The following is a 54232-nucleotide window of genomic DNA, read 5'->3' as shown; positions in this document are numbered from 1 at the left end:
ATTGATTGGCGGATCGTCTGTCGGTCTCCGCTTCTATGGGACTTGAGTTAAGCGTAGGGCGGAACCGGCACCCCGGGCTCCGCCGGAACGGACTCTATATTTTGAGGTTGACCGCGGGCAGCCATCAGGATCCCGCCGGTTTCGGCGGGAACCCTTGGAACAGTTTGTCCATGGCCTCCTGCATCAGCGCGGTGTTCTTCTGCGGATCGTCGGAGATGGTGTCCGTCGCGGTGCCGCGCCAGATCGGCTGTTTGGTCCGGCTATCGAACATGTCCACGATGATCGTGCCGACGGTGTATTTGATCACTTCCGACTGCGCCATACCCATGTGGCCGTAGCCTCCCCAACCGCTGTAGAACGTATCCACCCGTTCCTGTTCCTGGGACGTCACCTGGACCCCCAGCGCCACATCGCTGGGCCCCGCCGCCACCTTGCGCCAGCCTTTGGCCGAGAGCTGGGCATCCACCGCCTGGACTATTCTTTCTTCTATCAGGGGGTTGCCGGTCCGCGGCGTCTTGATCCAGGAATAGGTATGGTATTTCGAAAAATCCGCGGCCGGGTCGTAGTCGGTATGGACCTTGATGTCCAGGTCGGCGCAGGCGGCGGTCGTCGCCAGGATGGCGCCGAGCAGTGTTCCTCGAATGTTCATGTTTTCTCCTGAAGGCGTGGAATCCCGACAGTCCGGGGATAAACTGAGGTTATCATATCGTTTTGACCGACATGGAGGGATTGGACTTCCGTGGCGAAGCTTTTTTCTGCGGCGGTAGCGGCTAGAATGTCACCGGAAAATGCGCTTTCCGGAAGCTCCGGGGCGGGTTGCATCCTTACGGTTCGAAGGGGCGGAACAACATGAACATCAAGGCGATTGCGGCAGGGGCCATAGTGGCGGCGAATATTTGCGGAACTCCGGCTGGGGCGGTGACGGTGGACGATTTCGTCATCCGCGGCGCAAAGGACCTGGCGGATCTGTGCGCGACGCAGCCCGCCGATCCGGCCTACGTCGCCGCTCTCCAGTTCTGCTACGGCTACCTGCAGGGTGCCTACGACTATTACCTGGCCGAACGCCAAGGGCCCGATGCCGAACACTTCGTCTGTCTGCCCAAGCCGGAGCCGTCCCGCGAAGCAGTCGTTGGCCTGTTCCTCGCCTGGCTCAAGTCGCATCCGGGGCACGACAGGGAACCGGCCATCGAAGTGCTGTTCCGGTTCGGCACGGACCAATGGCCTTGCCCGGCGAAGCATGATGCCGCGAGCTCCGGGCCCAAATCCTGAAGGACTTTCCTCCGTTGTCGCCGGAGTGTGTCCTCAGTGCTCCGATGTCCCGGCCGGTTCGTCTTCCAGGACTGATCCGGCGGGCCCCTCCGTTTTCCATCCGCGATAGAGCAAGCATTCCAACGTATGTCCATCCCTGTCACGACCGCCGGCGCCCCGGCGTATAGCCTGGAGCGCTGGCTGCCGGCGTTCGCCTTTCTTTTCGCCGCATTCCTGTTGTTCGTGCATTTGGGCGATGCGCCACTGCTGAGCCCGGACGAAGGGCGCAATGCCGAGGTCGCCCGGGAGATGCGCGAGAGCGGCGCCTGGCTGGTGCCGACCTATGATGGCCTGACCTACCTGGACAAGCCGGCCTTCTATTTCAAGACGGTGGCCCTGTCGTTCGCGCTGTTCGGAGAATCCGAGGCGGTGGCACGCCTGTCTTCGGCGCTGTTCGCGCTGTCGCTGCTGACGGTGCTGTTCCTGTTCTGCCGCCGGGTCTACGATACGCGCACGGCCAGCCTGGCGGTCCTGGTGGTGGCGGCGACGCCCTTGTACTGGGCCTTCGCCCGCATCGTCATCTTCGACATGACGCTGGCATTCTTCGTGTGCTCCGCCATCATCGCCTGCTATCTGGCGGAAGAATACGAGGGCAGGCAGCGGGAACGCTGGTATCGGGTCGGCGCCCTGGCGGCGGGATTCGCGACCTTGGTGAAGGGGCCGGTCGGTTTCATCGTGCCCAGCCTCGTCGTCGCGGCATTCAACAAGCTCGAGGGGCGCGAAGGGGCTTTGCGGCGCTGCTTCGCCGGGCCGAACTGGCTGATCTTCCTGGCGGTGGTGCTGCCCTGGTTCGTCGGGGTGTCGCTGCAATGCCCGGATTTCCCTTATTACGGCATCATGAAGGAGTCGGTGTCGCGATTCACCACCACCGAATTCCGCCGCACCCAGCCGTTCTATTTCTACGCCGTCATCATCGCGAGCTGCTTCTTCGCTTGGAGCCTCTTGCTGCCGGAGTCGATCGTGGCGGCCTGGCGGGCCCGGCGGCGCTGGTCTCCACCGGACCGGCTGTTCATCGTTTGGGCCATCGTGGTGGTCGCATTCTTCTCCGTATCGCAATCCAAGCTGCCGGGTTACATCCTGACCGCCATCGTCGCGCTCGGCGTGCTCGCCGCCCGTGTTTTCGCCCTCGCCTGGGCCAACGGGGCGGGGCGGGCCGCCGCCATCGTGCAGCGCGGCACCGTCGCCCTGTTCGCTCTCGCCGCGCCGGCAGCCGTCGTCCTCGCCACCGCCGCATCCGATGCCCTGTGGCTGGAGCGGGTGCTGGGGCTCGGGCGTAAGACGGCGGAGTTTCTCCAGCCGGGTTTGCTGGCGATGGTCGTCTCGCTGGGCGTGGTGACCGCGCTGGCCGCGTTCGCCTGGCGGCGGCGCAATTTCAAAGTGGCATTCGCCGCCTTTTTCAGCTTTCCGGCGCTACTGATCACACTGAATTTCGATCTGCTCGCGGACTATGCCGACCGCCGCTCGGGCCGTAGGCTGGCGGCGCACATGCCACAGCTTCCCGCCGAGGTGGAAATCGCCTGCCTGGACTGCCTGCCCAACGGCCTGCCGTTCTACCTCAAACGGCTGATCACCGTCATCAGCGACGACGGGCGGGAGTTCACCAGCAACTACGTGCTGTTCAGCCTCCATCGCGGTGAGCCATGGCCGGAGCAGGTGGTGCCGCTGGCGCAGCGGGACGCCTGGCTGGCCGGCCGCGACCATCCGGTATTCGTGATGGCCCGGGGTGACGACGTGGAACAGCTCGATACCATCGCGGAAAAGTACGGCGCCAGCCAGATCGAGCTGGGGTTCGGCTATTGGGGGGCACTGCTGGCGCCTTCCCGGAAGGAAGGGCTTTGACATGTGCGGGATCAGCGGAGTGGTGCAACTGGAAGGCGCGGCCGACACGAGCGCGCTGCGGCGCAGCGTGGAAGCCATGGTCAAGGCGCTGGCTCATCGCGGTCCCGACGACTCCGGCGTGGCTGGCGATGGTTCGGCGGTGTTCGGTATGGCCCGCCTGGCGATCCGCGGCTGTCACGACGGCAAACAGCCGATGGTCGATGCCGAGACCGGCGTGATGATGGTCTGCAACGGCGAGATCGACAACCACGCCGAACTGCGGACTTGGCTGGCGCAGCGCGGCAGGCCCGTCGAACATGCCACTGACGTCGCGGTGATCCCTGGACTGTACCTGGAACTGGGCGACGGCTTCGTCGAGCGGCTGGTCGGCGCCTTTGCCCTCGCTGTCTGGGACCCCCGCAGCGGCCGGCTGCTGCTGGCCCGTGACCGGGTCGGCGAGCGCCCGCTGTTCTATGTTTGCCGCGATGGCCGAATCAGCTTCGCCTCCCAGGCGGCCGCGCTGGTGGCTGGGAGCGCCGAGCCGTACCGGGCCGACAAAGCCGCCGTGCAGGCCTTCCTCAAGGCGGGCTATTTCGAGGCCCCGGCCAGCCCCTTCGAAGGTGTGCGGAAAGTGCTGCCGGGCGAGCGGATCGCCATCGACACCCAGGGTGTCGAGCGCACCCGCTACTGGCGCCTGGATTTCACCCGTGGACCAGCGCGCAAGAATCCGCTGGACGAATTCGATGCCGTGTTCCGCGAGGCGGTGCGCCGCCAAAGCGAGGTCGAGGTCGATTTCGGCGCGTTCTTGAGCGGCGGGGTCGATTCCTCCCTGGTCACGGCGGTGATGCGCAGCGTCCATCCGGACCGCAAACTCAAGGCCTTTGGCCTGCGCTTCAGCGAAATCTCCTACGACGAAGGCGTTTTTGCCGAGCGCGTGGCGCAATCCCTCGGGGTCGACTACACGCCGATCTGGGTACGGCCCGAAGATTTTCCCGAGACCCTCGCCGATCTGGTCCGTCAGTCCGGTGAGCCGCTAGCCGATCCGGCCTGGGTACCCACCGCCCTGCTGGCCCGGCGCGCCTCCGACGAGGTGCGGGTGGCGTTGGTGGGGGAGGGAGCCGATGAGCTGTTCGGCGGCTATCCCACCTATTTCGGTGCCCGCCTCGCCGAGCGCTACAGCCGCCTGCCGAGAGGACTGCGGGCGTTGATCCGCAAGGCGGTGGAAGCCTGGCCGGTGAGCGACAAGAAGGTGACCGTATCGTTCCTGCTCAAGCGCTTCGTCCAGGGCGACGAACTGGATTTCCTGGCTCGCCACGTCCTGTGGACGTCCAGCATTCCGCCCGCATTGCTGCGGAGGTTGGGCGTGACGCTGCCCGAGATACCGCGCGTCGCCGGCCCCCGCGAAACCATGCTCGACCGGCTGCAGCAGCACGACCTGGAGACCTCGCTGGCCGAGGGGCTGCTGACCAAGGCCGACCGCGCCAGCATGCGCTCCGCGCTGGAGCTGCGGGCGCCGTTCCTGGACAAGGACGTGATCGAATTCGCCGCCACCCTGCCCGAGCGCGAACGGGTGCAAGGACTGGAAACCAAGGTGTTCCTCAAGCGCCTGGCCCTGCGCTATCTGCCCAAAGACATCGTCTACCGCAAGAAGCGCGGCCTGTCCGTCCCCCTGGCCGCCTGGCTGCGCGGCCCCTTGCACGACTGGGCCGAAGCCCGGATTTCCAGTCCGCGTCTGGACGAAATCGGCATCAACCGCACCGCGGCCCTGGAGCTGCTGCGCGAGCACGACCGCCGCAGTGCCGACCATGCCCGCGCGCTCTGGACCTTGATCGCCGTGAGTGAATGGCTGGAGTGGAAGGCCGGGGTGGAAGCGCACCCGGCTGTATTCACCGCTTGACCGCGGTCAGCGCGACGGCGTTGCGCTCGCCTTTGCCCACGGCCACGAACAGTACGGGCAGTTCGGAATCCCGAACTTCGTACACCAGGCGGTAGCCCGCCGATCGCAGCGTGAGCTTGTAGCGGTCGTTCCGTCCGGACATCGGCGACTGCGTTCCGCTCAAAGTCGTCTGGCTTGCTCATCTCATGAGTGCTCCCTCCTGCCGGCTCGATACGAGTCGGTTCACAGTTGTCCGTGATCGTGTCGTCGCCACGGAAGCGCTGGGGGGCTTTACACCGGCTGCCGGGCGGCTGCGTCGGGGAGCCATCCGTCCAACGCCGCCACGCCGATGCCCCGTGTCGCCAGTTCCATGCGCAGGCGTCGGGCGAAGCCCGCGGCGTCCGGACTGTCCCCGTGCAGGCAGAGGGTGTCCACGGGCATCGGAATGACCGTCCCGTCGCGGGCGGTCACTTCGCTGCGCTCCACCATGCTCAGGACTTGGGCGACGGCTTCGGCCGGTTCCTCAATCAACGCGTCCGGGCGGCTGCGCGGCGTCAGTGTGCCATCCGGTTCGTAGCGGCGGTCGGCGAAGCCTTCACGCGCGACCGCCAAGCCCACTGCTTCTCCGGCCCGGACGAGATGCGACCCGGCGGGTCCCACCAGGATGAGGTTCGCGTCGAAGGCTCGGACCGCGGCGGCAACCGCTTCGGCCATGGCCGGATCGGACGCAGCCTGGCTGTACAGTGCGCCGTGCGGTTTGACGTGGACCAGCCGCGCGCCGGCAGCCCTGGCGAAAGCGGCCAGCGCGCCGATCTGGTAGAGCACCAGATTACGGATCTCGTCCGGATGCAATGCCATGGGGCGGCGCCCGAAGCCCTGGCGGTCCGGCAGCGACGGGTGGGCGCCGAGGGCGACGCCGCGGCTCACGGCCAGACGTACCGTGTCCGCCATGACGTCCGGATCGCCGGCATGGAAGCCGCAGGCGATGTTGGCCGAGGTGACCAGTTCCAGCAGGATTTCGTCCTGGCCCATGCGCCAGGAGCCGAAGCTTTCGCCGAGGTCGGCGTTGAGGTCGATGGTTCGTGCCATGCGAGTTCTCATGAGGATGGGCTGTTCAATGGCCAGCGCAGGCCCAGGCTGGTACGCAGCCGGCGGAGCTGCAGGGCGCGGATGCGGTACAGCGTCTGCGCTCGTTCCACCGGGATGGGTTCGAAGCGGACCGTCTCTCCCGGCCTCAGCTGCGCGAGCCGCGGATGGTCGACGCTCGCCACTGTGCCCAGCACTGGATAACCGCCGGTGGTCTGGCGGTCCACGCCCAGCAGGATGGGCTGGCCGCCTGGCGGCAGCTGCAGCGTGCCGAAGGTGACGCCGGTGGAGAGCCGTTCGGCGGCGGCCGGGTGCAACAGCGGTCCTTCCAGGCGCAGGCCCATCCGGTCGGAGGACTGTCCGACCCGGAAGACGTCCGCCTCGAGGGTGCGCCGGTCTACATCAGGCAGCGCTTGCCAGTCCGGACCCGGAATCAGGCGCAGCCGCGCCGGACATTCCAGCGGCAGCGCCTTGTGCCATGCCGCACACCAGGCCGGTACGTAAGGGCGGGACGGCTCATCCGGCAGGGCTAGCCTGCTTTCTCCCGTCTCGATCACATCGCCCTTGCCCAGCGGCCGTCCCTTGAGTCCGCCGAAGCCCGCCCGAAGGTCGGTGCCGCGGCTGCCCAGCACGATCTCCGCTTCGAAACCGCCGGCGACCGCCAGATAGGCGCGGCAGCCCAGGCGCGGCCGGCCGAAGCCGAGCCGCGAGCCGGCGGGCAGCCACACCGGCCGCCAGCCGGGGAGCGGCCTGCCATCCACTTCCGCAGAGAGATCGGCGCCGGTGAGGGCTACCCATGCGCCGCGTTCGAAGTGCAGCCTGGGGCCCTGGAGCGTCATTTCCAACACCGCGGCAGTCGCCGGATTACCCACCAGCGCATTGGCGATGGCGGCGGAGTGGCGGTCCATGGCGCCGCCCGGTGTCACGCCCAGATGCTGGCAGCCAGGGCGGCCCAGGTCCTGCAGTGTGCTCAGGAGGCCGGGATATTCCACCCGGATCACCGGACTTCCCCCTTCAGGTGCGACTCGTATTCGTCCGGACCGATCGGCACGAAGCGCAGCCGATCGCCCGGTGCCAAAAGGCAAGGCGGCTCGCGCAGCGGATCGAACAGGCGCAGGGGAGTGCGGCCGATGAGCCGCCAGCCGCCGGGACTGGCCTGCGGATAGATACCGGTCTGTTCGCCTGCGATCCCGACCGATCCTGCTGGTACGCTGGCACGTGGCGTACCATGGCGCGGCATCGCCAAGGCAGGATGAAGGCCGCCCAGATAGGCGAATCCGGGCGTGAAGCCGAGAAAATACACGAGGTATTCACCGCCGCTGTGACGGGCGATCACCTCCTCCGGGGTGAGTCCGCAATGGCGGGCCAGTTCGTCCAGATCCGGCCCGTGCTCACCGCCGTAACAGACCGGGAGCAGGATATGCCGGTCCTCGAGGACGGCGCCGCCTTCGTCCGCGAGGTACGGCGTCACGGCTTCGACCAGTCCGTCATGGCTCCAGACGCCGGGATCGTAATGCAAGGTCAGGCTGGCATAAGCCGGGACCCGGTCAGTGATGCCGGGCAGGCCGGCCAGCGCCTTCGACAGGGCGACGGCGCGCCGGTTCAGCGCCGGATCGATCCGGTCGCCGAAAACGATCAGCAGGGCGCTGTCGCCCAGCGGCACGATGCGGCGCTGGCTGACGCTCATGGGCTCACGTCCGGCGCTCGGCTTTCAGTTCCGAGTCGTCGCCCAGATGTATGAAGATGCGTCCCTCGGCCTGCTCGCCGCTGGCACGAAGCCATCCGCGTCCGCTCACTGGATCGTTCTCGTCGAAACCCGACCAGGAAAAATCGAAGCGAGGTCTGCCATCGATCGTTTCGATCCGTCCGTCGAGATCGCCCTGGTGTTCGGGCGTCAGCGGCCGGTCGACAGCTGCGAATTCGTAGTATCGGTATTCGCTCATGGCGATTTTGGTCAGGGTGACGGAGGGAAAGACCGGTCTGAAAGTCTACTTTGATTGTCAGGCAGAGGCACATGCATGGTGTGGACTATTTCACGCTACGGCGAAGGGCACGCGGTGTGCTCGCGTTTCCGGCTGTTGCTATGCCGGAGGTCATTCAGGGGAGGGTATCCGGTTCCCCCCCCCATTTCGACGGCTGGTGTTTATCGCTGCCCGAACAACCTGACCGACCACGCTGCCAAGCAATTTACACTACATTGAGGGACTCAACCCGTGGCGTACCGCATAATCCCGCCGTGAAGCCTCCCCCTGATCCTCAGCTGTCGAGACCCGTGGTCCGGAAGTTCGCCGAGTGCCAACCTATATTTCTTCCCTTGCTTTATTTCGTAACCGGGCCTAACGTTCTGAATGTGGCGTCGAAGGTAAGCTCAAACTGCTTGAGGTCGATTGCATCGCATTCATGGGACGCCGCTTGCATTGCGACCACAATTAAGGGCCAATGCGTCGGAGCGTCAGTCAAGGTTATTTCATAACGATTTCCAGCCCCCCCGCTTTTTAATAATGCTGGCCAAAATAGAAAACGACCATTAGGAGAGCGAAATGAAACTTACAAGGCCCCTTCTTGAATTGCTCGCAGCAATGGCATTGTTCCTTTCGTTTGTATCTGCGGCCAATGCCGATGTTGCCGCTGACTATCTGCTCGATCGTCCTGCATTCAAAGCCACCACGAAATCGACCGATAGCCTGACATTTAACCTATATGATGACCAGGCGTGCACCCATCAGGTATTTACTCACAGCCTGTTGGCGGGAGATTCCTCTATTTCTTATGAAAAGCCGACCACCCAAAAGGTGAAAGGAGGGACAGCACCAGCGAAGACGATTCTCCTGCATACCACCCTTCCGTTCACGACGCCTCCAGGACCTCTCTTTCTCGTAGTCACTGGCCCCGGCATAGTTCCCGTGGGTGGGGCATGCCAGGTTCAGATCGGAACCGGGCCATACCGTTCTCGATATTTTACTTCCGGCGCGCTCAATACCCGCTCCCTCGATGCGACATCTACGTTCCAGAAGATCGACGACTTTTTGACATTCAACAAAGCGGACGTGGGCAGCCGTATCGAAGTCACTCTGAATGCGCTCGTTTTTGGGGGTAACTTTAGCGGTACCAATGGGGTCCAATTTCAGGTGAGAATAGACGACAACCCGCCAACACAAGGAAACCTGGGTGCCATCACGACCACAAACACGAGAGAGTTTCTTTCTATTTTTGCGGTCTTCGAAGGGCTTCCCGCGGGAAGTCATACCGTCAGCGTATGGGCGAGGAGCGCCCCGGCCGGTATGTCAAATGGCGTAACGCTGGATGCCGGCGGCTGGGGCGGTCGCATCATAGTGAAGGAAACTTATTGATTCTGTCGATGTATCTGGCCGGCCGATGGCGTATGGAAGCGCCATCCACCGGTTATCTGATCACTGCCACGTTGGCGTGGTGCCCTGTCTCAAATCCGGAGTTAGCCGATCCGGGCCCCAGGCGGGATATTCCGGATATCCCGCCTGGGGGTTGCCGTCACACGGTCAGCCAGCGCCTGGGGCCGGGAATATGCGGGTCTTCGACGGCACAGGAATCTCACTTTCGGCTGAGCCCGTTGGAATGACCGCCGCATTTCATCGACAGTGTGGGAGACGGCTCATGAACAGTCCGTTGCCGTCGATCTTGCTCTGTCTGATCACGGCCCTGTTCGGGTGCGCTTTTGGGCCGCCCCCGACCGTGACCGAGGCGGAGCTTGATGCGTCCCATCTCCTCATCCGGAATGCTTCCCTCCTGATCACCGTGGATCCGGCCCTGGGCGAGGGGCCTCTCGGGATCGTCGAGGGCGGGGACGTGCTGCTGGAAGGTGGCAGGATCGCCGCGGTGGGGCGTGGGCTGGAAGGCGGGGGGCTGGCCACGCTGGAGGCGGCCGGTAAGATCGTCATGCCGGGTTTCGTCGATACCCACGATCACCTCTGGCAGTCCCTCATCCGCGGCTGTGCCAGCGATCGCGATCTCTATGGCTGGCTGGAGACTTGCGTGTATCCCATGGGCCGGATACGGCTTTCGGAAGCGGACGCCTACGCGGCGGTACGGCTCGCCACCCTGGGGCTCATCGGCACGGGGGTCACGACGGTTCTGGACTGGTCCCATGCCTTTAATCCGGATTTCGTCAAGGGCAACCTTGGCGCGTTGCGCGATTCCGGTCTGCGGTTCGTCTTCGCTTACTGGCTCGCCCCTCCATGGGGCGAGGGGTGCGGCGAGGCGGAGCGCATCCGGAAGGGCCTGCTCGGCCACCGGCCGGCGGCAGGTTTTCAGGTCGCAACGCATCCTACCCTGGCGAATCTGGGTCAATTGAAGGAGGCGGTGCGTTGTGCGGAGGAGCTCCATGTGCCGCTCAACGTGCATCTCGGCGAAAGCCCGAAGGACCCGCAGCAGAGGCAGATTCAGGCGCTGGAGCTGTCCGGCGCCCTGGACGGGCAGATGCTGGCCGACCACGCGATTCACCTGACGGATCGGGAGGTGGAACTGCTGGCGCGGCACCGGGTCGCGGTCGCGCACAATCCTCTGAGTAACATGCGGCTCGCCTCCGGCATCATGCGCCTGCCCGAAATGCATGGGGTGGGGCTCAGGATCGGCCTGGGCCTGGACGGCGGAACCGGGGATGGTCCGGACATGTTCGCCGTCATGAAGGCCGCCGTCGGGCTGCAGCGCGCCCGCCTCCAGAGCGCCTCGGGCTATCCAGGCATTGCGGACGTCTTGCGCATGGCGACGCTGGGAGGCGCGGAAGCGCTTGGGCTCGACAAGATTACCGGCTCGCTGACGCCGGGCAAGCGGGCGGACCTCATCATCCTCGACCCGGGAGGCGCAAATTTCGCCCCGCGCTGGGATTGGCCCAGCCAGATCGTCCTCAACGGGCAGCCGGCGAACGTGGAGTACGTCTTCGTTGACGGGCGTGCCCTGAAATCGGAAGGTAAGCTCGTCGAGGGTCAGGAAAAGAACGCCGTGCAGGCCGCGGAGGCGGCGGCACGCAGAGTCCGGGCCGCCTTGGGCGACAGAGGCGTTCGGCCGCTGGCCGGGGGCGAATGAGCCGTGCCGGGATTTCCGGGCGGATTTCCTCGGCCATCCGCCGGTGATCTTCATCGAGTGCCTGAAATAGCTGCCCCTGGGGACATCAGGTCTTCAGCAGGCTGGAGACCGCGGCGCACTGATCCTGCGTCAGCTTGAAATCGAAGATCGCCAGGTCTTCCCGCATGTGTGTTTCCGATGTCGTTCCGGTCAAAGGGACGACACCGATCTGGGTGAGATAGCGGAATAAGATCTGCGCGGGTGTGCGGCCGTGAGTCGACGCCAGAGCCCGCAGCGTGGGATGGGCCAGGATCGACGGATTGGCGGTCAGGGTCCAGAAGCTCTGATAGACGATCCGGTTGTGCCGGCAGAGTTCCCGGACCTCGCGGTCGTACCGGGTCTCCGCATAGAAGCGGTTCTGCACCACGGCCGGTTTGACCCGGCTCAGGCGGTACAGGCGTTCCAGCAGTTCGGGCCGGTAGCAGTTGCTGATCCCCAGCTGCCTGGCGCCCCCGCCGTCGAAGACCGTCTCCATCGCCCGCCATGCTTCCAGCGTGTCCCGCTCACCCGACAACGGCGAATGCAGGATCAGGCAGTCCAGATAAGGTGTGCGGAGATTCTTCAGCGAGGTTTCGAAGGACCGGGCGACTTGCTCGGCCAGGGTCGCCTTCGGGTCATAAGGCATCCGCTCCGGGTCCTGGCCGTCGACGGGGGTGAACTTGCTCTGGAGGTAGAGGTCGGCCCGTTCCAGCCCGGCATTCATGCACGCCGCGAGGCCGGTGCCGACACCCGGCTCGTCGTAGTGCTTGGGTTGGCAGGCGGTGTCGATGCCGCGGAATCCGAGCGAGACGGCCTGTTCCACCAGGGCAGCGGTGCGGTCCTTTTTCCAGGCCGTGCCGTAGATGATGCCGGGTATCCGGACGCCGTAGGCGGAAACCAGGAAACCTTCTTCTTTCATGGGATCAACCTCAGCTGCGGCGCCACACGCTGGCCAGCCAGGGCTGCTGGTCGCGCGGCAGGCCGGCGGGGCGGTAATAGTGTTCCAGCTCCAGGAAACCGGCCGAGGTGAGGAAGCCGCGCCAGGTCTCGAGATCGTAATAAACGCCATAACGTCCGCGGTTCCAGCCTTCCTCATTCCGGCCCCTGGGGTTCGAGGCGAACAGCACGCCCTCGGGTTTGAGCGCGGAGTGCAGCTCGCGGAGAACTCTCGGCAGCTCGCGGCTCGGCACGTGGAACAGGGACGCGTTGGCGAAAATGCCGTCGAAATGCCCGTCCGGCAGGTCGAGTTTGAGGAAATCCTGGTGCCAGACTTCACAGCCGCTGTAATCCCTCGCCATCTCGACGAAACGGAAGGCGCCGTCCAGGCCGATGGCCCGATATCCCAGTTCGGCAAAGGTCTTCAGGTCGCGCCCCGGTCCGCAGCCGAAATCCAGTAAGGTGAATGGCGGTTCGGTCCGGATATGGGAGAGCAGGGCGGCGATATTCTGGCTGACGTCGTGATCGCGCGTGCCTTCGAAAAACGCCTCGGCGTTGCGTTCGTAATCTCTTAGGGTTTCGGCGGCAATCCGGTCCGGCGTTTCCATGATTTCTTTCACCGTTGTGTCGACCCTGGTGGGAAGTGGAATTACTAAGCGTAAAAAAAAGAATGTCAGATCGTCATGCCGGATGGGACCGCGGCATCCACTACTCGCAGGGACTGACCGCCTCGTCATCATCCGGATCGAGTCCGGGGCCGGCTCTGGACGCTGAAGTCCGGGGTCCCGTCCGCAAATGACGGAAAGGTAGTGGCATCACCTTGTTTACGCTTGGTTACCATACTATGGCGCTGGGCAATACGAGGCAATTGCTTTTACGGCCGCAACGGCCGGTTGCGATGAGCTATCCCGGAAACAGTGAGCTGACCGGCAGCAGGGTAATATCGATGCCGGCGGACCTCCTCAGAGGGAGAGGACGGGAGATAATCGGCGGTTTCGGGTACTAAGGACGAAATTCAGGGCATGAACCATATAGACACGTTGATCCGGCTGATCCACCAAGGGCTTTCGACCCAAGTGATGCTGAAGGACGGCAGCATGGTCCGGGGATTCCGCCCGCATGACATCATCGCCAGGGGCGGTGCAGCAGCGGCGGTCGTGGTGGTGCGCGGACGGGTGGGCGAAGAGGACCGGGTCATTCCTTTGTGCGATGTCGTTGGCATATTCAGTGAAGCGCCACGCCGTGTTTTACCGGCGGACGCCGGATTCTTCCAACGCAACCCCGTGCCGCGGGGTTGGACCCGGCTACATCCTGCAGCCGCCTCGGGCGCTAGCTGAGCGGCTCCGCTGTACCGGGCTCAGCGCGGAGCGCAGAGCTGCCGGGCGGCGTCGGAGACCGGCTCGATTTTCCCCGCCGCGTCGATCCGCCACCGGTAACGGGCCTCCATCGCCTTGGAGATCCGCAGGCTGCGCTCCAGGTCACGATGGTCGTCCTCGACGAACACTCGCCAGCCCAGGTCGCGCCGGCTGTGGCTCTGGATTTCCTCCTGGAGGCGCTGGCCGACGGTGGTGCCGGCGCAGGCAGAAGCTTCGACCTTGGCAATGTCCGCGGCCTCGTCCGCGATGGCGGCAGGGGCGGCTGTCAGCGCCAGCCCGCAGAGGGCGATCAGAAACCTGCTCATAGGCGTTCCGGTCGGGCCGTCAGAAGTGATATGCCTTGCTATTGTGCAGGGCGACGTCCAGTCCTTCGGTTTCCTGGTCGGGGGTCACCCGGAGGCCGATGGTGCGGTCCAGAATCTTCAGCAACAGCCAGCTGATCAGGCCGCTCCAGGCGGCGACCGAGCCTACTGCAAGGATTTGGATGAGGGTCTGTTGGCCGATCGTCAGACCCGTGGTGATGCCGGCGCCGCCCAGCGCCTCGGCGGCGAAGGGCGCGGTCAGCACGGTGCCGATCATGCCGCCGACGCCATGCACCGGAAAGACGTCCAGGGTGTCGTCGATTTGCAGCGAGCGCTTGATCCAGTGAATGGCGCCGAAGCAGATCACGCCGGCCGCCGTGCCCATGGCGATAGCGCCCAGCGGTCCGACGAATCCGGCGGCCGGCGAGATCACACCCAGGCCGGCGATCATGCCGGTCAGGGCGCCGAGCAGGGTCGGTTTGCCGAAACTCCGCCATTCCGCCGCCATCCACACCAGCGCGCCAACCGAGGCGCCGATGTGGGTGGTCAGCATGGCCATGCCTGCGGCGCCGGTCGCCATCAGAGCGCTGCCGGCGCTGAAACCATGCCAGCCGACGGCCAGGATTCCGGCGCCGATCGCGGTCAGGGTGAGGTTGTGGGGCGGCAGGAGAGTGCGCGGATAGCCCCGGCGCGGCCCCAGCATCCAGGCGCTGACCAGGGCGGACACGCCGGCGGTGGTATGCACGACCACGCCGCCTGCGAAATCGATGGCCCCGATCCGCGCCAGCCAACCCTCGCCCCACACCCAATGGCAAACCGGCACATAAACCAGCAGAGTCCATATCCCGGTGAACCAGAGCGTGACCGAGAACTTCATGCGTTCCACGATGGCGCCGATCATCAGGGCAGGGGCAAAGATCGCAAAGGTCAGGTGGTACATGCAGTACACCACCTCCGGCAGGTTGCCGTTCAGTGAATCGGCTTTCAGTCCCAGAAGGAACAGGCGTTTGCCGCCGCCGATCCAGGATTGCAGCTCGCCGCCGTCGGTCAGTGCCAGGGTGTAGCCCGCGATCACCCAGAGCACAGAGACCAGCGAAGTCGCGGTGAAAATCTGCACCATGACGGACAACACGTTCTTGGTCCGCACCAGGCCGGCATAGAGCAGGGCGAGACCCGGCATCGTCATGAACAGCACCAGGCCCGTCGAAGTGAGTATCCAGGCGGTGTCCGCCGCGTTCGGCCCTTCGGGCTCGGCCAGCACGGGCCAAGTCAGGCTCAACAGGGCCAATGCCCTCATCATGGCGACTAGAAACTTCATCTTCTCCCCCTGGCCGGCCCTGCTGTCCGGCTTTTGATCACGTTATTGAGGCACCAGCGCCGCCACGGTGCAACGCTAGGCACCATAAGCGTGCGTTCGTGCAGCAACTATGCACCATAACGGCGCGATCCGCATCATCGGTACGCCGAAATTCATCGCAATGGCGATATTTCAATGCCTTGAATCATGGTACGCGTCATGCTTAGCCGTTTCGGCTTGTTGAACTGTGAAGCGACCGGACGATCTTTGAGCTCGATGCACCATGGTGAATCTTTTTTCCTTACCGATACGAGGACCGATCCTCGCCGGGGCTGCCCTGTTATGGGTCGGCAGCGGCATGGCCCCCGTGTCCGGAGCTGGCCTGGAGCAAGCGCGCGGCGTGTTTGAAATGCTGCCGGACGGTACGAATCCGAACGACGCCGGTTGGATGCAACGCCTGCGGCTCACCTTGGGGGGATGGATTGACGCCGGCCTCACCCACAATTTCGATGAACCCGGCTCCGGTTACAACGGTCCCGTGACCTTCTCCGACCGGTCGGACGAGTTTCAGCCAAACCAGGTTTACCTTTACCTCGAACGTGCGGTCGACCGCCAGAGAGAAAGCTTCGACCTGGGTGGAAGGCTGGACCTGATGTACGGCACCGATGCCTGGTTCAGCCAGGCCTTCGGCGATCCCCAGGGAAGCTGGGACCGGCAGATCAGTGACAACAACCGCTACAACCTGGCAGTGCCCCAGGCCTATCTGGAGGCGCTGGTACCGGTGGGGCGCGGCCTCGCAGTCAAGCTGGGTCATTTCTACACCGTGGTCGGCGTGGAATCCGTCATGGCGCCGGAAAACTTCTTCTATTCGCATTCCTACACCATGCAATACGGGGAGCCCTTCACCCACACCGGCATCCGTTTCAGCTACCAGCCCACCGATAACCTGCTGCTGGATGCGGCCGCGGTGACCGGCAGCCAGTTCGCGGGCTGGGACGGCGTATTCGACCACAGCCTCGAGAACTGGGCCTTTGTCGGCGGCGGTACCTGGACCAGCGATTCCGGCGAGACCTCGCTGTCGCTCAACGGCTCGAACGGCACCGTGACCACGGTACCCCGCGGTGAGCTGAGCTTCTATAGCCTGGTCGCGCAGCACGATCTCACACCGCAGCTGCATGCCATCCTCCAGCACGATCACGGCTGGATCGAGGGGGATGGGCAAACCGCGAGCTGGTATGGTCTGGTCCAGTACCTTTCCTACGATCTGGTGGAGGATCTGTCGTTCGGCCTGCGCGGCGAGTGGTTCCGAGACGATGACGGCACCCGTGTGCTTTCGCCGGCTCGGGCGCCGACGATGGGACTGGTCCCCGGCAGCTACTACGCCGTGACCGCCGGGGTGAAATGGTCGCCGCTCCCCTGGCTGACCGCGCGGCCCAATTTGCGTTACGACTGGTCCGACGGCACCCGCCCCTTCGACGATGGCAACGCGACTTCCCAGATCCTGCTGTCGGCCGATGTCATCGTATCGTTTTGACGGCGGCGGTCTCTCCCGGAAAGAGCGCGGGAGAGCAACTGTGTTGGAGGTCAAGCGATTTGTGGGCATGACCAAGGTTTATTTTGTTTCAGCATGGCATTCAGGCTGGTGAGGAGCTTACGCATGGCCGCCGTTAAAGCGACCTTGGCCGGTTTGCCTTTTTCGACCAATCGACGATGGAAGGTGGCGATGGGATTATCGCCTCGGGTAGCGGCCAAGGTCGCCATGTACAGCACCGAGCGCACTTCCGCTCGTCCGCCCCAAATCCTCCGCCGTCCTCGCTGGAAGCCACTGTCCCGATTAAACGGCGCCAATCCCACCAGGGCAGCGATCTCGCGCCGGTTGAGTTTGCCGAGTTCTGGCAGATACGACAGCAACGTGAGCATCGTCACGGGGCCTACGCCCGGTGCACTTTGGAGCAGGTCGACTCGGGTTTTCCAAATGTCCGATTCGCGCAGCCGGTTTTTCAAATCCCCGTCGAGTCGAGCGATATGCTCGTCCAGCCAGGCAATGTGCTCCTTTAAGCCCTGTTTTTGCCGTGAGCCGGCCATCGCCAAGCGGGTTCTCTCTTGGGCGCGCATCTCCACTAATTGCCGTCGCCGGGCGACCAGTTCCACCAAGGCTTGCTCTGCCTCGGTCCGGCCGGCGCGAACTTCGGGGCGCACGGCCTTGGCGAAATGGGCCAATACCAGGGCATCCAGCTTATCGGTTTTCGCGAGCCGGCCGGTGGCCTTGGCGAAGTCACGCACTTGGCGAGCATTGACGACGGCCAACGGCAGTCCGGCCACTCGACCGGAAGCCGCGAGCAAGGTTTCGAGTCCCCCGGTCGCCTCCAAGACGACTAACGCCGGTTGGAGCGTGAGGAGTCGCTGGATCAGTGCCGTGACCCCTGCCTCATCATTGCTAAAACGCTCGACCCCGCCCTCGGGACTGACTCCCAAATCCAAATACGCCTTCGATACATCCACCCCGGCAAATCGCTCTTCGTTATTCATGTCGTACACACCCCACCTTGTAAAAATTCGGACTTCCGTCCCAGCAACTGTTCGGGCTCTGCCAACAAAAGAAGAAAGACGATCCACGCTCTCCCACAAGCTCAATTTCTCGGCTTCGAGGGTCAACGATCTATCTTCCTCCGAACCTCTTATTCATACCTCCGTGGCTCAGGGAAGAACATACAAGGGTCCTGGTCGAGCTGCGCCGAAAGCAGATAACAGAGGCCGGCGATGTGCTTGCAGGGATTCTGGTAATCCGGGCAGGAGCAGCGGGTCTTGAAGTCCTTCGCGCCATGGGGCAGCAGGTGCAGGTCGAGCAGTTCGAACGGTTTCTCGATGTTTTCCGGCATCTCGTTCAACAGCAATCGCGAGACGAACGCGGCGCGGGAGCCCAGGTGGCGGACCAGCAGCGCCCAGTCGCTGTCGCGGATGGGGCTGAGCGAAATCGCCGTGTCGTAAGTGGGTTCCTGGTAGATGCCGTAATAGGGGTTGGCATTGCCGCGAATCTTGGCCGAAACCTCACCCTTCCTCCATACCTTTCTCGAAGCGCCGCTCGATGTGGACGAGATGAAAAGGTACTGCGCGGAGGTGGAGGGTCCGAAAATGGCCAACATGATCGAGGCGGGCAAGACGCCGGTGCTGCCGCCGGCGGAACTCGAGGCGATCGGCTACAAGATCGCGGTATATCCGCTGACGCTCCTGAACGTCTCCATCCGCGCCATGCGCGAGGCGCTCGAATGCATCCGCCGCGGCGAGCCCGCCAACGTGCTGGGCTTTGAAGACCTCAAGGCGGCGGTCGGCTTTCCTGAATACTACGCCGAGGAGGCGCGCTACAAGCTTCCCCAGTGACGGCGCGGTTTCGTCTGGGATGGCAGGCGACAGGGGAGGAAGCCGAGGTTGGTTCTCGCGCGCATGCGTCTGCGTCGAAACGCTACCTGTGCCGTCCCAAAGACGACGTTCGGGCGGGCAAGCGCGGGCCTGGCTGAATCAGGAAAGCTCAAGGCAGCGGTTCGCGCCGTCACGGGCGAGCCGTTCGGCCAGGCTCGTTTCGCCCTGCCGCATCACCATCCGGTGATTCCAGAGAAAAACGGGGCGGGCGAGGGGGGCTAGCCGTTTCATCCAGGATCGGCAGAGCCTCACATTCCATTCATACTGGACGACGGTGCGATGCTCCTGCCGGTAAATCCGGCAAAGTCCACGTCCGGCAACATCTCCCCTCACATCCGCTTCCAGCAGTACAGGCGCCGCGATACGGGTCATGCGGAATTCCAGCCGGAGCCTGTAAGGCAGCATCGTTTTCCAGGTATAGGCCCAGAGCGAGTTTTCTCCGTTCGTTCCGCCAGGATCGATCTTTTCGACCGCTTCCACGCAGGGCCACCACTGGGGCCATCGCTCTGCATCCGACAGGACCTGCCAGACTTCTTCCGCCGGCGCATCCAGGCGCCACCGAGTCACCAGGTCGAAGTGGTCTGCCGGCATGGGGGCCTAACGCCCGAGGGCGTCGCGCAGCGCATCTTCGAGGTGCTCGTAGCGGAAGCGGAACGGCTCCTGCTGCAGGCGCTTCGGAATCACCCGCTGGCCGCCGAGCAGCAGCTCCGCCATTTCGCCCAAGGCCAGCCGCAGCGGGAACGCCGGCACCGGCAACGGCGCCGGCCGGTTGAGGAGGCGCGCCAGACATTCGGTGAACTCGCGATTGGTGACCGGATTGGGTGCGGTCGCATTGAACGCACCCTCCAGGTGTGCATTTCCGATCAGGTATTCGGTGACGGCGACGTGATCGTCGATGTGGATCCAGCTCATCCACTGGCGGCCGTCTCCGATGCGGCCGCCGAGCCCCCGCCTGAACAAGGGCAGCATCCGCTGGAGAAAGCCGCCATTCCGGCCGACGACCAGCCCGGTCCGCAGTACGCAAACCCGCACACCATGTCCGGCCGCCTGGGATGCCGCCTCCTCCCAGGCCGCACACAGGCGGTGGCTGAAGTCGTCACCGCCTGCGGATTCCTCATCGAGCAGGGTATCGCCCCGGTTGCCGTAATAACCGACCGCCGAACCGCTGACCAGGACCTGGGGCTTGGTCTCGGCCCGCGCGATGTAATCGACCAGTTTCGAGGTCAGCCCGATCCGGCTTTCCCACAACAGGCGTTTGCGCGCTTCGGTCCAGCGCCTGTCGGCGATGGGTTCGCCGGCCAGGTTGACTATGGCGTCGAAGCCGGCCCGCGGGGAAAGCGAGTCGATGCTAGCGACCGGCGTCACCGCCTCGCCGCACAAGCGCCGCACCGTGTCGGGCGCCTGCCGGCTGAGAACGGCCAATCGGTGGCCGCGTTCCAACAGATGACGGCACAAGCTTTTGCCGATGAAGCCCGTTCCTCCGGTGATGAGGATATGCATGGCGGACCTCCCATGATTTCGGGTGAATCGGGGCCGGCTGCGGAGCAGGACCCTCTAGGTTTCTGCCGCCAGCTCGTCGACCTTGGCGGCCATGATGAAGTCGTTCTCGTGGAGCCCGTTGATCTTGTGGGTCTGGAACTCCACCCTGCAGTAGCCCCACCCGATCCCGATGTCCGGGTGATGGCCCTCCGCCTCGCATAATTCGCCGACCTTCCGGGCGAAGTCCAGCGCTTCCATGAAGTTCTTGAACCGGAACGTCCTTTTCAGCTTGGTCGCGGCGTCCTTGAGCTCCCACTGGGGGACATGGACGAGGAGTTTTTCGGCTTCCTCCGCGGTCAAGGGGGGAATGCCGCCCTGGCAGGGGGTGCATTGTTTCGCTGTAAGAGAGCAGGTATCCATGATGACACCTCGTGCTGTGATATGGGTTAGAGCGGACCGGCGGGTACCCCGGCTTGGCAAGATTACGTGGCTCTTCCCCCACCGGCAAGGGCCGGGCCGGCTCAGAACAGGGGCGAGACGCCGAAAATCTTCGCGTGGAAGTGGAGCATGGCGAGATACAAGGCTACCGCGATGCCCAGCCGCTGCCACCCGATCTCGCCGAGCTCGAGCCGATTGCGGCCTTCCTTGATGGCCATGAAAGGGATGTTGGACGTAGCGGCGGCAAAGCGTTCCCAGCGGTCGCCGTAAGCCCGCCGGCGTTTGGTATCGATCGATCGCGTGCCGAACAGGCACAGCACCAGCAGCGAACCAAACAGCAACAGGGCGGCCACGTCGCCATTGGCGATCACATGGACCAGCGCCCAGAGGGAGAGTCCCCACAGGAACGGGTGCCGGGTGATCCGGAGAATGCCCTTGGCGGCATCGGCATCGTTCAGTGCGTTTTCGCCGGACACCGCCGTGGGATTGGCGGTTGTGAGCCCGGCGACCACGAAGATGAAGGACACCAGCATCAGGATCGCGGCGATCGGCTTGAATCCGGCAAGCTGGCCCCAGGTTTCGACATAGGGTGCCTGACGGTACGCGAACACGACCCACGTGAGCGCAAGCAACGACAGCGTCGAAAATGCAACGCGGAAGGCTTTTTCCCCCCGGTAGGCGACGAGCCGGTCGCGCAGGCCGGTGCCGGAAATGACGAAGTGGATGCCGACGAAGAACAGCATGGCCAGGGCAAGGTTCAACATGGGATTCTCCTGGAAAGGGGTTCAGTTCCAGCGTTCAAACACGCAAGCGGATACCCGGGCAAGTTTAGTCCTTCACAGTGTCCGGTTCCCGCGCTTGTCTCGTCGCACCCCGGACCCTCTATTGTTGGAATGGCGGTTCGTCGACCCAATTCAAGGCCCTCTGTACCGCCTTCTTCCACCCCTTGTAAAGTGCTTGGCGTCCGACAAGATCCATCTGGGGCCGAAAAATGGTTTCATCCTGGCGCAGCGATCGCAGATCGTCGCAGTCTTTCCAGAACCCCACGGTCAGCCCTGCCGCGAAGGCTATGCCGAGGGCGGTGACCTCCTGATGGCCCTGCCGCGGCCGCAGGACGGGAATGCCGAGGATGTCGGCCTGGAACTGCATCAGGGTTTCATTAACGGCCATGCCGCCGTCGACCTTGAGGCCCGCGAACCTGATGCCCGCATCGGCAGCCATGGCTTCCAGCACGTCGCGGGTCTGATAGGCCGTCGCCTCCAGGGCCGCTCGCGCGAAATGGGCCTTCCCCGTGTAGGCGGTCAAACCGACGATGGCGCCGCGGGCGTCGGCCCGCCAGTACGGCGCAAACAGCCCCGAGAAGGCCGGCACGATGTAAATGCCGCCGTGGTCCTCCACTTGGCGGGCGAGGGTTTCGACCTCTTCGGCTCGACCGATCAGGCCAAGCTTGTCGCGCAGCTACTGGACGAGCGCTCCGGCGACCGCTACGGATCCGTCCAGCGCATACACCGGTGCCGCTTCCCCGAGCCGCCAGGCGACCGTGGTGAGCAGCCCATGCTGCGACGGCATGTGCTTTGGGCCGGTGTTCAGTAGCAGGAAGCACCCGTTCCGTAGGTATTCTTCGCTTCTCCCGGTTCGAAACAAGCATGACCGAACAATGCCGCCTGCTGATCTCCGAGGTCCCCCGCCACCGGCAGGCCGGTACGGCCGCGGAATCGATCGATCCCGCCGTCCCGCGCCAACTCGCGGCAGATGCCATCGGTGCGGGTATCCTGCCAAACGATCGCCGGGGCGATCGGGCGGCCTGTATTGCGGTCCCATAGCACGACCGTTTCGCGCTGATTGGCGATCCCGAACGCCGCGACCTCGTCGACCGTTGCGCCCGCATCGGCGAGCGCCCCGGCCAGGACCGCCTGCGCGTTGCGCCAGATTTCCGCGGCATCGTGCTCGACCCAGCCAGGTTGCGGATAGAACTGTCGGTGCTCCATCTCGGCCCGGCCGCAGATGCGTGCCCAACGGTCGAAGAGGATGCAACGTGTGCTGGTCGTGCCTTGATCCAGCGCGGCGACGAAGCGAGTCATGAGGTGTGCGTGCTGCGATTGACGGACCGCCGACATCAATAGCCCGGAAACGCCGGGAAGCTCGCCTTCCCGCATCCGCGGAGGAATCGCTGACTCCAGGACGTTTAGGTCGCCCCCTTTTTTCCGCTGAACGTTCGCTCCTCGGGCACTGGGGGGTTAATGATCGGATTCAGATGCCGCGGAGACGCGCAGCGCGCTGGTCCCCAGGCATGCCGGCGGGGGGGCCCAGTCTATCGGGTTCCGCGATCCCCGGAGATCACCGTAAAAATTCCGAGGCTGACGAACAGGCCGCCACCGATACGTAGGCCCGCGCGACGAGCAGTGTTGCCGCGTAGTGCAGGCGCGGCCATCCCCGCGGCCAACGCATAGGCGCTGTCCGTAACCGCGGCCATTGCGACGAAGAGGGCACCCAGCACCATACTCTGAAGCATGGCCGGCGCACTTGGGTCCAGAAACTGTGGCAGAAAGGCCGCGAAGAATACCGTGGTCTTGGGATTGAGCAGCGCAACGACGAAACCTTCCCGGAAGACGCAACCCAGCGGCGCAACTTCAGGCTTCGAAGCGGGGCTTTCTACCGAAGAGGAACGGAACATCCGGATGCCGAGGTAGATGAGGTAGATCGCGCCCGCCGACTTGACCACCGAGAAGGCGAAGGAAGACACCGCGAACAGGGCGGCAAGGCCGATGGAAGCGGCGAGTGCATTGCCGAGGTTCCCGAACGCGACGCTGGCAACCGAAACCAGCCCACAGCCGCGCCCTTGGACCAGGCTGCGAGTCACGACGTAGAGCACTCCGGGTCCGGGAGTCACCGCGAGCGCCAGGCTTGCCAACAGGAAAGCGGAAAACAGAGGCCAGGGCGGAAGCAGGTCAGTCATCACAGCAACCTCAGGTTACGCCTAATTATCGAAGTCATCGGCCGGCGCGGACTTTCCGTCCAGACCCGTTGGAGTGTCGGTCTGTGTTGCAGCTCACAGGGTCACCTTAAGCTTGCGGCCGCCGGTGACGGTAAAACCTTCACGCTCATAAAACGCCAAGGTTCTGTCGAACTGCGGGAGCGGCGGAGTCGTAACCTCCAATCGCGTCCAGCCCCGTGACATGCCGAACGACTTCGCTTCGGAAACGAGACGACGCCCCAACCCGCTGGCGCGATACGCCGGGCGAACATAGAGTTCGGGAAGCGAACCAAAGGCGCCTTCGGCATAAAGGGCATAGCTTTCATAAAGCGCGACAAACCCCGCCGGTTTCCCCTCGCTGCGGGCGACGAAGACGAAATATTTCTCTCGGCCGAGGAGGTCATCGAGTCTGGTTTTTGTTTGATCCAGGTCGAAATTAAACACCTGCACGCCGATGGCATCCATGATTTCCTCCAGCAATTCGCCCACCATGACGGCGATTTCTTGCGTATCTTCGGCCGTCGCTCTGTGAATTGAGATATCTGTGTTCATGATTTGCGACTTGGGCGTTCGAGGTGGCTGATCTCATGTATCCTCATGTGCGCACGTGCAGTTGGGTGGTGGCTGCACGTGGTCTGCTGACATCGCTGGGCTGGTCATCGGCGAAGAAACTTGTCCAACGTGTCGATGAAAAAGTCCGTATTTTCCTCCGGCACGAAATGCCCGCTTTGTTCGGCGATCATACCGGTAATGTCATTGGCTTGCGGACGCAAAGCCTGAAAGAGTTTGTCGGACACGCCATAACGACCGCCAATCGTCAGTACCGGCATCGACAATTTTCTATCAGCCAGGGAGGCTGCGAATTTGGCATCCTCACGCAATGCCCGGTAATAATTGAAGCCCGCCGTCATACCGCCGGGCGCAGCATAATGGCTGGCGTATTCGTCGATTGTCTCCTCAGGGATCGCATCTTTGCGATGCAGCCATTGACTCATTTGGGCGGCGATGTATTCGCGCTCCCTTCCCTGAGTCAGAAACTCAGGAAAATTCGGTGCCATATGAAAGCCATAGTGCCACATGCCGCCTTTGGAAGGGTCCATATTTTCCGTTCCGGGCAGCATGCAATCGACGAGTACCAGCTTCGACACGGATTTCGGGTGCAATAACCCTAAAATGTAGGCGACCTTGCCTCCCATATCGTGCCCCACGACAACGGCGGATTTCGCTCCTATCTGCTTGATCAGGGCGTCGATATCCTCAGCAACAGTACGCTTGTCGTAGCCGTCCTGCGTTTTTTCTGAAAGCCCCAGCCCTCGTAAGTCTGGCGCCACAACAGTATGGGTTTGCGCCAGCCTGGGCATGACACCTGCCCACTCATACCAGGTTTCAGGCCAGCCGTGGAGTAAAACGACAAGAGGCCCTGATCCCATTGTTACGTAATGCATTCGAATGCCGTTCACCTGGGCAAATCGGCTTTCCGCGCCTTCGGGTATATCTGCGGCGTGAATCGAGAGAGGAAGGCATGATAGAACCAATGAAATTGATAATATTAGTTGTTTCATCTGAGATGCCTGGATCATGCGGATTTTTCTGACAGTGTGTCACCTCTTGTCGCTGAAGTGTCCATTGCGACTCGTCGCACCAATACCCCGAAAATTCAATTAGTCCGGATATTCAGCATAACGCGGTAACGTATCCCCGTCGCAAGACCATTCGGCTCGTGAGTCCCAGAAAATCCGCGCCTGCGGTTTGATCGGGATTTCGTCGTCCAGTGAGCCGGCTGGGATTACAACGCCATCAATTTCCGGAACGAATCGGGCGACCTGACTTCCGCAGTGACTACAAAACTGCCGGGTGAACCGCTTGGCTTCGGGAACTTTAAATTGCTTCAGCAAGGATTTGCCGTCCGTAAACACCAAATCCGCATTCGCTACGAATAGATTGGTCGCATGCCCGGTTCCTGAAGACTTTCGGCATCGGGAACAATGGCAATGATAGAAGCGTTGAGGATCACCGCTGACTTCATATTTCACCGCGCCGCAAAGGCAGCTACCTTTAAGTATGACCGACATACAACCTCCTGTAACGATAAGAATTGGGACCGCTGAAGTGACGAAAGGGTGTGCTGAGCAAAAGGAAATCATTCGAGGCCGACATATGGTCGCGGCCAATCGATCCTTGGAGCCTCCTGGTTCGATCCGTCTGGCAGTATGCCAACGTCTGCGTTAACTCCGTCACCGGCTCTTGTTGCCAGCGACCGGATACGTCACACCTGCCAGCGCCGCAGAACGATGCTGGCGTTCACGCCGCCGAAACCGAAGCCGTTGGACATCGCATGGTCGAGGGCCATGGGCCTGGCCGCACCGCTCACGATGTCCACGCCTTCGCCGGCAGGGTCGGGATGTTCCAGGTTGAGCGTCGCCGGCACGATTTGGTCGCGCAGCGCCAGGACGGTGAAGATGGCCTCGACGCCCCCCGCGGCTCCCAGTAGATGGCCGGTCGCCGATTTGGTCGAACTGACCGCGACACTTGGGTTCCGGCCGAACAGCGATTTGATGGCTTCCAGCTCGCAGCGGTCCCCCACGGGGGTGGAGGTGGCATGGGCGTTCAGGTGCTGAATGTCTGCCGGTGTGAGGCCGCCCTGCCGCAAGGCGGCCTGCATGGCCCGTCGGGCGCCGGTGCCATCCTCCGGGCCGGAGGTGAGGTGATAGGCGTCCGCGCTGGTGCCGTATCCGACCAATTCGGCGAGGGGTTGGGCACCCCGTGCCTGAGCGTGCTCCAGCGTTTCGATGACCAGCAACCCCGCGCCCTCTCCCATCACGAAGCCGTCGCGTGCTCTATCGAAAGGACGGGAGGCGCGTTCCGGTTCGTCATTGAAGCGCGACGACAAGGCCCGCGCGGCGGCAAACCCGCCCAGGCTCACCCGGTCGATGCAGGCCTCCGTACCGCCGCAGACGGCCACATCGGCTTCGCCTTCGCGGATCAGCCGGGCGGCGTCGCCGATGGCCTGGACACCCGCCGCGCAGGCCGTCACCGGAGCGCCGATGGGGCCTTGATAGCCGTAGCGGATGGAAACATGCCCGGCCGCCATGTTGACGAGAAAGGATGGGATGGTGAATGGGGACAGGCGCTGCGCGCCGCGGCGGTCCGTGGTGCGTGCGGCCTGCGTGATCGCCGGAAAGCCGCCGATACCGGAGGCGATGACCGTGGCGGTGCGTTCGTGCGATCTCGCATCCGTCGGCGTCCAGCCCGACTGGGCAATCGCTTCCTCGGCTGCGGCCAGCGCGAACAGGATGAACCGGTCCATCTTGCGCTGGTCCTTGGGAGAGGCCACCTGGTCGGCATCGAAGCCGGCTGCCGGGTGTTCCACCCGGGTAGGTACGAGCCCGCCCACCTTTGCCGGAATATCGGCCACCAGGTCTTCGGGCAGCGCGCGTAGTCCGGAATGGCCGGCAATCAGGCGTGACCACACCTGGTCGACGCCACAGCCCAAGGGGGAGACGATCCCCATGCCCGTGACGACGATGCGGCGCATGCTCATGCCGGTTTTTCCGTGTTCTGGTCCGGCGGAGCGGTGTTTGCCGACCGGGCCCGCGACAAGCGGGCGCGCAGGCGGACCTGTGGACTCGCCGCGGGTCCTGGCTGCAGCATCACATTCTCCGGGGTGATCGGCGCCAGGGTGTGGCCATCCACCAAAACCGGTTCGACGCGTTCGCCGGAACGGCGGTCCGCCAGTTGGACCGATATCCCTTCGGGTGTCAGGTGCTTATTGCCCCAGGCCAACATCGCCGCCAGTACCGGGAAGAAATCACGGCCTTTGGCCGTCAGAAGGTATTCGTATCGGGGTGGACGTGGGTTGTACATGCGGCGCTCCAATAAACCATTCATGGTCAGATGTTTCAGCCGTCGGGTCAGGATATTGGGCGCGATCCCGAGGCTGGCCTGGAATTCGTCGAATCGGGTAAGCCCCTGGAACGCATCGCGCAGGATCAGCATGCTCCACCATTCGCCGACACATTCCAGGGCGCGGGCCGCCGGGCATTCCATGTTCTTGAAACTTGTTCGTTGCATGATGAAAGCGACTATAGTCATGCAGCTAGCAACATGCAAGTGACTTGGCGCGCAAAGTTGGCGGTGAAGGTGAAGACTGTCACCGAGCATGAAGTCCAGCCGGATCGGCGGGGAGAACGCTTGACCGAATCCGGCCTCACGGTCGGCCGGTCGGCTCTCACGATCCGATCGCGAGCAGGAACAATACGATCACCGCCACTGCGATGGCGATGGGCAGCGGGTTGTTCAGGAGAGCGATGAGGTCCTTGCGGTAGATGTCGACCGTTTCTTTGAAAACCTTCTTCGTGTGCTCCTGCAGGTTCGGTTCGTTCGGCATGGAAACCTCCTCAAAGTCCGCCCCTCACTCCGGCTCATCGAGAGCCCATCGTTGCAGTTTATGATCGACGAAGACCAGTTCGTAAGCCTTGGTGTCCGGTACGAGCCACCAGGTGACGGTGAAGGTCGGAAGACCGAGCAGCAGGTTCCAGACGGCCGTGTTTCTGCCGTACAGATCATATAACCGGACCACGGTGTTCCTGCCTTCCGCTGTTTCTCCTTCATGCAGCGTGACGTAATGGGAATCGAGCACCTGGTCGACCTGTTGTTCCGTCATGCCGGTTTGGAGCTTATCGAGATCGCTGGAATTGTGCTTGGCCGGTAGCACGACCCCGCAGCCGGAAAGCATCAAAGCTGTGTAAACCGCGATCAGGGCTTTCATGAGCTCTCCATGGGCCGTAGATGAGGACATGCCGAAACCGGGCTCAAGGACCGGCCGGGAACGTGGTCCATCCTACACCGAATACTCCTCAGGGGCGCGGCATGATCGCCCGGCAGCTTCGAACCGGCTACACTTAGGTCGATGCGTCGGCTGTCTCCCGGCGCCGAAAACGGTGTTGCTTCGCCGTGTGTCATCGAGCCTTCCGGCAACAACCTTTCCGCCAATGCTCTCTATCTTGCCCATCGTGTCGGCACCTGCTTCAAACTTCGGAAATCCGAACAGGCCCTCTGTGAGGCGGCCTTTTTCGGCCGGCAAGGCTTCCAGGAAAGCGGTGAGCCGGTTTCCGCGCATTTCGCCGCGGTCGAATTTGTGGCCTGCCGGAGGCGCGAGGCTGACGGGGCGTTTCCTCTGCAAGCGCTCCTTATCCGGGCTGATATGGATCCCTACACCCTCTACACCCTTCTGACGCTGGCGTCGGTAGGCAAGGCCGGCGTGATTCTGCTGGTCGCTCCGCAATATCCCGCCCGGATCACCCGAGCCATGCATTCGTGGGCGCTGGGCGGGTTGATGACGGGGATGAATTTCGCACTTTTCATCCTGGCCGGGCGAGCGCTGGTACCGGAGCCGGTCGCGTTGGGTGGGGCGGTCACGCTAGCGATCGGCGGAACTCTCCTGGTTTTCGTCGCGGTGCAAGAACTCCGGGAGCGTGCCTACAGCAAGTTCGCACTGCTTGGCGTTTTCGTCTTGACCGCAGTCAGTAACGTCTACACCCTCTACGCAGGTTACGACAAACTCCGCATCAGCACCAACAGCGCATGGGCCGCTGCAGTGTTCTTCATGATCGCATCCGCTCTGCTCCGTCCGGCTCCCCCTTCTGGCCGGTCGATCTACCGGGTCACCGGTGTCCTGGCGCTCGCAATCAGCGTGGTTTTGGCGATACGTGCGGTAAATCCTCTCATCCTGGGCGCACCGATAGTCCATCCCATGGACGAAAACTGGGTGCAGCAATTGACGTATTCCGCCATGCTGGTCGGGAACGTCTTGGGTTCTCTCTGTTTCGGACTGATCGTCGCCGAGGAGCTCAACGCCGAACTGCATCAATTGGCCTCGTTCGATTCGCTCACGCGGATCTATAACCGGCGAGTGTTCGAAAACCTCGCCACCGATGAACTGCTTCGGGCGCGCAGCAAGCGGGAGCCGGTCTCGTTGCTCATGATCGACATCGATCATTTCAAGCAGGTCAATGATCGGCACGGTCATGCCGCCGGCGATGCCGCCCTTGTCCGGGTTGCGGAGACCATGGAAGAAAGCCTGCGGCACCGCGATCTGTTCTGCCGCTACGGCGGCGAGGAATTCGGTGTTCTGTTGCCGGCGACCACGCAGGAACAGGCACAGCGCATCGCCGACCGCCTGCGCCTCGCGACGATGCACGCCGGCTTCCGCTACGGCGAAGAAGCCATATCACTCACCGTGAGCATCGGCGTCACCTGTATCGACCGGCCACCCTACGATTTGTCCCTGCTCAAGCACAGTGCCGATCGCGCGCTCTACCACGCCAAGCAGAACGGGCGCAATCGCGTCGCGGTCGTCTGACGAGGGCTGCAATGCCCCGTGTCATCGCTGCCCACCGAATCCGCAATGGCGGGTTTTCCGGGGGCAGAGAACAATCCCACGTGCGGTCTCGTTTCATCCGGCCCCGGGAGCCGCGGCCAGCACCTCGTACCTGCGGCCGGCCATCACGTGGCCGCCGCTTCGTCCCATAGACCTGCGACCACTCACCGGCGGACTTCACCGTAACTTCCGGAGCCGTTCGTTCAACCAGCCGAATCCCACACGCTCTTGCTCCAGCCTTAGCCTGGGTCGTATGCGGTCCCATCGAAGATCGTCGTAGATTTTTGCCTCCGCCTGAGTAAGACGAAACAAATCGTGGTGGACCGGGTCGGGTTCCTCCCCCCAGTGCGCACGATGTGCCAGTAAGGTTTGCGCATCCATCAGGACAGACTCTGTCTGCGGGAAGTGCTCCCGCAACTGATCCAGGATGGCAAAGCCATGGGTGTCGATGTCGCCCCAGTAGTGCAGCCGGCAGCGGTGTAACCAGGATGCCTCTGCCAACGACGCCCAGCCGTAGCCGGCGCCAAAGATGACGATGGCTCGCGCCGCCGCCGGGAAGGCGAGGAAGTTGGTCTCGTTCTCAGTGATGAAAACTTGCTCGATAGGCAGCGCCAGTGACGCGAAGCTGGCGGCATCCAGAGTGATGTCGGGCAAGCCGGCGCACCCCGGCAGAGAGGGCACTGTGGCATCGAGCGAGCGGAAACGGATGCGCACCGGTTTGTCGAGGAAGCCGTAGCGCCGCGTGAACTGCACGACGCCGGTCGCGTCAAGATCGATGACTTCTGGTGGCAGCGCCAGGTCCAGCAGCTCGGCCAACACGCCTCGGTGGGCCTCGATGAACTTGCTGTCCACCCCAGGCACGTCGACCTGGCGCAGGTACATGGCCGGACGGGGATGGGCCTGCAGCCAGGCGACCACGGCCAGCAGACGCTCCCAGCGGTCGGCCTGGTCCAGCGCCCGGATCGGGCGCCGCGACAGCCACGCCAGCAAGGCCGGCTGCATAACCGCCGTCTGTCGCCACAAGGCCTCGAAGCGTTGCGCCTGTCTGCTCTTGCCGATGAAAGCCAAGGCGTCCTGCAGGGTATCGATCCAGACGGCCGCCGGAAGCCGTTGCTTGCCCTGGACGCGGTGATTCCACTCCCGCCATTCGATGCGAACCTGAGGGGTATTGGCGATGGCGTGCGCCCATTCGCGCACCGCCTCGAAACGGTCGGACAGGTCGGAAGCCAAGGGGGACTTCAGGTTCAGGCGCAGGGGCCAGGTGAGGGTGTCCGACACGGTGGCCTGCAGCAAGTCGCCGCGGTCCCACAGGCGCTGCACCTGCGCGCGCAGGTCGGCCGGCGTGGTCCAGCTCACCTGGCAGGCCCTCCCGCGGCCTTCTGTGTCCGGTATTCGTCGATCGTGAGGCAGCGCAGCCGTGAGTCGCGCCCGCCCTCGTTGTGCACGAAGCCCACACTGGCCACGAAGGGCTCGATGATGTGGATCTTCTGCAGCGGCGTGACGATCAACAGCTGCAGGTTGAGCTGCTGGAACAGGCGCAAACCGTACTGCGCCGACTCGTCCGACCCGCGCCCGAAAGCTTCGTCGATCACGACGAAGCGGAACGACCGCGAACGAACGGCGCCCCACTCCAGCCCGAATTGGTAGGCCAGGCTCGCGGCCAGCACGGTGTAGGCCAGCTTCTCCTTCTGACCGCCCGACTTCCCGCCTGAGTCCGAGTAGTGCTCGTGCTCGGCACCATCGGCGCGCCAGCGCTCGCTGGCCGAGAACAGGAACCAGTTGCGTACGTCGGTGACCTTGGCGGTCCAGCGCCGGTCGGCGTCCGACAGCCCTTCACGGCCACGGAAGCGGTCGATGATGGCCTTGACCTGCAGGAACTTGGCTTCCGAATACTGTTCGTCGGCCGAGCCCGTCATCGCGCCCTCGGTGCACGCCCGCAAATCCTGCTGGAAGTCGCGGATCTCCGCATCCGGGCTTGGCAGCGCCACCAGCTTGATGTACCGGCCGGGGTTGTAGTCGATGGCTTGGAGCGACTGGTTGATGAAGTCGACGCGCTCCTTGATCGTCTCGCGCTCGCGGGCGAGCTGGGCGTTGAAGTTGGCGATCTCGTTGATCGTGTTGACGTTGAGCAGCTCCTTGAAGCGCGCCTCGAATCGCGGTAGGTCGTCGCACTTCAATCCGGTGAGCATCCGCTCGTACTCCGGCAGCGCCGCCAGGCTCACGTCCATCTCGACGGTCTCGGCCTTGAACTCCTCCTTGAAGCCGCGCATGGCATTGACGATGCGCTCGGTCAGACGGGCCAGGCGCTTGTCCTCCGCGTCGATGCGCTCCTGCAGCCACTTGCGCACCTCCTGCTCGCGGTTGTCGCAGGACTCGACCGACAGTTGATGTTCGCCCAGCGCCTGCGAACGCCAGCCATCCAGATGCTCGATCTGCACTTCGGTCAGCGGCGCGCCCTCCCAGATGCGGACCGTGTGATTCCGCAGGTCTTGTGCCGTAGCTTGCTTGGTGGCCACCGCCGCTCGCTTGTCCCGGGCCTCGTCGCGCTTGCGTTCTGTCTCCGCAAGCCGATCTTGCGCGGCCTTGAGCTGGCGCCCCAACTCTTGCAGCGTATCGGATGCGGCTTCCAGCCGCGCGCGTTCCTCGGTGAGTACCGCAATCTGACGGGCCAGGCTCATCCAGTCGATGTCCGCAAAGTGCGTGAACTCTTCCAGCTTGCTAAGTGCATCGAGCCGGCCCCGCAGTTCGTTGCGCGCTTGGCTGATCTCGCTGATGCGCTGTGCGCGTTGGGCCAGCTCTGCCTCCAGACGCTCCCGCTGGTCGCGCAAGGCCCGCAGCTTGTCGGCGTTGCTCCAGCCGAGCACATAGCGGCTGCGGTCGTCGATCCGGCTGCGGTCGTCCTTCTCGTGGCGACCGCTCGGGTCCTTGATTTGCCCTGCGCGCGTAATGGCGCGCGCCTCGCGGCGGAACTGCTCCCCGCTGTCGCAGCAGGCCACGTCGAAGCGGTTTCGAAGCTCCTGCTCCAGCCACTCGTAGTGTGGTGAATCCGGCTTGATGACGAGCTTCTTCACCAGCGACTGCGGATGCAGAACGGTGCCCTGCGCGGCCTTGCGTGGACGCACATGAAAGTACACCAGCCGGGCGCCCAGATGCTGGCGGTCCACCCAGTCCGCCACCGCCTTGTAGTGGGCGTCCGGCACCAGCAGCGAGAGACCAAATCCGCGCAGCAACCGCTCGGCCGCCCCCTCCCAATCGCGCTCGTCGTCACGCACCTGGATGAGTTCGCCCGCGAAAGGCAGTTCGCCCTCACCGATCGCCAGCGCCGAACACAGCGCATCGCGGATGCGGATCTGGGCGGCGTCAATGTTGCTCTTGCGCCGCTGGAGGCTGTCGATCTCGTCGGACAAGGCGGCTTGCTCTTCACTGCCCTTGCGGAAAGTGAAATCCTCTTCGCGCTCGCGGTTGTCCAAGTCGGCAATGCGCTCACGCAAGTCTTCGGCACGCTGGGCGATGCTCTGCTGCTGGGCGAGGAAACCGGCTACATCGGCTGGCGCCGCCTCATCGATGCGGGCCAGCAAGTCCCGGTAGCGGTCGGCTTTGTGCTGACGTTGCACCTTCTCCTGATCCAGACGGCGGATCTCAGCCGCCAGCTCCTCCAGGCGGTCGCCGCCGTTGTCGCGCAAGGCCCGCTCGAGGCGGCCAATCTCAACGCGCCCGGTCTCACGCTGCGCGTCCAGGCGCTCGATCTGCGCATCGAGCCGGGCCGCATCGTCCGCCAGCAAGCCGAGTCGGCGGTCCAGCAGTTCGCCCTTGAGCCGGGCGAAATACGGTCGAAGCTGATCGCGCGCATCCCGCCAGCCCTGGATCTCGGCCGCGAGCAGCCGGTGGCGCGCGCCGTCCTCGACCAGGGGCGCGAGCAAGTCCACTTGCCGCTTGGCCTTGAGCACCGCCTGATGCGCCCGGTCCAGGTCATCAAAGTGGCGGATCAACGCTTCGATGCGGCTGCCCACATCGAAGGGTTCCAGCATGTGGCAGCGCACGAAGTCGGTGAGGTTGCCCACCGATTTCATCGATACGGTCTGATGGAAGAGCTCCAGGGCCTGCTCGTGCTCGATGCCGAAGCGCCGGCGGAACCATGCCCCGTAGGGCGGGAAGCTGTCGAACAGCTCGCAGCCCGCGCCCCGCAGCTTCTTGCGCAGGGCGGTGATGTCACTGCCAAAGCCGCTGAAGTCATCGGCGATGGTGAGAGCCCGCTCGGTAGTCACGAACAGGCGTGCAGGTGCGCCCTGCGGGTCCTTCAGCCAGAAGACCTGGGCCAGCGTCACCGCCTGGTCATAGCCCTCGTTGCGGAAGACGCCGAGGATGACCGAGTAGCTCGACGCATCGCGCAGCGCGACGGGCCTCGCGTTGCCCGTCACCTCGTTGCGCTCGCTCTTGTAGTAGCCTAATACATAGGAGCGCAAGGACCGCTCGCGGGCATCCGCGCCGGCGGCCTTGTTATAGGCCACCCGGTGCGCCGGCACCAGCAAGGTGGTGACGGCATCGACCAGTGTGGACTTGCCCGAACCGATGTCGCCGGTGAGCAAACCGTTGCGCCCGTCGAGTTCGTAGCGCCACACGCGCTTGTCGAAGGTGCCCCAGTTCAGCACTTCCAGCCGCTGCAGCCGAAATCCTACCCGGCTGTCGTCGGCCACGAAGTCCAGCCCGAGCGTCGCCGCTTCAAACATTGGCCTTCTCCCGGTCTGGGCCGCCCGACAGCGCCACGCGATAGACCTCCAGCCGCGCGTCGAAATCCGCCAGCCACTGCGCGTCGATGAAAGCCTTCAGGATGCGGCGCACCTCGTATTGGCCTCGGTCCTGCGCGCTGCCGGCGGCAGGCTTGAGCCGCCGCAGAAATCCCAGCTCGACCACCTTGGCGATGGTCGCGTCCACCTGGTCGATCAAGCGAGCCTCGTTTGTGCCCTCGGGCAGGAACACCCGTATGAGATCGGCGATGTCCTCGCGCGAGAGCACTTGCCGGGTATCGCCGCCGCCGGCGTCGAACTCGGCCAAGCGCTTCCTGAGCAGTGCCAGCATCAGGCTCACCGGGTAGGAAAGCGGCCGGCGTGCGACGAGCCGCGGCAAGCGCGGCGCCTCCTCCGATTCGTCCGGGTCCGGGCGGCTCTTCAAGAAGGCGTACCCTTCCGCCTCGTCCAGCACCAGATCGAGCAGCAGCACGGCGGCCTGCTCCCGCACCCGCGCCTGCAGGCGCAGCAGGCTCGCCCACAGCCGCTCGTCGTCGTCGCGGTAAAGCACGCCCTTGAGCAGGTGAATCATCAGCTGCGACAACTCGGGCGCCGGCGGTAGCGTGGTGGGCTGCGCATCAACAGAATCGTCCTCGTGCAGTGCGTCGTTCACGTTATTCTCTCCCTGCGCCGGACACCGTCAGCGCGTAAAAATCACGCGGGGCAGGCGCGCCTCGCGCGTCACCGCTTCACCCACTGCGTTGCAGGCCTGCCACCGGATCGACTCGATCACGGCCTCATCGACCAGAGCGCGCAAGCCCTCCAGGGCATCGCCGCCGTCCCCGCTATGGGCCAGTTCCAGATAGGCCACCAGTTCGGCGAGTCCTTGTCGCAGAGGCTCGGTCTCCAGCAGCTCACGCAGCGTGATCTGCGGCTGGTGCCGCAGTGCGCGTTGCACGGCAGCCCGCAGGCGCGCCTTGTCCACCACGATCTGGTCGAACAGGCGCGCGGTATCGATGTCGGCATCAAAGGCCACGAGCGCCAAATCGGCCAGGCGCGGTTTCAGGCTCGGCGTAAACAGCGGCCGCTCCAGCGGCAGTTCGATGTCCGCGCCCATGGCGTCGAGGTGCATCACAGTGCTAGAGGGCATGGCCTCGCGCAATGCCAGCGCCTTGCTCTCGATGCCGCGCAGCAAGTCCAGGATGCGGCGGTTTTCCAGAAAGGTGCGGTCGTCGAGGAAACGGCGCAGCTGCTGTGAGAGCATCGCCACCGTGCGCTGCGTGTGTTCGCCCGCCTCCAGCCAGTCGTGATGCACGCGCCGGATGCGTGGCTCGGGCGCAAGCTGCGCGACGGCGGGAAGCTTGAGCACCTGATCCAGCCGCGCGGAAAACTCCTCCTGCCGCCGGCTGGACATCAGGAAGTCCCAGAAGGCGCGGAAGCTCCTGCCCTGGTCGGAGTCGCCGATGGCATCGCGCTCGCCCATGATTTCGTCGAGCAGCGCACCCTTGGCGCCTTCCCACAGCGCGATCTTCTCGCGTACCTTCCGGTCGAGCAGACGGAAGTTGTGTTCCACCTCGCGGAAGTCGGCCAGCAGCTCGCGCGCCAGTTGCTGGAACTGCTGAAAGCGGTCCTTGACCGCCGTGTCGTCCAGCAGTGGAACATCGCCCGCCAGCACGCGGGCGATCTCGGCGTCCAGCTCGTCGCGCTTTTTGCGCAGATCGGCTACGCGTTTGATCGGGTCGGCCTCGGTGCCGGCGCTGATCTGCTCCAGCAGCGCGAACAGCGTGAGCAGGCGCGATTCGGTGCCGACGAACGGTCGCTCGGTCAGCGACGCCAGCCAGGCGATGGCTTTTTCCGTGGCCGGCGTGAGGTCGAACTGCGCCTCGTCCGTGCCCGGCTTGTAGAACTTACGCAGCCAGCCCTTGTCGGGCGCGGCCCAGTCGTTCAGGTAGTCCTGCGCGCCCTTGGGGTACGCCTCCGATCCCCACTGCTCGCGCAAGGCGAACAGCTCGTCCTCCAGCGCCTCGGCCAGATCGGCCTCGCTCATCACGCGCACATTGGGCGCCACGAATACGCGGTGCAGAAAGCTCGCCACCAGCGGCGCATGGTCCGAACGCAGCAGCCGCCAGGCAGGGTGGCGGGTACGCAGGGCGTCGAGAGCGGCGAAGTCGAGTGTCATGTCAGGAGCGGTTCGATCCAGTCCCACCGCTTGTCTTTGACCATCACGAACCGGCACCGGCCTTCTGACAGATTGGCCCACAGGCCGCCGATCAGGCGGTCATCTTCAGCCTCCTTCCAGCGGTCCGCGCCTTTGTATTCCACCGCCAGAATCGGCCCCGGCTGGCCTGCCGAGTCGGGCAACTGGCACAGAAAATCGGGATAGAACCGGCCATCGGCCTTTTGCAGGAAGAACGAGCAGCCTTCGCGCCGAACCAGGTTGCGCACCCAGAACCGGATACGCCCCTGCTGCGCCCACTTATCCAACTGGCAGGCGCACTCGAATTCCTCCTGGCTGTCGAAGTCGCCGATGCGCCCATAGAAGTGCTTGCGGAAATCAAAATGGCCAAAGCGCCCATCGTAGTCGCGGCTGGGGGCGTAAGCCTGGGCGTGAAACTCGAAGGCGTATTGATCGGTCACCGCCACGCGCTCGGCGGCTTCCATGCCAAACAGCGTCTGCTGGAATGCCTTGCCCACGGCCTGCTTGCGCAGTTCACGGATGCGCGCCTCGACCAGATTGCGGATCAGAAACTTCTGAAGATTGGCGCGTGCCAGCGTGAAGCCATCCCGGCGAAGTAGATCGGTGAGCCACGCCGCGACAAAGGCCTGCTTGCTGGCATGGGTCAGCGACTGCTCTGGCAGGTTGCGGCACAGCCAGGTGGCGATGCGAATCTCATCCCAGTTTTCGGGTTGATAGACGAGACCCAGATCGCGCTGCAATTCGGGCAGGAAGCGGGACACGACGTGGCCGCCCTCGTCGATGTCGATCTCGCCTCCTTCCGACACTTTCAGCGCCGCGCCCAGTGCCGTCAGGTCATCGGCCGTCGGCGCGGCATCGCAGGGTGAGAGGTCCCACGGATACTCCAGCACCTCCGGGTCATCAAACAGCGCCAGCTCGCCCTGCACGCGCAAGGCCAACTGCGGCACGCGGAAACGCTCGCCCATTTCGGCGGGCGTCTGGAAAAACTCAATCGCCGTGGTGCGGCTGATTTCGGCGGCTTCCGCAATCGCCGCTGCCGCCGTTTCCGAAGTGACCGCTGCCTTGAGCGCTTCGGCCTCGTCCTCCGTGAGCGGTGTGCTGATCGTCAGCCGGTTGAGCTTGCCGTCCCAGCTCACCTTGTCACGTACCGGCTTCGGTACGCTCTTCAGGTCGGGCTTTTCGGACAAGGTAATCGCCACCGGCCGCACGACCACGCGCCCGGCGTGGCCCTCCAGGTCGAGCCGCGCCTGTTCGGCCTTGGCAGCAGTGACAAATTCCGTGACCTCGCGCCGCTCGAACCCGGCGCCCGCCACCAGACGGTCGCGCAGCGCGCCCGCCGTCTCGGCAAAGTTGCGCGACACCACGAAGGCATAGGACTGGTTCAATGCCTTCGCCTGCCGGTGCGCCGCATCAGGCTGACGCAACACACGCCCGAGCAACTGCTCCACCGCCGTGGCCGACGATAGCGAAGCCATGCTCACCAGAATGTAAGCAAACGGGCAGTCCCAGCCCTCGGCCAGCGCCTTCTGAGTGATGACAAACTTCACCGGGCAGGCCGGGTCGGCAATGCCCAGCTTGTAATCGGCATCGATCTGCTCCAGCCCCTTTTCCTCGCCGGTGGCCACCACGATTTCGCTGGCAGGAATGCCGTGGTTGGCGATCAGCTCGTTTTTTACCTTCTCAAAATCCAGCGTCTCGATGCCGGCGCGGCGCGGTTCGGACTGAATCAGCACCAGCGGGCGCAGATAAGCCGCACCTGCCCGGCGTTCTTCATCCGCCAGCTTGTGCAGGGCATCGCGCCGGGCGATGGCATCGGCCAGACACTGCTGCCAGTTCGGCTCGGTTTCCAGCACCACCGGCAGTTTGATCATTTCTTCCGCCTTCAACTCGGCGGCGGATACGCTGTGCAGCACATTGCTGGGCGTGCGTTCCAGATCGGGCGTGGCGGTCAGCTCCATCACGCCGCTGGGGCGGAAGCGCGCCAGCATGTCGAAGGCCAGTTCGGTGCGGCTGTTGTGCGCCTCGTCCACCACCACGAATGGCCGGCGCAGACGCAGCACGTTGGCCAGCGAGTAGGGCGTGGTACGTTCGCTGCCTTCGCCATCGGTCAGCAACTCGTCGCGCAGCAATGGCGACAGGTTGTCGAAGTGATGCATCAGTGCGCCGCTGGACTGATACACCTTGCGGCACTCTTCCTCTTCCACCTGAAACGCCTGGCGCGTGGCGACGATCACCGTGGTCGAGGTGTCCAGCGTGGCGCGGGTCACGCTCTTGGCCTCTTCGAGATCAAGCACCGTGATCGGCCCCGCCTCTCGCAGTGCGGCGTGATACGGGTGGCTGCGATCCTTCAGTGCCTTGATCGTCTGCTCACGAATCGGCTTGCTGGGCACCAGCCACAGAATCACGCTGTGCTCGCAGCGCAGCAGGTGGGTGTTGACGAGTTGAACGCTTTTCGCCGCCAGCCAGGTCTTGCCGCCGCCGGTAGGCACGCGCAGGCAGAAATACGGCATATCGGTCGGAAAGCCCGACAACGGGTTGTACGACAAACCGCGCCCCCACAGGCGTTCGGTGGTGGCGGTGAAAGCAATCGAGGGCGAGGGCAATTCATGGCAAGCCTTGAAATAGGTCTCCACGCTGTCGAGCACCTGCTGTTGGTATTTTTTGGCCAAAAACGTGTTCATGCCGTTACGCCTGCAGTTTCGCCACGAAGATAGAGCGTGTCCGGCGAGACGTCGATATCGTTGGTCCACGCTACCGTGCCGTGCTGCACATGCGCGCTCTGGAATAAGGCCGGGTCTTGTAAGTGGGCAAAGGCGGGATAACGCAAATACGGCCGCATGTCGAAGCGGCGCAACTCGCCATTGGCAAAACGCACGAGCAGCGTGTATTCGGGCAGCGCCTTTACCTCAACCACATCGGGCGTCATTGCCATCCTCCTCAACGCAAGGGATCAATCTTGAACGGCGTCTGTCCTGTGCTGGCCAAGTACCAGTCGGCCATCAGTTCATCGCGGTGAATTTCGATCCATGCCTGGAGCAGTTTCATTTGCCGCGTCGGCAATTCGCCTTCCAGCACCTCACCGTCGGGAATCTGGATCACCGCCTTGAACTCGTTGTAACGCACATGAATGTGTGGAAGATGATGCTTGTCGGTATCCAGCACATACATGGCCACCAAAATTCCGTAAAACATGCTGATGGTCGGCATGGTCAAACTTCCAGCGCGTAAGGGGTCTGCTTGAAGGTGATGCCCTCGCGTGCGGCGCGGGCGCCCATGCGGTTGGCGGCGGCGTAGATCACTTTCGGGCCGGCGAACTTCGGCAGTACATCGAACACCGGGCCGGTGAGCACATTGCCGCCCGCCACGGATTTGTCCTTGAGGATGCCGTTGTAGAGCAGATAAATGGCACGGCCCTCGTGGATGCCCAAGAGCGGCGAACATGGCTCTCCCCTCTCCCCCTGGGAGAGGGGCCGGGGGTGAGGGAAACCCGTGCCGGTTTCCACAAACCAGACGAATTCGGCCAGTTGCGCGAATTTCACGTCGCTGCGGATCTGGCCATCGGCATCGAACAAGGGTTCGGCGGAGAGGCGGCAGAACTGGAAGCCGCCGCCGAGGCCCTCTACTGTTTGCCCTTTGGCGTTGGTATAGCCGCTGGCGACGCGGCGCACCCGCTCGTCGGTGACGTTCTGGGCGATGTTCTCGTCCATTTCGACGAGGATGAAGCGACGCTTGCCGCCGTCCTCGGCATTTTGTTTCAGCACCGCATGGCCGGTGGTGCCGGAACCGGCGAAGGAGTCGAGGACGAGGGAGTCCTTGTCGGTGGCGATTTGCAGGATGCGCTGAATGAGCCGGGTGGGTTTCGGCGTGATGAACACGTCGTCGGACGAGTTGAAGTCGACCAGTTCGAGCAGTTCCTTCTTGCCTTCCTGAGTGTGGCCAACCTCTTGATAAAACCACATCGTCTGCGGCACCCGACCGTCCTTGACCTCGTGCAGGAAACGTTTGATCTGCGGAATGGCATTGCCATCCTTGCCCCACCAGATGCGGTTATCGCGGTCCAGTTCCTCGAACTTTTCCTTTGAAACCCGCCAATACATTCCCTTGGGCGGGGCTTCGATTACTCGCCCAGAGGGGCAGTTGATCGAGTACGTTCCCGCCGAGTAATAGTTTCGCGCCGACAAATCGCTCGTTTTCCAGACGCCTCGCGGGTCCTTGTCAGGATTCTTGTACGCAGCATTCTGTTCTTCCGTGCGCGGCAAGAGATTCGGTTTCCAAGCGTCGGCCTTGGCGGCATAAATCACGATGTAGTCGTGGTCTTCGGAGAGATGGCGTGCCGAGTTCTTCGGCGAATAGACCTTCTGCCATAGAACCGTCGCCACGAAATTCTTCGCCCCAAAAACCTCATCCATCAACAGCCGCAGCGTCGCCACCTCGTTGTCGTCGATGGACACAAAGATCGCACCGTCCTCGCGCAGAAACTGTTTCAGCAGCAACAAGCGCGGGTACATCATGCAGAGCCAGCGGTCGTGCCGATCCAGCGTTTCGCCTTCCTTGCCGACCACCTCGCCCAGCCACTTGCGAATCTCCGGGCTGTTGACGTTGTCGTTGTACACCCAGCCTTCGTTGCCGGTGTTGTAGGGCGGGTCGATGTAGATGCACTTCACCTTTCCGGCATAGCGGGGCAGCAGCGCCTTGAGCGCGTGCAGGTTGTCACCCTGCACGATGAGGTTCCCGGTATCCGCCGGGCCGCAGGAGAGTTCCGGCACCGGCTCCAGCAGGCGGAAGGGCACTTCCTTGTGGTGTTTGACGACGGCTTCCTTGCCGATCCAGTTGAGTGTGGGCATTCAGACCATCCCTCTATTTTTTTCGCGGCGATGCCGGAGCCGCATCGCCGTGTTTTTCTTCATCCGCGCCACCGCCGCGTATCCACTCATCCACCTCGGAAACCTTGAATTTCCACAGGCGACCCACCCGGTGTGCCGGCAGCCCACGGCGCGAAATCCACCGGTAGATCGAATCACGTGTCACGCCCAGATGCTCGACGAGCTGCTCGACGGATACCCAAGGCTCAGTCATCACCGGACTCCTGAAGCAGATGGATTGGATCGCATAAAATCGGTCTGAGTGGTAAAGGCTGTAATCTATCAGGTCCCATCGGACCGGGGTAGGGGGATGCGAGGTGCTTCGTAAATGACCGGGCTTCCCCCTTTGTAACGAGGCGTTCGGGATGGCGTCGCCGGTCACTCCCTGGAGCCTGCGATGGACCCCCAGGAGTTGTGTGCGGCCGATCCGGACATTCAAGGCTGGCGCTACAGGGTGTTTGTGACCACGCTTGACATGCCGAGGGGAGGGATCTGGTGGGAAGGGCGGATTGTGGCAGTCCCGCGAAGCGGAATGCGGCTTTGCCGCACAGAACCGCAATCAAGGAACTCAAGGCGGATTTCGGTCTGGACGCGTTCAGCATGCGCGACTTCTGGGCCACCGAAGCGGCCTTGGGCTTTGCCATGCCCGCCTACAAGCTGATGAGCCTATTCCGGCAGGCCGTGTTGCGCTCCCGGATTCAGCACATGCTCTCCACCCTCCACGGCCTGGTGCAGGCCATCGGTGGATTGTGACACGCGGACGCCAGCCAGAATCGCCTGATGCTGTCGTGCCTCGCCGAAAACGCGCCTGGTTCGCCGGCCTCTCTGAGGCCGGGAATACGAGCCGTGTCCGAAGTGGCTTGAATGGCCAATCCTGGCTGCTCCAAGCTCTGCGGCTCTATCCGCGTAGTTAAAGAGGCACTGCTGTAGTTGCGTTGGTGAGGTTCGATGCTTTGCTAGAACTCGAACACCCAGCTCTCCCGGTCCAATTGCCGTTGCCAGACGATCCGGGTGGGAGGCTGAATCAGCAGGTTCCAGGTTTGCTGGCTGTTCCGGTAGGGTTCGGGGGCTGATTTGAAAACTTTTGGTGTCAGCAAAGCCAGGCAGAATCCGCCGGGATCGCGGACCGATTGGTAGCGGATGGTTTCGATGCCGGCATCCCGCGCATGCTCGGCAAGGGTTTGGGTGGCCGAGTAATCGGATGGGTGTGTCCAGGCATCCCGGTCGGACGACAGCGGCGGGCGGGAGAGGTCGATGGCCTTGTCGGCCGCGGCGGCGAATTCGAACAGGGTCAGTTCGACGGTGGCGGAGCGGTCCGAGAGTCCTTCGCTGTCCAGCCAGAACCGGAGCCGCCAGTAGCCGCATTCGGCGCAGGCCGTTTTCCTTTCCTCTGCGCCATAGAACACGCCGGGATCGGTGCTCCGCCGGAACCGCGATCCGCCTGGCAGAGGCCAATACCGGAAGGGTGTCGCCAGCAGCCAGTGCAGACCTTCGGCGGCGGCGGGGAGGGGGGGCTTCGCTTCGTCGAGGATGTCTTCCAGTAGCGATTGATCGTCCAGCCTGCCCGCCGTCAGATGCATGGTGGCGACGCGATGCTGGGCTTCCACTGCCCGCCATCCGGTGCCCTGCCATGGGAATGCTTCAGAGGCGAGCGCGGTGGGCGTCCAGGTATTCACAGGCATGGATGAGGCCGTCGATGCGTTTGATCACCTCCAGCGGACGTTCACCATCGAAGGCTTTGTTCGCCGATTTCAGCCAGCTCCGAGCCAGTTCGTCGTCGCCGCCGACCAGGGAGGACAGGGAGCGGTAGAGACGCACGAAGTGGACGGCGAGTTCCCATACCTTGCCGCCTTCGGGCAGGACGTAACGACCGTTCAGCAGGCGGGATGCGGTGGGCTGACTGGCGCCGATGATGTTTTTCAAATCGCTGGAGCCCAGCCCTAAGCGGCGGGCCGATTCGACGACCGCCTGGGTGAGGACACGGGCGCGGTCTGTAGCGGGGGCGGATTCGGGGTGCAGCATGGCGGATACTCTTTCGTATCAAATTATTCTGAAGAATATTCCTGTCTTTTCGTGAATGCAAAGAATAAAATTGTTCCGGCCCCGAGGGGGTCTCTTCGGAACACGATACAGTGCCGAACTGCCCGTTTCCTCCTCGAACGGCTGAAGATTAGGGCGCCGCCGGGCGAATCGATGGCTGGGGCATTTGCGGCGGTGCGGGGCGACCGGTGTCTCTTGGACCGTGTCTCGTCAGCCGGTTGCCGCTCCCATCCGCCCCTCGTCCACGAATTTTTCCGTGGCGTCGTCCAGGGCTCGGCTCTTGCGGCCCTGGCTGCGGTGGACGTACAGGGTCTTTGCGTCGATTTTTCGGTCCGGGAGGGGAGGGGGCAGACTCATCGGATATTTCACCGGTTGACGGTGGTCCGCCAACTGCAGTTCCGGGTTGAAGACGCTGTTGAATTTCCACAGGCTGCGGAGGAAGTTCGTCTGTCCGTGCAGCAAATGGCCGCCGAGGATTTTCAAGGTGTCGCGCGCCGCGGCCCAGCCCATGTGCTTCTTGTAGAGCACCTGCTGGGTTTTCACCAGTTCGCCATAGAACTCGGGCAGCGGAAGCCGGGTGGGGAGAACGGCATGCTGGATGTCAAACAGGCGGTAGTCGCGGGTGGTGAGCTGGCGCGATTCGGTGTGCCAGCTTTCCGTGCCGGGGTAGGGTGTGTTGACACTGATGTTGACGATCTCCGGAATTTCCATGCACCACTGGCGGATCACCTCAAAGCGCTCCCTGTCCCAGTCGGGATCGGCGATGAGGTTGATGGCGACGGTTATCCCTAAGGACCGGGCGAACTCCAAGGCCTCGAAGTTCTTGCCCAGGCTGACGCGCTTGCGGAATTTCTGCAGCCCTTCGGCGTCGATGGCTTCGACACCGAGGAACATATATTCCATGCCCAGTCTTTTCCAGAACTTGAAGACTTCCTTGTTGCGCAGCAGGACGTCGCCCCGGGTCTCCAGGTAGTACTGCTTCCTGATGCCTTCGCGGGCGATGGCTTCGCCGATTTCCATGCCGTGCTGGGCTTGGATGAAGGCCACGTCGTCGACGATGAAGATGCCGGGCTCTTTGATGCGCCGAAGATCTTCCATGATGCGCTCGGTGCTCATTACACGATAGCTGCGGCCGTAGAAAGTCCAGGCGCTGCAGAAACTGCAGTCCCAGGGGCAACCCCGGCTGAATTCAATGGAAGCGCAAGGGTCCAGAGTGCCGAGGAAATATTTGCGGCGGTGCTTCAGCAGGTCCCGGGCCGGGAGGTGCTCGTCCAGGTTATTGGTGAAGCCGGGCGGCGGCCCCTCGCCTGTCAGGCTGACCACGCCAGGCACCTCGTCAATATTGCCGCCCCGGGCGAGGGTCTCCAGCAATCTGGGGGCGCCGGCTTCGCCCTCGCCCCGCAGCACGCAGTCGAGCAGACCCTCACCATGGTCCAGCAAGTCTTTGGCAACGAATGAGGCACTGTGGCCGCCGACGAAGGTGAAACATGCCGGCAGACGGGTCTTGGCGGTTTTGGCCAGGTCGATGACTTCGGGAACGTTGGCCAGGTAGTTGAGAGAGAAGCAGACGACGTCCGGGCGCCAGGTGTCCAGTTCGCGCAGGAAATCTGCGTGGGACTCCACTTGCAGGTCCATCAGCCGGATGTCGTGTCCGGCGCGCCTCAAGGACTCAGCCACCAGCTCCAGGCCCAGCGGTTCCAGGCGCAGGAAGACCTTGGTGTACATGAGAGGACTGGGATGTACGCAGAAGACCTTCATGGGATCTCGGCTCCTTCCTTCATATTCTTAAGGTTCATCGAAGAAGACGCTGTCGGAGAGGATGTCCGACGGCGAACGGTCGGATCGTCTCACATGGGCGGATTTCTGACTACTCGCGCGGATAGGGTGGGAGAGTTCCCGAGATCCGAGGACGCCGTTTTACCTTCCGCCTTGGTTCTCATCGGCCGGCTGGGGGAGCTCCCGATGTCGGACCAGCAGGTTGTAGCGGTCGCTGTTCAGCCGTTCGGCCAGCGCTTCGACGAGATAAACGGAGCGGTGCTGGCCGCCGGTGCAGCCAATCGATACGTTGAGATAGCTGCGGTTTTCCGCCAAGAAGCAGGGTATCCAGCGTTCCAGGAATGCCGTGAGGTGGTTCAGGTAGTCGTGGACGTCCGTGCTTTCCGCCAGAAAAGCGACGACTTCCGGGTCCTTGCCCGTCTTCGGCCTCAGGCTGGCCGTCCAGTGCGGATTGGGCAGACAGCGGGCGTCGAATACGAAATCGGTATCCATGGGTACGCCGTGCTTGAAGCCAAAGGACTGGAGGCAAAGCGACATCAGCCCGCCGCTGGGGATGCCGACACGTTGGCGGACCAGCTCGCGCAGTTGATGGATGGTGGTATAGGTGGTGTCGATGTTGAGGTCCGCCCGGCTCAGTACCGGTTCCAGGAGGTGCCTCTCCAGCTCGATGGCTTCCGCGAGGGGGACCGATGCGTCGGTGAGGGGATGCTTGCGACGGGTTTCGCTGAAGCGCTTAAGAAGGGTTTCCGGCTCGGCGTGGAGAAATAGGATCCGGCAGTCTACGCCCAGCCGCCGGGCTCTGGCCAGGATGTCGGGAAAGCCGGTGAGATTCGCGCTCTGGTTGCGGGCGTCGATGCCGATGGCGATCTTGTCGAACGCGCTCGACTGGGATGCGATCGCCTGCTGGAGAAACGGCTCGATCAGGGGGGCAGGCAGGTTGTCGATGCAGTAGTAGCCGCAATCCTCGAGTGTGTCCAAAGCGATGCTCTTGCCCGAGCCAGAGAAACCGCTGACGATGATGAGCCGCATCTTGGGACTTTCGGCGCCTTGGTGTGCTGATGCCCAGAACGGTATCACCGGGGGGTGACGGTCCGGTTACGGGCGGCCGTGGTGGTTCAGTTTCTCCTTGTGCTTGAGGATCTGGCGGTCCAGCTTGTCGACAAGGCCGTCGATGGCGGCGTAAAGGTCTTCCTGGATGTCTTCGGCAAACAGGCTGGCACCCGTCACCTGTACCGTGGCTTCGGCCTTCTGCAGCAGTTTTTCCACCGACAGGATGACGTGGACGTCGAACAGCTGGTCGAAATGGCGTTCCAGTCTCTGGAACTTCTCGGTGGTGTAGTTTTTCAGGGCGTCGGTAACGTCGATGTGGTGTCCGCTGATGCTCAGCTGCATGAGATTCTCCCAATGTCGGAACTTAAGTGGCGCTTAGAACAGTTGCTTTCTTTCGTTGGACGGCGGAATGCCCATCGCTTCACGGTATTTGGCGATGGTCCGCCGCGCGACGTTGATGCCCTTGTCTTTCAACATGCCGGCGATGGCATGGTCGCTCAAGGGCCGGGTCGCCTCTTCCTTGCTCACGATTTCCTTGAGGAACGCCTTGATCGCGGTAGCCGAGCATTCTCCGCCGGAATCCGTGGACACGTGGCTTGAAAAAAAATACTTGAATTCGTAAATGCCGTTGGGCGTGTGCATGTATTTCTGGGTCGTCACCCGCGAAATCGTCGATTCGTGCATAGAGACTTCTTCGGCGATGTCGCGCAGCACCAGAGGTTTCATCGCGGTTTCACCGAGCTCGAGAAACTCGCGCTGGCGGTCTACGATGGCGCGCGCCACTTTGAGCAGAGTTTCGTTGCGACTCTGCAAGCTTTTGATGAACCAGCGCGCTTCCTGCAGGTGATTCCGCATGGTGACGTTGTCGGAGCTGCTGTCCGCCCGTCGGATCAGGCCGCTGTAATAGGGGTTGACGCGCAGCCGGGGTGCGATTTCGGGGTTGAGGGCGACGGCCCATTCGATCCCCTGCCGATAGACGAAGACATCCGGGATGATGTACTGGTAGTCGTCGGGCTCCACCGCGCGGCCGGGTTTCGGGTCGAGGGACCGGACCAGGCGGATCACCGCGGCCAGTTCGTCGTCCTCCAGTTCCAGCGCTTTCTTGAGCCGAACCAGATCCTTCTTGGCGAGCAGATCGACGTGGTGGCAGACCAGTTCGAGGGCTTGAGCACGGTAAGGGGTGTTCTCGGGCATCTGCTGCAACTGGATGCGCAGGCAGTCGGCCGGGTTTTCCGCAGCAACGCCGGGCGGATCGAAGTTCTGGATGCGGTGCAGAACCGCCTGGACTTCGTCCTGTTCGAGATTTTCGAGTTGCGAGCTCAACCCCTGGGTGATTTCGTCCACAGTGGCATCCAGATAGCCGTCATCGTCCACCGCGTCGATGATGGCGGTTGCGATCGCATGATCGCGCTCGGTGAAAGGGGTGAGCTCCATCTGCCAGCGCAGGTAATCCTGCAGGTTTTGTCCTTTGCCGCGCTGCCCCAGGAAATCTTCGTTCTCGGGCTCTGCCGCGTTGCTCGGCGCATAGCTGTGCATACCGTCGAAAACATCTTCCCAGGATGAGTCGACCGGCAGTTCGTCCGGGATGGTGGTCTGAGTATCGAGGTCTGGGAGCTCTCCGTAGCTGGGTTCGGCGGAAGTAAGCGACGCTTCTTCGCTTGCAGCGTTCAGGACGTGCTCTTCCTCGTCGATGACTTCCAGCATCATGTTGGAATCCAGGGCCTGCTGGATTTCCTGTTGCAATTCGAGCGTGGACATCTGCAACAGCTTGATGGCCTGCTGCAGCTGGGGCGTCATGGCCAGTTGCTGCCCCAGCCGAAGTTGCAGTGATTGTTTCATGATCGGTCTAACGCTCTGTATTCCAGTGTGGTGCGATAATTGCTTATGTTAGCGCAACGCAACCGCAACAAAAAGCCGTTTCGCTCAAAGCGAAAAATTGTCTCCCAGATAGACCTGTCGGACCTCGCGATTATTCACGATTTCAGTCGGATTGCCCTCGGCGATGACTTTCCCCGCCGCCAGGATGTAGGCGCGGTCGCAGATCCCCAAGGTTTCGCGTACGTTGTGCTCGGTGATCAGGATTCCGATGCCGCGGTTTTTCAGGTGTTCGATGATGGTGCGGATGTCGATGATGCTAATCGGGTCGACACCCGCGAAAGGTTCGTCGAGCAGCATGAAGCGAGGTTCACAGGCGAGAGCGCGAGCGATCTCCACCCGCCGCCGTTCGCCGCCGGACAGTCCTGCGGCCCGCTGGTCCCGCAAGTGGGAAATACTGAACTCTTCCAGCAGTTCTTCGATGATCAATTCCTGCTGTCCGCGCGTCAGCTCCGGGCGGAATTCCAGTACTGCCCGCAGGTTGTCGGCGACTGTCAGCTTGCGAAAAATCGACGGCTCCTGAGGAAGGTATCCCAGACCCAGTTTCGCTCTCGCATGCATCGGCATGTGAGTGATAGGGCGTCCGTCGATCGAAATGGTTCCCTGGTCCGGCCGTATCAGCCCGACGATCATGTAGAAACTGGTCGTCTTGCCGGCACCGTTCGGGCCGAGCAGGCCGACGATTTCTCCGGTATCGATCGACAGATTGACGCCATCGACGACGGTGCGCCGGTGATAGCGCTTGCCGAGGTTTTCTGCGATCAGGGTGCTCATCGGCTTACTTCGGTTTCCCGGCTTCCGCCTTCGGTGCCAGTTTGACGCGCACCCGTGACTTGTTCGACTGCGGATCGCCCGCCTTCACAAAATTCTTGTGGCTGTCGTATTCGATCCGGTCGCTTTCGGTGGAGTCGCCGCCCTGCCAGACCACGGCCTTGTCGTACAGGATGAGAATGCCGGTTTCGGGAAAATATTCGGCACGCTGGCCGGTACCGTGGATGTCCTCCTTCCCTCCGTCCGGCGTCTGTTTCAGCCGGACCGGGTTCCCCCAAGCCACGACCTTCTCGGTTTTTCCGCCTTTCTGGTAGACGATCATCTTGTCCGAGTCCACGATCAGGCTGCCCTGGGTCGAGCGCACGTGGCCGACGTACACGGTTTGCCCGGTGGCCTCGTCGTAGGTGGCGGTATCGGCCTCGATGTAGATCGGCTGCTTGGCGTCGCTGGAAAGCCCGAACGTCAAGCCTGGCCAGAGGCAGGACAGGGCGAGGACGCCTAGCGTTCTGGTTCTAGCGCACGTCGTGTTTTCTGCGGACATTGGAGAGAATGGTAATTTTGAGTTGATCGCCGAAATGAACCTGGGCGCCGTCGCCGGAGAGGAAGTCCGGATCGCTGACGACCTCGACATGGTCTGCGGTTTCGGCGTAATCCCGGCTGGGATCGACCACGGCGTTGCTCGTCACCACCCGGATCGCCCGGCCATTGCGGTCCGCGTCCCGCTGAATCAGCACGGCGCCTTCCAGGGCAATCGTGCCGTCCGGCCGGAGGGTGCCATGTTCGGAGGAAACGACCCAGGGCGGATTGTCCTCTTTCGAAAACATCGTGTATACCGGCGCCTTCAAGTCGGTGTGGTCGTCGCCGATGTAGTGTGTGAGTACCGGCGCCATTAACAAATTCTTCGCCTTGCCGCTCTCATCCAGCGACGTTCGCCGGATGTTGAGGGAGAAGTAGTCGACGGTACCATGTTCGGCTTTCGCATCGCCGTCCTCTTTGGGTTTGATTCTTTGCGCATACCAAGTGCTGCCCAGTGCCGCCATGGCGAGCAAAGCGATCGCAACGAACTGCTGGCGCGTCAGGGTGCTCAGAGGAACCTCGCCATCGCCAGATCGAGCGTGCCTTGAGCGTGCATGATCAGGTCACAGACTTCGCGGGCGGCACCATTGCCACCGGTCCGGGCGGTCAGCCAATGGGCCTGTTCGGCGGCCAGAGGATGGGCATCCGCCACCGCCACGGCAAGGCCCGCCCGCCTGAAGAGCGGGACATCCGGCAGGTCGTCGCCCACATGTGCGATCTGAGCATCGGCCAGTCCCAGGTCCGCCTGGAGCCGGCCGAAGGCTTCGAGTTTGTCCTCGAAGCCCTGAAAGCAATGGCGGACGCCCAGGCTCTCCATCCGGCGCCGAACGATTTCGGATTCGCGGCCGGAAATCACCGCGACCTCGACCCCGCTTTCCCGCAGCAGCTTGATGCCGAGACCGTCCCTGGTGTGAAAGGCTTTGTATTCGACTCGCTGGAGGTCGAAGAACAAGGTGCCGTCGGTCAGTACGCCGTCTACGTCGAAAATCGCCAGGCGGATGGCCGCGGCGCGGACCAGGACGTCCTGGCTTGCTTTGAAGGGGGACGTCACGGGCGGTTCCGGCCGGGGCATCGGCGCGTGCGCGGATTGCTCACAATACCCCCGCGCGCAGGAGATCGTGCATGTTGATCGCCCCGATCAGTCGCCCGTCTTCCACGACCGGCAGCGCACTGATCCGTTTCTGTTCCATGATCCGGACGGCCTCGGCGGCGAGCAGGCTGCTTTCGACGGTCACGCAGGATCGGGTCATCACCGCGGCAATCGGAGTCGCGTGAATATCCTGGGCTTTTTCCAGCAGGCGGCGCAGATCGCCATCCGTGAATACGCCTTGAACCGTGCCGGCGCCATCGACGATCGCCGTCATGCCGAGCTTCTTCGCCGTCATTTCCAGCAGCGCATCCCGCACGCTGGCTTCCAGCCCGACGACAGGGGTGTCGTCTCCTGTGTGCATGATGTCGCGGACGAAGGTCAAAAGGCGTCTGCCGAGACTGCCACCAGGATGGGAAAACGCGAAATCCTCTCGCGTGAAACCCCGCGCCTCGAGGAGTGCAACGGCCAAGGCGTCGCCCATGGCGAGCGCGGCCGTGGTGCTCGAAGTCGGCGCCAGTCCCAATGGGCAGGCTTCCTCCCGGACGCCGGTGTCGAGGTGGATGCTGGACTGGCGGGCGAGCGTTGAAAGGCGGTTGCCCGTCATGGCTATCAGCGGGATTCCGAGTCGTTTGATCAGTGGCAATATCGTCAGAAGTTCCGCCGTTTCGCCGGAATGGGACAGAGCCAGCACCACGTCGTTGCGGGTGATCATGCCTAGATCGCCGTGGCAGGCTTCGCCAGGATTGACGAAGAACGCCGGGGTGCCGGTGCTGGCGAGGGTCGACGCTATTTTTCCCCCAATATGGCCGGACTTGCCCATGCCCGTGACGACCACGCGGCCGCGGCAGTCAAGAATCAGCCGGCAACCGGCGGCGAAATTCGAGTCGATCCGGTCGGCCAGAGCAATTATCGCGGCGGCCTCGGTGTTTATCACATTGACGCCGAGCGCACAGAGGGTGTGATCGTCGAAAGTCGGATGCTGTGGGTTCCCCATGGATGGTGATATTTTCCGTGTGCGCAGGGAATTATGCCATATCCTTCATCGTCTGCCCGTTGTCCGCCGGGGACGTGGCGTCTGCCGAGGTATCATAAGAAATCGCATTTGCAGGTTGCCCATGGCCGCAGGTCTTGTTTATCATGCGGGCGCAATATCCCAACGAAGCTCTTGCAGGAGGTCGACTGATGCAAGTGAACGGCAAGATAGCGCAGGGTGTTTTATCGCTCGTGCTGGCGGCCAGCTGTCATTTGGTTCAAGCCAAACCACTTCATGAGAAGTACGACAAAAGAAGCCGTAGCGTAGGGTTGGCATCCTACTACAGCGACCGGTTTCACGGGCGGCGGACCGCGAGCGGTGAGCGCTACAACCGCGACGCACTGACGGCGGTCCACAATTCCTTTCCTTTCGGTACTCTCCTTCGGGTCACGAATCTCAGAAACCAGCGCAGCGTGCTGGTTCGCGTCAACGATCGGTCGTCGCACCGTCACGGCCGGCTTCTCGATCTTTCCAAGCGGGCCGCCAGGGAATTGGGCTTCATCGGGGCGGGGCTTGCGCTCGTTAAGCTCGAAGTCATCGAATTGGGTGCGGGTTAGCCGGCGCATCTTCAGTGCCGTTGCAACTGGACCGGACCTCACTCGGGGGTTGCCTGGATTTAATTCTTGACGATCGAACTAGGAATACTCTATCGTTTTGATTTTGATAGAGTGTGGTGCGATATGAGCGCAGAAACCATCAAATTTACCGACAGCGCGGCCCGTCGTGTGAGCGAGCTGCTGGCCGAAGAGGGCGATCAAAATCTCAAGCTGCGGGTCTACGTGACGGGCGGCGGATGTTCGGGATTTCAGTACGGCTTCACGTTCGATGAGGTCGTCAACGAAGACGACACGGTCGTCGAGAAGAACGGCGTGAGCGTGCTGGTCGACCCGATGAGTCTTCAATACCTCCAGGGTGCCGAGATCGACTATACCGAAAGCGTTTCGGGCGCCCAGTTCGTAATCCGGAATCCGAATGCAACGACGACCTGCGGTTGTGGGTCGTCGTTCTCTGTCTGACGGTACCCCGCCCATCCCGGCGACGTGTGTATGTTCGCCGGGCGGGATTTTCCCGGCGGTTCGGGATTCCCTCCCGCCGGCCCACATTTTCCCTTATCCTAAACCGCTTCTGGCGAGTCCAGCACTGGACTCTTTTACAGGCCGAAGCCGGCCGCGCCGAATCAACTGAGCGACCTTCCGAAGACGTTCCATGAATGATGTAATGACCCAATTGCTGCGCGGTACCCATGAGGTGCTGCGTCAGGAAGAACTGCAAACGCGTATCGAAAGCGGAAAGCCTCTGCGTATCAAGGCGGGATTCGACCCCACTGCGCCGGATCTGCATCTCGGGCATACCGTGCTGTTGAACAAGCTCAAGCAGTTCCAGGACCTGGGGCATGAAACGATCTTTCTCATCGGCGACTTCACCGGCATGATCGGCGATCCAACGGGAAAGAATGTCACGCGAAAACCCTTGACGCGGGACGAAGTGATCGAGAATGCCAAGACCTATGAAGAGCAAATCTTCAAGGTGTTATGTCCGGAGCGAACGCTGGTGATGTTCAATTCCAGTTGGATGAATGCGATGACTTCCGCCGATCTGATCCAGCTCGCCGCGAAGCACACAGTCGCCCGGATGCTCGAGCGGGACGATTTTGCCAAACGCTACGCCGGCGGACAGCCGATCTCCATCCACGAGTTCCTGTACCCGCTGATCCAGGGCTACGACTCCGTTGCCCTCAAGGCCGACGTCGAACTCGGTGGAACGGATCAGAAGTTCAATCTGCTGGTCGGGCGTCACCTGCAGGAAATCTACGGTCAGGCGCCTCAGGTGGTCATGACCATGCCCATCCTTGAAGGGCTCGATGGCGTCCAGAAGATGTCGAAATCGCTGGGCAACTACATCGGCATTGCGGATCCGCCCGATGAGATGTTCGGAAAAATCATGTCCATTTCGGACGATCTCATGTGGCGTTATTACGAACTCCTCAGTTTTGTCCCCCTGGCTGAAGTCGCGCGCTGGCGCCGGGAGTGCTCGGAAGGTGCGAATCCGCGTGACATTAAAGTCAAGCTGGGTCAGGAGATCGTCGAGCGTTTCCATGGTGCGGCGGCCGCGCGAAAGGCTCTCGAAAATTTCGAAGCCCGTCATCGGGACAATGCGGTGCCTGACGATCTGGTCGAACAGGTCGTCGCTGTCCCCGAGGGCGGTTATCCCATAGCAAACCTCCTTCATGATCTGGCGCTTACTGCATCGACGTCAGAAGCGCTTCGGCTGATCAAGCAGGGCGGCATCAAGGTCGACGGGGAGCGCGTGGAAGACCTGAAATGCAGGATGGCCGCCGGCGGCACTCATATCATTCAGGTGGGGAAAAGAAAATTTGCCAAAATTCGTCTCACCCCTTGACGTCATTCAGTGATGCTGTAGAATGCGCGTCTCTTTCGGTGCGCGCGCGGTGTGGTATGGGAGCCGCGGGTGATTC

Annotated in this window: 59 protein-coding genes; 13 read left to right on the top strand and 46 right to left on the bottom strand. The window is 62.8% G+C overall.

What is annotated here, in order from left to right; genetic code table 11:
• Positions 1 to 124: 124 nt before the first annotated feature.
• Entirely contained in the window at positions 125 to 649 is a 525-nt protein-coding gene (locus N4J17_RS01720; RefSeq protein WP_198324029.1) for a DUF4136 domain-containing protein, read from the bottom strand.
• Positions 650 to 849: 200 nt separating this feature from the next.
• Here N4J17_RS01720 and N4J17_RS01715 point away from each other — a divergent pair, with 200 nt between their 5' ends.
• The 3 genes from N4J17_RS01715 (at position 850) to asnB (ending at position 5023) form a co-directional block, all read left to right on the top strand.
• Positions 850 to 1269, top strand: coding sequence for a Rap1a/Tai family immunity protein (locus N4J17_RS01715; RefSeq protein ID WP_198324030.1), 420 nt, complete (start codon positions 850 to 852; stop codon positions 1267 to 1269).
• 126 nt (positions 1270 to 1395) lie between these two features.
• The gene (locus tag N4J17_RS01710; protein ID WP_198324031.1) at positions 1396 to 3147 is read left to right on the top strand and encodes an ArnT family glycosyltransferase; all 1752 of its coding nucleotides are present in this window, start codon (positions 1396 to 1398) and stop codon (positions 3145 to 3147) included.
• Position 3148: 1 nt separating this feature from the next.
• The gene (asnB, locus tag N4J17_RS01705; RefSeq protein ID WP_198324032.1) at positions 3149 to 5023 is read left to right on the top strand and encodes an asparagine synthase (glutamine-hydrolyzing); all 1875 of its coding nucleotides are present in this window, start codon (positions 3149 to 3151) and stop codon (positions 5021 to 5023) included.
• On the opposite strand, the gene N4J17_RS01700 is transcribed toward asnB, so the two are convergent.
• The 5 genes from N4J17_RS01700 to N4J17_RS01680 form a co-directional block, all read right to left on the bottom strand.
• Positions 5013 to 5165 carry a type II toxin-antitoxin system RelE family toxin gene (locus N4J17_RS01700; RefSeq protein ID WP_198324033.1) on the bottom strand — a complete coding sequence of 51 codons (153 nt, stop codon included), beginning with the start codon at positions 5163 to 5165 and terminating at the stop codon, positions 5013 to 5015. The genes asnB and N4J17_RS01700 overlap by 11 nt on opposite strands.
• A gap of 128 nt (positions 5166 to 5293) precedes the next feature.
• Positions 5294 to 6091, bottom strand: a complete 798-nt coding sequence (locus N4J17_RS01695) for a 5-oxoprolinase subunit PxpA (protein WP_198324034.1) — start codon at positions 6089 to 6091, stop codon at positions 5294 to 5296.
• Positions 6092 to 6099: 8 nt separating this feature from the next.
• On the bottom strand, positions 6100 to 7089 hold the full coding sequence (locus N4J17_RS01690; RefSeq protein ID WP_198324035.1) for a biotin-dependent carboxyltransferase family protein: 990 nt from the start codon (positions 7087 to 7089) through the stop codon (positions 6100 to 6102).
• Positions 7086 to 7775 carry a 5-oxoprolinase subunit PxpB gene (pxpB, locus tag N4J17_RS01685; RefSeq protein WP_198324036.1) on the bottom strand — a complete coding sequence of 230 codons (690 nt, stop codon included), beginning with the start codon at positions 7773 to 7775 and terminating at the stop codon, positions 7086 to 7088. The genes N4J17_RS01690 and pxpB overlap by 4 nt, the downstream gene beginning before the upstream one ends.
• A gap of 4 nt (positions 7776 to 7779) precedes the next feature.
• Positions 7780 to 8031, bottom strand: a complete 252-nt coding sequence (locus N4J17_RS01680; RefSeq protein WP_198324037.1) for a hypothetical protein — start codon at positions 8029 to 8031, stop codon at positions 7780 to 7782.
• A 597-nt stretch (positions 8032 to 8628) separates the two neighbouring features.
• Here N4J17_RS01680 and N4J17_RS01675 point away from each other — a divergent pair.
• Both N4J17_RS01675 and N4J17_RS01670 read left to right on the top strand, forming a co-directional pair.
• Positions 8629 to 9438, top strand: coding sequence for a hypothetical protein (locus tag N4J17_RS01675; protein ID WP_198324038.1), 810 nt, complete (start codon positions 8629 to 8631; stop codon positions 9436 to 9438).
• Between the two features lie 280 nt (positions 9439 to 9718).
• Complete coding sequence (locus tag N4J17_RS01670; RefSeq protein WP_198324039.1) at positions 9719 to 11146, top strand: amidohydrolase family protein; 1428 nt, start codon at positions 9719 to 9721, stop codon at positions 11144 to 11146.
• 85 nt (positions 11147 to 11231) lie between these two features.
• Here N4J17_RS01670 and N4J17_RS01665 read toward each other — a convergent pair whose 3' ends face one another.
• Positions 11232 to 12083, bottom strand: a complete 852-nt coding sequence (locus N4J17_RS01665; protein ID WP_198324040.1) for an aldo/keto reductase family protein — start codon at positions 12081 to 12083, stop codon at positions 11232 to 11234.
• Between the two features lie 10 nt (positions 12084 to 12093).
• Positions 12094 to 12708 (bottom strand): class I SAM-dependent methyltransferase, encoded by a 615-nt coding sequence (locus tag N4J17_RS01660; protein WP_232470708.1) that lies wholly within the window; start codon positions 12706 to 12708, stop codon positions 12094 to 12096.
• A 414-nt stretch (positions 12709 to 13122) separates the two neighbouring features.
• Between N4J17_RS01660 and N4J17_RS01655 the strand changes: the two genes are divergently transcribed.
• Positions 13123 to 13437, top strand: a complete 315-nt coding sequence (locus N4J17_RS01655) for a hypothetical protein (RefSeq protein ID WP_198324042.1) — start codon at positions 13123 to 13125, stop codon at positions 13435 to 13437.
• Between the two features lie 20 nt (positions 13438 to 13457).
• Here the strand turns inward: N4J17_RS01655 and N4J17_RS01650 are convergent, their stop codons facing one another.
• Positions 13458 to 13781, bottom strand: a complete 324-nt coding sequence (locus tag N4J17_RS01650) for a hypothetical protein (protein WP_198324043.1) — start codon at positions 13779 to 13781, stop codon at positions 13458 to 13460.
• A gap of 19 nt (positions 13782 to 13800) precedes the next feature.
• Positions 13801 to 15096 (bottom strand): ammonium transporter, encoded by a 1296-nt coding sequence (locus N4J17_RS01645; RefSeq protein ID WP_198324044.1) that lies wholly within the window; start codon positions 15094 to 15096, stop codon positions 13801 to 13803.
• Between the two features lie 337 nt (positions 15097 to 15433).
• On the opposite strand from N4J17_RS01645, the gene N4J17_RS01640 reads away from it, so the two are divergent.
• A complete protein-coding gene (locus N4J17_RS01640; RefSeq protein ID WP_232470709.1) occupies positions 15434 to 16609 on the top strand; it encodes a porin in 1176 nt (391 codons plus the stop codon).
• Between the two features lie 50 nt (positions 16610 to 16659).
• On the opposite strand, the gene N4J17_RS01635 is transcribed toward N4J17_RS01640, so the two are convergent.
• Both N4J17_RS01635 and N4J17_RS01630 read right to left on the bottom strand, forming a co-directional pair.
• On the bottom strand, positions 16660 to 17604 hold the full coding sequence (locus tag N4J17_RS01635; protein ID WP_338457625.1) for an IS110 family transposase: 945 nt from the start codon (positions 17602 to 17604) through the stop codon (positions 16660 to 16662).
• A 149-nt stretch (positions 17605 to 17753) separates the two neighbouring features.
• Complete coding sequence (locus tag N4J17_RS01630) at positions 17754 to 18218, bottom strand: SWIM zinc finger family protein (RefSeq protein WP_198324200.1); 465 nt, start codon at positions 18216 to 18218, stop codon at positions 17754 to 17756.
• Here N4J17_RS01630 and N4J17_RS01625 point away from each other — a divergent pair.
• The gene (locus N4J17_RS01625; protein ID WP_198324199.1) at positions 18208 to 18453 is read left to right on the top strand and encodes a hypothetical protein; all 246 of its coding nucleotides are present in this window, start codon (positions 18208 to 18210) and stop codon (positions 18451 to 18453) included. The two genes, N4J17_RS01630 and N4J17_RS01625, sit on opposite strands and share 11 nt — an antisense overlap.
• Before the next feature lie 138 nt (positions 18454 to 18591).
• On the opposite strand, the gene N4J17_RS01620 is transcribed toward N4J17_RS01625, so the two are convergent.
• From N4J17_RS01620 to N4J17_RS01555, 14 genes are all read right to left on the bottom strand, one after another.
• On the bottom strand, positions 18592 to 19083 hold the full coding sequence (locus tag N4J17_RS01620) for an SRPBCC family protein (protein ID WP_198324198.1): 492 nt from the start codon (positions 19081 to 19083) through the stop codon (positions 18592 to 18594).
• Positions 19084 to 19089: 6 nt separating this feature from the next.
• Complete coding sequence (locus N4J17_RS01615; protein ID WP_198324197.1) at positions 19090 to 19992, bottom strand: TIGR01777 family oxidoreductase; 903 nt, start codon at positions 19990 to 19992, stop codon at positions 19090 to 19092.
• A 54-nt stretch (positions 19993 to 20046) separates the two neighbouring features.
• Entirely contained in the window at positions 20047 to 20391 is a 345-nt protein-coding gene (locus tag N4J17_RS01610) for a 4a-hydroxytetrahydrobiopterin dehydratase (RefSeq protein WP_198324196.1), read from the bottom strand.
• A gap of 101 nt (positions 20392 to 20492) precedes the next feature.
• Positions 20493 to 21173 (bottom strand): NnrU family protein, encoded by a 681-nt coding sequence (locus tag N4J17_RS01605; RefSeq protein ID WP_198324195.1) that lies wholly within the window; start codon positions 21171 to 21173, stop codon positions 20493 to 20495.
• A gap of 118 nt (positions 21174 to 21291) precedes the next feature.
• Positions 21292 to 21807, bottom strand: a complete 516-nt coding sequence (locus N4J17_RS01600) for an FGGY-family carbohydrate kinase (protein ID WP_338457624.1) — start codon at positions 21805 to 21807, stop codon at positions 21292 to 21294.
• Between the two features lie 188 nt (positions 21808 to 21995).
• Positions 21996 to 22490, bottom strand: coding sequence for an FGGY family carbohydrate kinase (locus N4J17_RS01595; protein ID WP_232470742.1), 495 nt, complete (start codon positions 22488 to 22490; stop codon positions 21996 to 21998).
• A 230-nt stretch (positions 22491 to 22720) separates the two neighbouring features.
• On the bottom strand, positions 22721 to 23365 hold the full coding sequence (locus N4J17_RS01590) for a LysE family translocator (RefSeq protein ID WP_198324194.1): 645 nt from the start codon (positions 23363 to 23365) through the stop codon (positions 22721 to 22723).
• 93 nt (positions 23366 to 23458) lie between these two features.
• Complete coding sequence (locus N4J17_RS01585; RefSeq protein ID WP_198324193.1) at positions 23459 to 23935, bottom strand: GNAT family N-acetyltransferase; 477 nt, start codon at positions 23933 to 23935, stop codon at positions 23459 to 23461.
• Between the two features lie 104 nt (positions 23936 to 24039).
• Entirely contained in the window at positions 24040 to 24963 is a 924-nt protein-coding gene (locus N4J17_RS01580) for an alpha/beta fold hydrolase (protein WP_232470741.1), read from the bottom strand.
• Between the two features lie 81 nt (positions 24964 to 25044).
• Complete coding sequence (locus tag N4J17_RS01575; protein ID WP_198324191.1) at positions 25045 to 25455, bottom strand: GFA family protein; 411 nt, start codon at positions 25453 to 25455, stop codon at positions 25045 to 25047.
• A gap of 194 nt (positions 25456 to 25649) precedes the next feature.
• A complete protein-coding gene (gene fabF / locus N4J17_RS01570) occupies positions 25650 to 26924 on the bottom strand; it encodes a beta-ketoacyl-ACP synthase II (protein ID WP_232470740.1) in 1275 nt (424 codons plus the stop codon).
• Positions 26921 to 27454 carry a winged helix-turn-helix transcriptional regulator gene (locus tag N4J17_RS01565; protein WP_198324190.1) on the bottom strand — a complete coding sequence of 178 codons (534 nt, stop codon included), beginning with the start codon at positions 27452 to 27454 and terminating at the stop codon, positions 26921 to 26923. The genes fabF and N4J17_RS01565 overlap by 4 nt, the downstream gene beginning before the upstream one ends.
• Before the next feature lie 157 nt (positions 27455 to 27611).
• A complete protein-coding gene (locus tag N4J17_RS01560; RefSeq protein WP_198324189.1) occupies positions 27612 to 27770 on the bottom strand; it encodes a hypothetical protein in 159 nt (52 codons plus the stop codon).
• A 24-nt stretch (positions 27771 to 27794) separates the two neighbouring features.
• Complete coding sequence (locus N4J17_RS01555; protein WP_198324188.1) at positions 27795 to 28151, bottom strand: hypothetical protein; 357 nt, start codon at positions 28149 to 28151, stop codon at positions 27795 to 27797.
• A gap of 141 nt (positions 28152 to 28292) precedes the next feature.
• Here N4J17_RS01555 and N4J17_RS01550 point away from each other — a divergent pair, with 141 nt between their 5' ends.
• Entirely contained in the window at positions 28293 to 29744 is a 1452-nt protein-coding gene (locus tag N4J17_RS01550; RefSeq protein ID WP_232470739.1) for a GGDEF domain-containing protein, read from the top strand.
• Positions 29745 to 29939: 195 nt separating this feature from the next.
• Here the strand turns inward: N4J17_RS01550 and N4J17_RS01545 are convergent, their stop codons facing one another.
• The 9 genes from N4J17_RS01545 to N4J17_RS01505 are packed head-to-tail and all read right to left on the bottom strand — an operon-like array spanning position 29940 to position 41759.
• A complete protein-coding gene (locus N4J17_RS01545; protein WP_277458548.1) occupies positions 29940 to 31118 on the bottom strand; it encodes a DUF3322 domain-containing protein in 1179 nt (392 codons plus the stop codon).
• Positions 31115 to 34489 (bottom strand): ATP-binding protein, encoded by a 3375-nt coding sequence (locus N4J17_RS01540; protein WP_198324187.1) that lies wholly within the window; start codon positions 34487 to 34489, stop codon positions 31115 to 31117. The genes N4J17_RS01545 and N4J17_RS01540 overlap by 4 nt, the downstream gene beginning before the upstream one ends.
• Positions 34482 to 35159: a DUF4194 domain-containing protein gene (locus N4J17_RS01535; protein WP_277458546.1), complete on the bottom strand. Its 678-nt coding sequence runs from the start codon at positions 35157 to 35159 to the stop codon at positions 34482 to 34484. Before N4J17_RS01535 ends, N4J17_RS01540 begins: the two co-directional genes overlap by 8 nt.
• Positions 35160 to 35186: 27 nt before the next feature.
• The gene (locus N4J17_RS01530) at positions 35187 to 36692 is read right to left on the bottom strand and encodes a DUF3375 domain-containing protein (RefSeq protein ID WP_277458545.1); all 1506 of its coding nucleotides are present in this window, start codon (positions 36690 to 36692) and stop codon (positions 35187 to 35189) included.
• The gene (locus tag N4J17_RS01525; protein WP_198324186.1) at positions 36662 to 39364 is read right to left on the bottom strand and encodes a DEAD/DEAH box helicase; all 2703 of its coding nucleotides are present in this window, start codon (positions 39362 to 39364) and stop codon (positions 36662 to 36664) included. Before N4J17_RS01525 ends, N4J17_RS01530 begins: the two co-directional genes overlap by 31 nt.
• Complete coding sequence (locus N4J17_RS01520; RefSeq protein ID WP_198324185.1) at positions 39361 to 39609, bottom strand: DUF2442 domain-containing protein; 249 nt, start codon at positions 39607 to 39609, stop codon at positions 39361 to 39363. The genes N4J17_RS01525 and N4J17_RS01520 overlap by 4 nt, the downstream gene beginning before the upstream one ends.
• A gap of 11 nt (positions 39610 to 39620) precedes the next feature.
• The gene (locus N4J17_RS01515) at positions 39621 to 39890 is read right to left on the bottom strand and encodes a DUF4160 domain-containing protein (RefSeq protein WP_198324184.1); all 270 of its coding nucleotides are present in this window, start codon (positions 39888 to 39890) and stop codon (positions 39621 to 39623) included.
• A 2-nt stretch (positions 39891 to 39892) separates the two neighbouring features.
• Positions 39893 to 41527: a site-specific DNA-methyltransferase gene (locus tag N4J17_RS01510; RefSeq protein WP_198324183.1), complete on the bottom strand. Its 1635-nt coding sequence runs from the start codon at positions 41525 to 41527 to the stop codon at positions 39893 to 39895.
• Between the two features lie 13 nt (positions 41528 to 41540).
• The gene (locus tag N4J17_RS01505) at positions 41541 to 41759 is read right to left on the bottom strand and encodes a helix-turn-helix domain-containing protein (RefSeq protein ID WP_198324182.1); all 219 of its coding nucleotides are present in this window, start codon (positions 41757 to 41759) and stop codon (positions 41541 to 41543) included.
• A gap of 326 nt (positions 41760 to 42085) precedes the next feature.
• On the opposite strand from N4J17_RS01505, the gene N4J17_RS01500 reads away from it, so the two are divergent.
• A complete protein-coding gene (locus N4J17_RS01500; RefSeq protein WP_198324181.1) occupies positions 42086 to 42298 on the top strand; it encodes a hypothetical protein in 213 nt (70 codons plus the stop codon).
• 203 nt (positions 42299 to 42501) lie between these two features.
• Here N4J17_RS01500 and N4J17_RS01495 read toward each other — a convergent pair whose 3' ends face one another.
• The 11 genes from N4J17_RS01495 to N4J17_RS01445 form a co-directional block, all read right to left on the bottom strand.
• On the bottom strand, positions 42502 to 43152 hold the full coding sequence (locus tag N4J17_RS01495) for an RES family NAD+ phosphorylase (protein WP_277458541.1): 651 nt from the start codon (positions 43150 to 43152) through the stop codon (positions 42502 to 42504).
• A gap of 34 nt (positions 43153 to 43186) precedes the next feature.
• The gene (locus tag N4J17_RS01490) at positions 43187 to 43567 is read right to left on the bottom strand and encodes an MbcA/ParS/Xre antitoxin family protein (protein ID WP_198324179.1); all 381 of its coding nucleotides are present in this window, start codon (positions 43565 to 43567) and stop codon (positions 43187 to 43189) included.
• A gap of 228 nt (positions 43568 to 43795) precedes the next feature.
• On the bottom strand, positions 43796 to 45343 hold the full coding sequence (gene hpnR, locus N4J17_RS01485) for a hopanoid C-3 methylase HpnR (protein ID WP_198324178.1): 1548 nt from the start codon (positions 45341 to 45343) through the stop codon (positions 43796 to 43798).
• Positions 45344 to 45502: 159 nt separating this feature from the next.
• Positions 45503 to 46390 (bottom strand): RNase adapter RapZ, encoded by an 888-nt coding sequence (gene rapZ / locus N4J17_RS01480; protein WP_198324177.1) that lies wholly within the window; start codon positions 46388 to 46390, stop codon positions 45503 to 45505.
• A 66-nt stretch (positions 46391 to 46456) separates the two neighbouring features.
• Positions 46457 to 46753: a ribosome hibernation-promoting factor, HPF/YfiA family gene (gene hpf / locus N4J17_RS01475; protein ID WP_198324176.1), complete on the bottom strand. Its 297-nt coding sequence runs from the start codon at positions 46751 to 46753 to the stop codon at positions 46457 to 46459.
• A 33-nt stretch (positions 46754 to 46786) separates the two neighbouring features.
• Positions 46787 to 48250 (bottom strand): RNA polymerase factor sigma-54, encoded by a 1464-nt coding sequence (locus N4J17_RS01470; RefSeq protein WP_198324175.1) that lies wholly within the window; start codon positions 48248 to 48250, stop codon positions 46787 to 46789.
• An 84-nt stretch (positions 48251 to 48334) separates the two neighbouring features.
• The gene (lptB, locus tag N4J17_RS01465) at positions 48335 to 49060 is read right to left on the bottom strand and encodes an LPS export ABC transporter ATP-binding protein (RefSeq protein ID WP_198324174.1); all 726 of its coding nucleotides are present in this window, start codon (positions 49058 to 49060) and stop codon (positions 48335 to 48337) included.
• 4 nt (positions 49061 to 49064) lie between these two features.
• Positions 49065 to 49523 carry a lipopolysaccharide transport periplasmic protein LptA gene (lptA, locus tag N4J17_RS01460; RefSeq protein WP_232470738.1) on the bottom strand — a complete coding sequence of 153 codons (459 nt, stop codon included), beginning with the start codon at positions 49521 to 49523 and terminating at the stop codon, positions 49065 to 49067.
• A 46-nt stretch (positions 49524 to 49569) separates the two neighbouring features.
• Entirely contained in the window at positions 49570 to 50097 is a 528-nt protein-coding gene (gene lptC / locus N4J17_RS01455) for an LPS export ABC transporter periplasmic protein LptC (protein ID WP_198324202.1), read from the bottom strand.
• Between the two features lie 44 nt (positions 50098 to 50141).
• The gene (locus N4J17_RS01450; RefSeq protein ID WP_277458537.1) at positions 50142 to 50684 is read right to left on the bottom strand and encodes a KdsC family phosphatase; all 543 of its coding nucleotides are present in this window, start codon (positions 50682 to 50684) and stop codon (positions 50142 to 50144) included.
• 40 nt (positions 50685 to 50724) lie between these two features.
• A complete protein-coding gene (locus tag N4J17_RS01445) occupies positions 50725 to 51717 on the bottom strand; it encodes a KpsF/GutQ family sugar-phosphate isomerase (protein WP_232470737.1) in 993 nt (330 codons plus the stop codon).
• A 188-nt stretch (positions 51718 to 51905) separates the two neighbouring features.
• Between N4J17_RS01445 and N4J17_RS01440 the strand changes: the two genes are divergently transcribed.
• The 3 genes from N4J17_RS01440 (at position 51906) to tyrS (ending at position 54156) form a co-directional block, all read left to right on the top strand.
• The gene (locus tag N4J17_RS01440; protein ID WP_198324171.1) at positions 51906 to 52313 is read left to right on the top strand and encodes a septal ring lytic transglycosylase RlpA family protein; all 408 of its coding nucleotides are present in this window, start codon (positions 51906 to 51908) and stop codon (positions 52311 to 52313) included.
• A 66-nt stretch (positions 52314 to 52379) separates the two neighbouring features.
• Positions 52380 to 52772 carry an iron-sulfur cluster insertion protein ErpA gene (gene erpA / locus N4J17_RS01435; RefSeq protein ID WP_198324170.1) on the top strand — a complete coding sequence of 131 codons (393 nt, stop codon included), beginning with the start codon at positions 52380 to 52382 and terminating at the stop codon, positions 52770 to 52772.
• Positions 52773 to 52962: 190 nt separating this feature from the next.
• Positions 52963 to 54156: a tyrosine--tRNA ligase gene (tyrS, locus tag N4J17_RS01430; RefSeq protein WP_198324169.1), complete on the top strand. Its 1194-nt coding sequence runs from the start codon at positions 52963 to 52965 to the stop codon at positions 54154 to 54156.
• Positions 54157 to 54232 lie beyond the last annotated feature (76 nt).

The sequence above is a fragment of the Methylococcus capsulatus genome (genome assembly GCF_036864975.1).
Classification (GTDB): Bacteria; Pseudomonadota; Gammaproteobacteria; order Methylococcales; family Methylococcaceae; genus Methylococcus.
This window is presented reverse-complemented; position numbering and strand designations above follow the sequence as displayed.

Excerpts from the sequence above, each read along its gene's own strand:
- hpf (WP_198324176.1), bottom strand. The coding sequence starts at position 46,753 with ATGCAGCTGAGCATCAGCGGACACCACATCGACGTTACCGACGCCCTG.
- N4J17_RS01585 (WP_198324193.1), bottom strand. The coding sequence starts at position 23,935 with ATGAACACAGATATCTCAATTCACAGAGCGACGGCCGAAGATACGCAA.
- N4J17_RS01650 (WP_198324043.1), bottom strand. The coding sequence starts at position 13,781 with ATGAGCAGGTTTCTGATCGCCCTCTGCGGGCTGGCGCTGACAGCCGCC.
- N4J17_RS01445 (WP_232470737.1), bottom strand. The coding sequence starts at position 51,717 with ATGGGGAACCCACAGCATCCGACTTTCGACGATCACACCCTCTGTGCG.
- N4J17_RS01550 (WP_232470739.1), top strand. The coding sequence starts at position 28,293 with ATGCGTCGGCTGTCTCCCGGCGCCGAAAACGGTGTTGCTTCGCCGTGT.
- N4J17_RS01695 (WP_198324034.1), bottom strand. The coding sequence starts at position 6,091 with ATGGCACGAACCATCGACCTCAACGCCGACCTCGGCGAAAGCTTCGGC.
- hpnR (WP_198324178.1), bottom strand. The coding sequence starts at position 45,343 with ATGAAGGTCTTCTGCGTACATCCCAGTCCTCTCATGTACACCAAGGTC.
- N4J17_RS01625 (WP_198324199.1), top strand. The coding sequence starts at position 18,208 with ATGGCCAACATGATCGAGGCGGGCAAGACGCCGGTGCTGCCGCCGGCG.
- N4J17_RS01665 (WP_198324040.1), bottom strand. The coding sequence starts at position 12,083 with ATGAAAGAAGAAGGTTTCCTGGTTTCCGCCTACGGCGTCCGGATACCC.
- N4J17_RS01505 (WP_198324182.1), bottom strand. The coding sequence starts at position 41,759 with ATGACTGAGCCTTGGGTATCCGTCGAGCAGCTCGTCGAGCATCTGGGC.
- N4J17_RS01520 (WP_198324185.1), bottom strand. The coding sequence starts at position 39,609 with ATGACGCCCGATGTGGTTGAGGTAAAGGCGCTGCCCGAATACACGCTG.
- N4J17_RS01675 (WP_198324038.1), top strand. The coding sequence starts at position 8,629 with ATGAAACTTACAAGGCCCCTTCTTGAATTGCTCGCAGCAATGGCATTG.
- asnB (WP_198324032.1), top strand. The coding sequence starts at position 3,149 with ATGTGCGGGATCAGCGGAGTGGTGCAACTGGAAGGCGCGGCCGACACG.
- N4J17_RS01470 (WP_198324175.1), bottom strand. The coding sequence starts at position 48,250 with ATGAAACAATCACTGCAACTTCGGCTGGGGCAGCAACTGGCCATGACG.
- fabF (WP_232470740.1), bottom strand. The coding sequence starts at position 26,924 with ATGAGCATGCGCCGCATCGTCGTCACGGGCATGGGGATCGTCTCCCCC.
- N4J17_RS01645 (WP_198324044.1), bottom strand. The coding sequence starts at position 15,096 with ATGAAGTTTCTAGTCGCCATGATGAGGGCATTGGCCCTGTTGAGCCTG.
- N4J17_RS01640 (WP_232470709.1), top strand. The coding sequence starts at position 15,434 with ATGGCCCCCGTGTCCGGAGCTGGCCTGGAGCAAGCGCGCGGCGTGTTT.
- N4J17_RS01580 (WP_232470741.1), bottom strand. The coding sequence starts at position 24,963 with ATGATCCAGGCATCTCAGATGAAACAACTAATATTATCAATTTCATTG.
- N4J17_RS01595 (WP_232470742.1), bottom strand. The coding sequence starts at position 22,490 with ATGACTCGCTTCGTCGCCGCGCTGGATCAAGGCACGACCAGCACACGT.
- N4J17_RS01620 (WP_198324198.1), bottom strand. The coding sequence starts at position 19,083 with ATGCCGGCAGACCACTTCGACCTGGTGACTCGGTGGCGCCTGGATGCG.
- N4J17_RS01635 (WP_338457625.1), bottom strand. The coding sequence starts at position 17,604 with ATGAATAACGAAGAGCGATTTGCCGGGGTGGATGTATCGAAGGCGTAT.
- N4J17_RS01575 (WP_198324191.1), bottom strand. The coding sequence starts at position 25,455 with ATGTCGGTCATACTTAAAGGTAGCTGCCTTTGCGGCGCGGTGAAATAT.
- N4J17_RS01715 (WP_198324030.1), top strand. The coding sequence starts at position 850 with ATGAACATCAAGGCGATTGCGGCAGGGGCCATAGTGGCGGCGAATATT.
- N4J17_RS01700 (WP_198324033.1), bottom strand. The coding sequence starts at position 5,165 with ATGTCCGGACGGAACGACCGCTACAAGCTCACGCTGCGATCGGCGGGC.
- N4J17_RS01605 (WP_198324195.1), bottom strand. The coding sequence starts at position 21,173 with ATGTTGAACCTTGCCCTGGCCATGCTGTTCTTCGTCGGCATCCACTTC.
- N4J17_RS01555 (WP_198324188.1), bottom strand. The coding sequence starts at position 28,151 with ATGAAAGCCCTGATCGCGGTTTACACAGCTTTGATGCTTTCCGGCTGC.
- N4J17_RS01515 (WP_198324184.1), bottom strand. The coding sequence starts at position 39,890 with ATGCCGACCATCAGCATGTTTTACGGAATTTTGGTGGCCATGTATGTG.
- N4J17_RS01510 (WP_198324183.1), bottom strand. The coding sequence starts at position 41,527 with ATGCCCACACTCAACTGGATCGGCAAGGAAGCCGTCGTCAAACACCAC.
- N4J17_RS01655 (WP_198324042.1), top strand. The coding sequence starts at position 13,123 with ATGAACCATATAGACACGTTGATCCGGCTGATCCACCAAGGGCTTTCG.
- N4J17_RS01590 (WP_198324194.1), bottom strand. The coding sequence starts at position 23,365 with ATGACTGACCTGCTTCCGCCCTGGCCTCTGTTTTCCGCTTTCCTGTTG.
- N4J17_RS01680 (WP_198324037.1), bottom strand. The coding sequence starts at position 8,031 with ATGAGCGAATACCGATACTACGAATTCGCAGCTGTCGACCGGCCGCTG.
- N4J17_RS01630 (WP_198324200.1), bottom strand. The coding sequence starts at position 18,218 with ATGTTGGCCATTTTCGGACCCTCCACCTCCGCGCAGTACCTTTTCATC.
- N4J17_RS01560 (WP_198324189.1), bottom strand. The coding sequence starts at position 27,770 with ATGCCGAACGAACCGAACCTGCAGGAGCACACGAAGAAGGTTTTCAAA.
- rapZ (WP_198324177.1), bottom strand. The coding sequence starts at position 46,390 with ATGCGGCTCATCATCGTCAGCGGTTTCTCTGGCTCGGGCAAGAGCATC.
- N4J17_RS01490 (WP_198324179.1), bottom strand. The coding sequence starts at position 43,567 with ATGCTGCACCCCGAATCCGCCCCCGCTACAGACCGCGCCCGTGTCCTC.
- N4J17_RS01720 (WP_198324029.1), bottom strand. The coding sequence starts at position 649 with ATGAACATTCGAGGAACACTGCTCGGCGCCATCCTGGCGACGACCGCC.
- N4J17_RS01660 (WP_232470708.1), bottom strand. The coding sequence starts at position 12,708 with ATGGAAACGCCGGACCGGATTGCCGCCGAAACCCTAAGAGATTACGAA.
- tyrS (WP_198324169.1), top strand. The coding sequence starts at position 52,963 with ATGAATGATGTAATGACCCAATTGCTGCGCGGTACCCATGAGGTGCTG.
- N4J17_RS01565 (WP_198324190.1), bottom strand. The coding sequence starts at position 27,454 with ATGCAACGAACAAGTTTCAAGAACATGGAATGCCCGGCGGCCCGCGCC.
- N4J17_RS01525 (WP_198324186.1), bottom strand. The coding sequence starts at position 39,364 with ATGAACACGTTTTTGGCCAAAAAATACCAACAGCAGGTGCTCGACAGC.
- N4J17_RS01440 (WP_198324171.1), top strand. The coding sequence starts at position 51,906 with ATGCAAGTGAACGGCAAGATAGCGCAGGGTGTTTTATCGCTCGTGCTG.
- pxpB (WP_198324036.1), bottom strand. The coding sequence starts at position 7,775 with ATGAGCGTCAGCCAGCGCCGCATCGTGCCGCTGGGCGACAGCGCCCTG.
- N4J17_RS01615 (WP_198324197.1), bottom strand. The coding sequence starts at position 19,992 with ATGCATATCCTCATCACCGGAGGAACGGGCTTCATCGGCAAAAGCTTG.
- N4J17_RS01610 (WP_198324196.1), bottom strand. The coding sequence starts at position 20,391 with ATGGATACCTGCTCTCTTACAGCGAAACAATGCACCCCCTGCCAGGGC.
- lptC (WP_198324202.1), bottom strand. The coding sequence starts at position 50,097 with ATGGCGGCACTGGGCAGCACTTGGTATGCGCAAAGAATCAAACCCAAA.
- lptB (WP_198324174.1), bottom strand. The coding sequence starts at position 49,060 with ATGAGCACCCTGATCGCAGAAAACCTCGGCAAGCGCTATCACCGGCGC.
- N4J17_RS01710 (WP_198324031.1), top strand. The coding sequence starts at position 1,396 with ATGTCCATCCCTGTCACGACCGCCGGCGCCCCGGCGTATAGCCTGGAG.
- N4J17_RS01540 (WP_198324187.1), bottom strand. The coding sequence starts at position 34,489 with ATGTTTGAAGCGGCGACGCTCGGGCTGGACTTCGTGGCCGACGACAGC.
- N4J17_RS01670 (WP_198324039.1), top strand. The coding sequence starts at position 9,719 with ATGAACAGTCCGTTGCCGTCGATCTTGCTCTGTCTGATCACGGCCCTG.